The sequence below is a fragment of the Luteibacter sp. TLI7-4A genome, from assembly GCF_056754745.1.
This window is the reverse complement of record NZ_JBPGWO010000001.1, coordinates 2897472-2953663: the sequence shown is the minus strand read 5'-3', so window position 1 is coordinate 2953663 and position 56192 is coordinate 2897472. Positions and strand designations below refer to the sequence as shown.

53 protein-coding genes (2 of these 53 cut by a window edge) are annotated in these 56192 nt (G+C 66.6%); 26 read left to right on the top strand and 27 right to left on the bottom strand.

What is annotated here, in order from left to right:
* The 4 genes in view from ACR9Y6_RS13040 to ACR9Y6_RS13025 are tightly spaced (at most 19 nt apart) and all read right to left on the bottom strand, a layout consistent with a single transcriptional unit that may run on beyond the window.
* A protein-coding gene (locus ACR9Y6_RS13040) for a class I SAM-dependent rRNA methyltransferase (protein WP_481281666.1) crosses the window boundary here: on the bottom strand, positions 1-1038 show its 5' portion. 132 nt of this gene lie to the left of the window's left edge; the window shows 1038 of its 1170 coding nt (coding positions 1-1038); the start codon lies at positions 1036-1038; its stop codon lies beyond the left edge, outside the window.
* A 19-nt stretch (positions 1039-1057) separates the two neighbouring features.
* A complete protein-coding gene (locus tag ACR9Y6_RS13035) occupies positions 1058-1501 on the bottom strand; it encodes a hypothetical protein (protein ID WP_306851078.1) in 444 nt (147 codons plus the stop codon).
* A 17-nt stretch (positions 1502-1518) separates the two neighbouring features.
* A complete protein-coding gene (locus tag ACR9Y6_RS13030; RefSeq protein ID WP_481281665.1) occupies positions 1519-2463 on the bottom strand; it encodes a serine/threonine protein kinase in 945 nt (314 codons plus the stop codon).
* Entirely contained in the window at positions 2460-2912 is a 453-nt protein-coding gene (locus ACR9Y6_RS13025) for a hotdog fold thioesterase (RefSeq protein WP_481281664.1), read from the bottom strand. Before ACR9Y6_RS13025 ends, ACR9Y6_RS13030 begins: the two co-directional genes overlap by 4 nt.
* Here ACR9Y6_RS13025 and ACR9Y6_RS13020 point away from each other — a divergent pair.
* Positions 2905-4017: a 2Fe-2S iron-sulfur cluster-binding protein gene (locus ACR9Y6_RS13020; RefSeq protein WP_481281663.1), complete on the top strand. Its 1113-nt coding sequence runs from the start codon at positions 2905-2907 to the stop codon at positions 4015-4017. The two genes, ACR9Y6_RS13025 and ACR9Y6_RS13020, sit on opposite strands and share 8 nt — an antisense overlap.
* On the opposite strand, the gene ACR9Y6_RS13015 is transcribed toward ACR9Y6_RS13020, so the two are convergent.
* Genes ACR9Y6_RS13015 through ACR9Y6_RS13005 form a run of 3 tightly spaced genes read right to left on the bottom strand, consistent with a single transcriptional unit; the run spans position 4018 to position 5418 of the window.
* The gene (locus ACR9Y6_RS13015; RefSeq protein ID WP_481281662.1) at positions 4018-4464 is read right to left on the bottom strand and encodes a rhodanese-like domain-containing protein; all 447 of its coding nucleotides are present in this window, start codon (positions 4462-4464) and stop codon (positions 4018-4020) included.
* 46 nt (positions 4465-4510) lie between these two features.
* Positions 4511-4924, bottom strand: coding sequence for a hypothetical protein (locus ACR9Y6_RS13010; protein WP_481281661.1), 414 nt, complete (start codon positions 4922-4924; stop codon positions 4511-4513).
* 29 nt (positions 4925-4953) lie between these two features.
* Positions 4954-5418, bottom strand: a complete 465-nt coding sequence (locus ACR9Y6_RS13005; protein ID WP_481281660.1) for a YiiD C-terminal domain-containing protein — start codon at positions 5416-5418, stop codon at positions 4954-4956.
* A 123-nt stretch (positions 5419-5541) separates the two neighbouring features.
* Here ACR9Y6_RS13005 and ACR9Y6_RS13000 point away from each other — a divergent pair, with 123 nt between their 5' ends.
* Genes ACR9Y6_RS13000 through ACR9Y6_RS12990 form a run of 3 tightly spaced genes read left to right on the top strand, consistent with a single transcriptional unit; the run spans position 5542 to position 8748 of the window.
* Entirely contained in the window at positions 5542-6312 is a 771-nt protein-coding gene (locus ACR9Y6_RS13000) for a uroporphyrinogen-III synthase (RefSeq protein WP_481281659.1), read from the top strand.
* Positions 6313-6358: 46 nt separating this feature from the next.
* Complete coding sequence (locus ACR9Y6_RS12995) at positions 6359-7495, top strand: uroporphyrinogen-III C-methyltransferase (protein WP_481281658.1); 1137 nt, start codon at positions 6359-6361, stop codon at positions 7493-7495.
* Positions 7492-8748: a heme biosynthesis HemY N-terminal domain-containing protein gene (locus tag ACR9Y6_RS12990; RefSeq protein ID WP_481281657.1), complete on the top strand. Its 1257-nt coding sequence runs from the start codon at positions 7492-7494 to the stop codon at positions 8746-8748. Before ACR9Y6_RS12995 ends, ACR9Y6_RS12990 begins: the two co-directional genes overlap by 4 nt.
* Here the strand turns inward: ACR9Y6_RS12990 and ACR9Y6_RS12985 are convergent, their stop codons facing one another.
* The 5 genes from ACR9Y6_RS12985 to polA form a co-directional block, all read right to left on the bottom strand.
* The gene (locus tag ACR9Y6_RS12985; RefSeq protein ID WP_481281656.1) at positions 8749-9849 is read right to left on the bottom strand and encodes a hypothetical protein; all 1101 of its coding nucleotides are present in this window, start codon (positions 9847-9849) and stop codon (positions 8749-8751) included.
* Complete coding sequence (locus ACR9Y6_RS12980) at positions 9846-11558, bottom strand: Hsp70 family protein (protein WP_481281655.1); 1713 nt, start codon at positions 11556-11558, stop codon at positions 9846-9848. Before ACR9Y6_RS12980 ends, ACR9Y6_RS12985 begins: the two co-directional genes overlap by 4 nt.
* 106 nt (positions 11559-11664) lie before the next feature.
* Positions 11665-13878, bottom strand: coding sequence for a DNA helicase II (gene uvrD / locus ACR9Y6_RS12975; protein ID WP_481281654.1), 2214 nt, complete (start codon positions 13876-13878; stop codon positions 11665-11667).
* 45 nt (positions 13879-13923) lie between these two features.
* On the bottom strand, positions 13924-14142 hold the full coding sequence (locus ACR9Y6_RS12970; protein WP_426286559.1) for a hypothetical protein: 219 nt from the start codon (positions 14140-14142) through the stop codon (positions 13924-13926).
* 353 nt (positions 14143-14495) lie between these two features.
* A complete protein-coding gene (polA, locus tag ACR9Y6_RS12965) occupies positions 14496-17240 on the bottom strand; it encodes a DNA polymerase I (RefSeq protein WP_481281653.1) in 2745 nt (914 codons plus the stop codon).
* 95 nt (positions 17241-17335) lie between these two features.
* Here polA and ACR9Y6_RS12960 point away from each other — a divergent pair, with 95 nt between their 5' ends.
* Positions 17336-17872, top strand: coding sequence for a DUF2782 domain-containing protein (locus ACR9Y6_RS12960; protein ID WP_481281652.1), 537 nt, complete (start codon positions 17336-17338; stop codon positions 17870-17872).
* Between the two features lie 182 nt (positions 17873-18054).
* On the opposite strand, the gene ACR9Y6_RS12955 is transcribed toward ACR9Y6_RS12960, so the two are convergent.
* Entirely contained in the window at positions 18055-18753 is a 699-nt protein-coding gene (locus ACR9Y6_RS12955; protein WP_481281651.1) for a glutathione S-transferase, read from the bottom strand.
* Between the two features lie 45 nt (positions 18754-18798).
* On the bottom strand, positions 18799-19689 hold the full coding sequence (locus ACR9Y6_RS12950; protein ID WP_481281650.1) for a LysR family transcriptional regulator: 891 nt from the start codon (positions 19687-19689) through the stop codon (positions 18799-18801).
* A 94-nt stretch (positions 19690-19783) separates the two neighbouring features.
* On the opposite strand from ACR9Y6_RS12950, the gene ACR9Y6_RS12945 reads away from it, so the two are divergent.
* Entirely contained in the window at positions 19784-20782 is a 999-nt protein-coding gene (locus tag ACR9Y6_RS12945; protein ID WP_481281649.1) for a bile acid:sodium symporter family protein, read from the top strand.
* A 147-nt stretch (positions 20783-20929) separates the two neighbouring features.
* On the opposite strand, the gene purH is transcribed toward ACR9Y6_RS12945, so the two are convergent.
* The 3 genes from purH to ACR9Y6_RS12930 form a co-directional block, all read right to left on the bottom strand.
* Positions 20930-22519 (bottom strand): bifunctional phosphoribosylaminoimidazolecarboxamide formyltransferase/IMP cyclohydrolase, encoded by a 1590-nt coding sequence (gene purH / locus ACR9Y6_RS12940; RefSeq protein ID WP_481281648.1) that lies wholly within the window; start codon positions 22517-22519, stop codon positions 20930-20932.
* A 71-nt stretch (positions 22520-22590) separates the two neighbouring features.
* The gene (locus tag ACR9Y6_RS12935) at positions 22591-22824 is read right to left on the bottom strand and encodes a helix-turn-helix domain-containing protein (protein WP_306851037.1); all 234 of its coding nucleotides are present in this window, start codon (positions 22822-22824) and stop codon (positions 22591-22593) included.
* Positions 22825-23049: 225 nt separating this feature from the next.
* Positions 23050-23871 (bottom strand): zinc-ribbon and DUF3426 domain-containing protein, encoded by an 822-nt coding sequence (locus tag ACR9Y6_RS12930; protein ID WP_481281647.1) that lies wholly within the window; start codon positions 23869-23871, stop codon positions 23050-23052.
* 79 nt (positions 23872-23950) lie between these two features.
* Here ACR9Y6_RS12930 and prmA point away from each other — a divergent pair, with 79 nt between their 5' ends.
* On the top strand, positions 23951-24850 hold the full coding sequence (gene prmA / locus ACR9Y6_RS12925) for a 50S ribosomal protein L11 methyltransferase (protein ID WP_481281646.1): 900 nt from the start codon (positions 23951-23953) through the stop codon (positions 24848-24850).
* 173 nt (positions 24851-25023) lie between these two features.
* Here the strand turns inward: prmA and accC are convergent, their stop codons facing one another.
* From accC to cutA, 7 genes are all read right to left on the bottom strand, one after another.
* On the bottom strand, positions 25024-26385 hold the full coding sequence (gene accC, locus ACR9Y6_RS12920; RefSeq protein WP_371023706.1) for an acetyl-CoA carboxylase biotin carboxylase subunit: 1362 nt from the start codon (positions 26383-26385) through the stop codon (positions 25024-25026).
* An 11-nt stretch (positions 26386-26396) separates the two neighbouring features.
* Entirely contained in the window at positions 26397-26855 is a 459-nt protein-coding gene (gene accB / locus ACR9Y6_RS12915; protein WP_481281645.1) for an acetyl-CoA carboxylase biotin carboxyl carrier protein, read from the bottom strand.
* 55 nt (positions 26856-26910) lie between these two features.
* Positions 26911-27360, bottom strand: a complete 450-nt coding sequence (gene aroQ / locus ACR9Y6_RS12910) for a type II 3-dehydroquinate dehydratase (RefSeq protein ID WP_481281644.1) — start codon at positions 27358-27360, stop codon at positions 26911-26913.
* Between the two features lie 264 nt (positions 27361-27624).
* Entirely contained in the window at positions 27625-28179 is a 555-nt protein-coding gene (locus ACR9Y6_RS12905; protein ID WP_481281643.1) for a DUF1415 domain-containing protein, read from the bottom strand.
* 18 nt (positions 28180-28197) lie between these two features.
* On the bottom strand, positions 28198-28731 hold the full coding sequence (locus tag ACR9Y6_RS12900) for a TlpA family protein disulfide reductase (protein WP_481281642.1): 534 nt from the start codon (positions 28729-28731) through the stop codon (positions 28198-28200).
* Positions 28728-30947 carry a protein-disulfide reductase DsbD family protein gene (locus ACR9Y6_RS12895; protein WP_481281641.1) on the bottom strand — a complete coding sequence of 740 codons (2220 nt, stop codon included), beginning with the start codon at positions 30945-30947 and terminating at the stop codon, positions 28728-28730. The genes ACR9Y6_RS12900 and ACR9Y6_RS12895 overlap by 4 nt, the downstream gene beginning before the upstream one ends.
* 70 nt (positions 30948-31017) lie before the next feature.
* On the bottom strand, positions 31018-31341 hold the full coding sequence (gene cutA, locus ACR9Y6_RS12890; RefSeq protein WP_306851022.1) for a divalent-cation tolerance protein CutA: 324 nt from the start codon (positions 31339-31341) through the stop codon (positions 31018-31020).
* A gap of 185 nt (positions 31342-31526) precedes the next feature.
* Between cutA and ACR9Y6_RS12885 the strand changes: the two genes are divergently transcribed.
* The 3 genes from ACR9Y6_RS12885 to ACR9Y6_RS12875 all read left to right on the top strand — a co-directional run bounded on the left by ACR9Y6_RS12885 (position 31527) and on the right by ACR9Y6_RS12875 (position 34656).
* A complete protein-coding gene (locus ACR9Y6_RS12885) occupies positions 31527-31820 on the top strand; it encodes a co-chaperone GroES (protein WP_036110126.1) in 294 nt (97 codons plus the stop codon).
* 61 nt (positions 31821-31881) lie between these two features.
* The gene (gene groL / locus ACR9Y6_RS12880) at positions 31882-33525 is read left to right on the top strand and encodes a chaperonin GroEL (protein ID WP_481281640.1); all 1644 of its coding nucleotides are present in this window, start codon (positions 31882-31884) and stop codon (positions 33523-33525) included.
* Between the two features lie 207 nt (positions 33526-33732).
* Positions 33733-34656, top strand: coding sequence for a hypothetical protein (locus ACR9Y6_RS12875; protein WP_481281639.1), 924 nt, complete (start codon positions 33733-33735; stop codon positions 34654-34656).
* A 21-nt stretch (positions 34657-34677) separates the two neighbouring features.
* On the opposite strand, the gene ACR9Y6_RS12870 is transcribed toward ACR9Y6_RS12875, so the two are convergent.
* Entirely contained in the window at positions 34678-36570 is a 1893-nt protein-coding gene (locus ACR9Y6_RS12870; RefSeq protein ID WP_481281638.1) for an LTA synthase family protein, read from the bottom strand.
* A 177-nt stretch (positions 36571-36747) separates the two neighbouring features.
* Here ACR9Y6_RS12870 and glnE point away from each other — a divergent pair, with 177 nt between their 5' ends.
* From glnE to ACR9Y6_RS12845, 5 genes are all read left to right on the top strand, one after another.
* Positions 36748-39636 (top strand): bifunctional [glutamate--ammonia ligase]-adenylyl-L-tyrosine phosphorylase/[glutamate--ammonia-ligase] adenylyltransferase, encoded by a 2889-nt coding sequence (gene glnE, locus ACR9Y6_RS12865; protein WP_481281637.1) that lies wholly within the window; start codon positions 36748-36750, stop codon positions 39634-39636.
* A 49-nt stretch (positions 39637-39685) separates the two neighbouring features.
* Complete coding sequence (locus ACR9Y6_RS12860; protein ID WP_481281636.1) at positions 39686-40618, top strand: nucleoside hydrolase; 933 nt, start codon at positions 39686-39688, stop codon at positions 40616-40618.
* Positions 40619-40902: 284 nt separating this feature from the next.
* Positions 40903-41148 carry a type B 50S ribosomal protein L31 gene (locus ACR9Y6_RS12855; RefSeq protein ID WP_306851017.1) on the top strand — a complete coding sequence of 82 codons (246 nt, stop codon included), beginning with the start codon at positions 40903-40905 and terminating at the stop codon, positions 41146-41148.
* Positions 41149-41384: 236 nt separating this feature from the next.
* Entirely contained in the window at positions 41385-42680 is a 1296-nt protein-coding gene (locus ACR9Y6_RS12850; RefSeq protein WP_481281635.1) for a citrate synthase, read from the top strand.
* A 148-nt stretch (positions 42681-42828) separates the two neighbouring features.
* Positions 42829-43023, top strand: a complete 195-nt coding sequence (locus ACR9Y6_RS12845) for a hypothetical protein (protein WP_481281634.1) — start codon at positions 42829-42831, stop codon at positions 43021-43023.
* Here the strand turns inward: ACR9Y6_RS12845 and ACR9Y6_RS12840 are convergent.
* Positions 43007-43663, bottom strand: a complete 657-nt coding sequence (locus ACR9Y6_RS12840) for a hypothetical protein (protein ID WP_481281633.1) — start codon at positions 43661-43663, stop codon at positions 43007-43009. The two genes, ACR9Y6_RS12845 and ACR9Y6_RS12840, sit on opposite strands and share 17 nt — an antisense overlap.
* Positions 43664-43724: 61 nt before the next feature.
* Positions 43725-46307 (bottom strand): penicillin-binding protein 1A, encoded by a 2583-nt coding sequence (locus ACR9Y6_RS12835; RefSeq protein ID WP_481281632.1) that lies wholly within the window; start codon positions 46305-46307, stop codon positions 43725-43727.
* A gap of 234 nt (positions 46308-46541) precedes the next feature.
* Here ACR9Y6_RS12835 and ACR9Y6_RS12830 point away from each other — a divergent pair, with 234 nt between their 5' ends.
* The 11 genes from ACR9Y6_RS12830 to ACR9Y6_RS12780 form a co-directional block, all read left to right on the top strand.
* Entirely contained in the window at positions 46542-47600 is a 1059-nt protein-coding gene (locus ACR9Y6_RS12830) for a pilus assembly protein PilM (protein ID WP_306851013.1), read from the top strand.
* Positions 47600-48340 (top strand): PilN domain-containing protein, encoded by a 741-nt coding sequence (locus ACR9Y6_RS12825; protein WP_481281631.1) that lies wholly within the window; start codon positions 47600-47602, stop codon positions 48338-48340. The genes ACR9Y6_RS12830 and ACR9Y6_RS12825 overlap by 1 nt, the downstream gene beginning before the upstream one ends.
* Positions 48337-48987: a type IV pilus inner membrane component PilO gene (locus ACR9Y6_RS12820; RefSeq protein ID WP_481281630.1), complete on the top strand. Its 651-nt coding sequence runs from the start codon at positions 48337-48339 to the stop codon at positions 48985-48987. The genes ACR9Y6_RS12825 and ACR9Y6_RS12820 overlap by 4 nt, the downstream gene beginning before the upstream one ends.
* A complete protein-coding gene (locus ACR9Y6_RS12815) occupies positions 48984-49511 on the top strand; it encodes a pilus assembly protein PilP (RefSeq protein ID WP_481281629.1) in 528 nt (175 codons plus the stop codon). The genes ACR9Y6_RS12820 and ACR9Y6_RS12815 overlap by 4 nt, the downstream gene beginning before the upstream one ends.
* Positions 49512-49530: 19 nt before the next feature.
* On the top strand, positions 49531-51798 hold the full coding sequence (locus ACR9Y6_RS12810) for a type IV pilus secretin PilQ (protein WP_481281628.1): 2268 nt from the start codon (positions 49531-49533) through the stop codon (positions 51796-51798).
* Between the two features lie 192 nt (positions 51799-51990).
* On the top strand, positions 51991-52404 hold the full coding sequence (locus tag ACR9Y6_RS12805; RefSeq protein ID WP_481281627.1) for a hypothetical protein: 414 nt from the start codon (positions 51991-51993) through the stop codon (positions 52402-52404).
* Between the two features lie 111 nt (positions 52405-52515).
* Positions 52516-53508 carry an AAA family ATPase gene (locus tag ACR9Y6_RS12800; RefSeq protein WP_481281626.1) on the top strand — a complete coding sequence of 331 codons (993 nt, stop codon included), beginning with the start codon at positions 52516-52518 and terminating at the stop codon, positions 53506-53508.
* Positions 53505-54425, top strand: coding sequence for a DUF58 domain-containing protein (locus ACR9Y6_RS12795; RefSeq protein ID WP_481281625.1), 921 nt, complete (start codon positions 53505-53507; stop codon positions 54423-54425). The genes ACR9Y6_RS12800 and ACR9Y6_RS12795 overlap by 4 nt, the downstream gene beginning before the upstream one ends.
* Positions 54425-54934, top strand: coding sequence for a DUF4381 domain-containing protein (locus ACR9Y6_RS12790; RefSeq protein WP_481281624.1), 510 nt, complete (start codon positions 54425-54427; stop codon positions 54932-54934). The genes ACR9Y6_RS12795 and ACR9Y6_RS12790 overlap by 1 nt, the downstream gene beginning before the upstream one ends.
* Complete coding sequence (locus tag ACR9Y6_RS12785; RefSeq protein ID WP_481282729.1) at positions 54927-55910, top strand: VWA domain-containing protein; 984 nt, start codon at positions 54927-54929, stop codon at positions 55908-55910. The genes ACR9Y6_RS12790 and ACR9Y6_RS12785 overlap by 8 nt, the downstream gene beginning before the upstream one ends.
* A protein-coding gene (locus tag ACR9Y6_RS12780) for a VWA domain-containing protein (RefSeq protein WP_481281623.1) crosses the window boundary here: on the top strand, positions 55907-56192 show its 5' portion. 1619 nt of this gene lie beyond the right edge of the window; only the first 286 of its 1905 coding nucleotides appear in the window; the start codon lies at positions 55907-55909; its stop codon lies off the right edge, out of view. Before ACR9Y6_RS12785 ends, ACR9Y6_RS12780 begins: the two co-directional genes overlap by 4 nt.

Below are 56192 nucleotides of genomic sequence, written 5' to 3'. Positions count from 1 at the left end.
GATCATCTCCAGGAAATCGTCCTCGCCGACCAGGCCCGTGCAGGAGCAGGTGAGCAATACGCCGCCCGGTGCCAGTACATCCAGCGCGGTGCGATTCATGGCGAAGTATTTCTTCAACGCGTTCACGACCTGGTTGCGGTCGCGGGTGAGCTTGGGCGGATCGAGGACGATGGCATCCCAGGTGTCGCCACGGGCGATCGCCGCGCGCAGCCATTCGAAGACGTCGCCCTGCTCGAAGCGTGCCTCGACGCCATTCATGCGTGCGTTCTCGCGAGCCACCTCGAGGATGGCTGCATCGGCGTCCACGCCCGTCGCTTCCAGGGCACCGGCCTTCATCGCATGCACCGCGAAGCCACCGGCGTTGCAGCACAGGTCGAGCACGCGGCGGCCACGGGCGAGCCCGGCGAAGCGGCGACGGTTGTCGCGCTGGTCGGCGAAAAAGCCCGTCTTGTGACCCAAGCCAGGAGCGGCGTGGAAGGCCAGCCCGTGCTCGTGCACGTCCACCGCGGACGGCGCGTCGTTCGAGCGCACGTCGAAGGACTCCTGGCGTTGCACGTGCTGCTCGGCGAACCAGTGCAGCGACGATCCGGGGAAGTGGCGCAGCAACTCGGCGTGGATCGTTTCGCGGAAGCGCCACATGCCGGCGGCGAAATACTCGACCACGAGGTGACCGGCGTAACGGTCCACCACCAGGCCGGACAGTCCGTCGCCCTCGCTGTGCACGACGCGCCATGCGTCGCTCACCTCGTCCAGCCGGAGCAGTTCGCGGCGAAGTTCCACGGCACGGGCGATACGGGCCGCGATCCAACCCTCGTCGATGGCCTGGGCCGGGTCCGTGGTCAGGAGGCGCAGGGCCACGCGGGCATGGCCGTTCCAGAAGCCGCGTCCGACGAAACGTCCCTTGGCGTCCAGCACATCCACCACGGTACCCGGCGGCAGACGCTCCCCGGGCTTGGCGATCTGTGCCGACCAGACCCAGGGATGGCCGGGTACGCGGTCGGATTTGAGGTGGATGGTGGGGACGGCTGGATTGTTCATCGGTGAATGATACCGGGGCTCAGCGACCGAAGCGCAGGACGAGCCAGGAAACCAGGGCGAGCAGGTTGATCCCGATGTGCGCGGCCGAGGGCCCGGCGATGGCCAGCAGCCATCCATGTTCGGCGATGGCCCAGTCGAAACCGAGGCGCGGGGAACGCTGCAGTGTCATCGACAGGTTGGCGAAGGCGCCGCTGGAGAGCGCATAGCTGAAGAAGGGCGTGGCCAGCAGGGGGGCCTGGAGGAACTGCGCCCAGATCGACATGGATGTGCCGCGTCCATCGTTGCTCGCCAGGAGCACGCCGGCGACGAGGATGAAACCGAACAGCAACACGCCGAGTACGGCCACGATCGCGTCCATCCCGACGACCCGCGCGCCCAGCAGTCGGTCGAACTGGTGGACGAGGCCGAAGAGTCCGCCGGCGATCTCGAACACCGCGATGATACGAATGAAGAAGGAATGCATTGAGGCTCCTGGTAGTGTCAAAGGTCGTCGGCGATCTCGTGCAGGTCGGCGATGTGCTGTTCCCACCAGCGCGCCTCGGCCGCGAAGGGGAAGGCCGCCGGGAACGCCGGATCGTGCCAGCGCTCCGCTATCCAGCCGGCGTAATGCACCTGCCGCATCGCCCGTAGCACGGGCACCAGGGCAAGCTCCGTCGGATCGAAGTCGCGGAATTGCCCATAGCCCTCGAGCAGCGCGTCCATCATCGCCTCGTCGCCGGCGAGCATCCACAGGTCTTGCACGGCCGGGCCCATGCGCGCGTCGTCGAGGTCCACGAAGTGCGGGCCGGCGTCGGTCCACAGCACGTTGCCCGGATGGCAGTCGCCATGCAGGCGGATGGAACGCAATGGGCCGATGGCGTCGATGCGGCCAGCCACGGCCTCGTCGACGCGCCTGGCCGCATGGCGATAAGCGTCGAAGAGGTGCGCGGGCAGCAGGTCCGAGCCCAGCGCCGCCCGCACCGGCGCCTCGATCATGGTCGGGCGATCGAGCGTGGCGCGCGCATGGAAACGTTCGCGGGCGCCGACGGCGTGCATCCTTCCCAGCAACCGGCCCAGCCATTCCAGTTGATCGGACGATTCCAGCGAAGGCGCGCGGCCACCACGCCGCGGGTACAGCGCGTAGCGATACCCTTCTTGCCGGAGCAGGCTTCGCCCGTTGAAGACGAGCGGCGCCACGACGGGCAATTCCGCCGCGGCGAGTTCCAGCGCGAAGGCGTGTTCCTCTTCGATCGCCGCGTCGGTCCAGCGGCCCGGCCGGTAGAACTTGGCGACGACGAAGCCACCGTCTTCGAGGCCGACCTGGAACACGCGGTTCTCGTAGCTGTTCAGCGTGAGCAGGCGGCCGTCGCTCCACGAACCCGCCGCGTCCACCGCGGCGAGCACGACATCCGGCGACAGCGCGGCATACGGAGCGGCATCGCTCACGTGCGCAGGTTTCCCGGGGCGCCACCCGGCGAGGGAATCACCGCCATGGTGAGCCGTGAGAGACAGACCAGCTTGCCGCTCTCTTCTTCGATGCGGATTTCCCACACCTGGGTGGTGCGCCCCAGGTGAACGGCCTTGGCGGTGCCGGTGACGATACCGCCACGCACGCCGCGGATATGGTTTGCGTTGATATCCAGGCCTACCGCCAGCTCCTTTTCCACGTCGAGCGTGAGTAGGGCGGCCGAACTTCCGAGCGTCTCGGCCAGCACGACCGATGCACCGCCATGGAGAAGCCCGAACGGCTGCTGCGTACGATGGTCCACCGGCATGCTGCCGCGCAGCCAGTCGTCGCCGAATGCGGTGAAATGGATGCCGAGGGTTTCCATCATCGTGCCGCGGCTCCAGCCGTTGATCCGGGCGAGGTCGATGGGTTGCTTCCAGATGGCCATGTTCCGCGTGATCCTGTGGGGCAAGCCGCCATTGTCCTACAATGCGCAGGTGCCCACCGTAACCCTGACATCGTCCGGCAAGCGATTCGAAGCCGCCGCGGACGAGACCGTCCTCGAAGCCGCCCAGCGCGCGGGAATCGCCCTCCCGTATTCGTGCCGCAGCGGTGTCTGCGGCAGTTGCAAGGCCACCCTGGTGGAGGGCGAGTGCAGCTACCCGCGCAATCCGCCGATGGCCTTGTCGGCGTCGGCACGCCAGCACCGGGCCATCCTGTTGTGCCAGGCGGTGCCCTGCGGCGACATCGCCATCCAGGCGCGCGAGATCGCCTCGGTGGAAGACATTCCGCATCGCCGCCTGGAAGTAGTGGTGGTGGAGCGCCGGGCCCTGGCGCCCGACGTCGTGGGCGTGTGGCTGCAGCCCGCGGACAACGAGCGGCTCAACTGGCTGCCGGGCCAGTACCTCGACGTGATCCTCCAGGATGGCAAGCACCGTCCGTTCTCGATCGCCAGCGGCCCGCGCGCGGACGGCAGGATCGAACTGCACGTGCGCCATGTGCCGGGCGGCGGATTCACCTCATGGGTGTACGAATCGCTGCGCGTGGGCGACCGCCTGACCATCGAGGCGCCGCTGGGCACCTTCGTGCCCCGTGAGGATTCCGAACGGCCGATGCTTCTCGTGGCCGGCGGCACGGGCTTCGCGCCGGTGAAGGCGATCGTCGAGCACTTCATCGCGCTGGGTACGCGGCGGCCGATGTTCGTCTACTGGGGCGCGCGCACCGTGGCCGACCTCTACCTCATCGATCTCGCCCGGCGCTGGACCGAGGAGTTGCCCACGATCACGTTCATTCCGGTACTTTCGGACCCGGTGGCGGCGCGGATGAGCGGCCTGCGCGAAGGCCTGATCCATGAGGCGGTGCTGGAGGATCATCCCGATCTCCGCGACTTCGATCTGTACATGAGCGGCCCGCCGCCGATGATCGCGGCAGGGCGGCAGTTGTTCGTCGAGGCGAACCTGCCGGAGGACCGGCTCTATTTCGACTCGTTCGACGTGGCGCCCGACGTGCTGGATGCGATCTTGCGCGGCAGGGCCGGCATCCACGGGTTGTGATTATTTCTTGCCCTTCACCACGGGCAGCTGCGCGGTCTGCCAGGCATAGGTGCCGCCGTCGAGCACGAACACCTTGGTGAAACCGGCCTTGATCAGGCGGTTGGCGGCCTTGCCCACGCCGCGGCCGTCCTTGTCGACCAGCACCACCGGCAACTCCTTCGCCTTGGAGAGGTCCTTCTGGGTTTCCGGGTCGAACTGGCTCATCGCCACGTTCTTCGCGCCGGGGATGTGCGCCTTCTCGTAATCGGCGCTGGCCGAGAGATCGACGATCAACGGCGTGTCGCGGTTGATCAGCTGGGTGAGGCCGGCCGGTGTCAGGCTCTTCCACTTGCGGAACAGACGACCGACTTCGCCCGCGACCAGGGCGACCAGGATCACCACGAAAAGCGCCACCAGCGCGGTGTGGTTGCTCACGAAGGCGGGCAACTTCTGCAGTACGTCGTTCATCGTGTCTTTTCGCGTCCCAGGGGGATAAACGGCCGATTATATCGGCTTAGCGTGGCGAGAAGTCCGGCAGGCCGGTCATCAGCCGCCACTTGTTCTTTTCGCGGTCGTAATGCCAGCGCTGGCGGTCGACGATGCTGCGCTCGGCCTGGGTGTTGATGTTCACCGCGCTGATCTGGACGACCTGGACGACATCGTCGTCGCCATCGGGCCGCGGGCCAGCGCCCTCGTCGTAGCCGGTGATCCGCAACTGCTGGAGGCGCCCCTGCTCGACGGAACTGATGGGATGTTCCTCGGCGTAGTCCTTGTCGATGAAGGTCTGCGCCTGGGTGAAGTCGCCCCAGCGGATCGCCGACGCGTAGCCCATGAGGGTCCGGTTGAGGGCCTCGCTGCGCTTGTCGGCGGCGCAGCCCGCGAGGGCCATGAGGGTAAGGGCGAGGGCGGACAGGGCGAACGGGCGCATGGTGGCTTCCTTCGGGGCGTCGGGCGGCATTATGCCCGCCGTTTGGCCACGAAACGCGCATCCAGGCTGGCCAGGGGTTTGCCGTCGGCGCCCGGTACCACGCAGGTGAAGTCCGCCCGGGCGCGGCCACGGGCATCGAGGGTGGCGAAGAAGGGTTCCCAACGGGCTCCCGGGGCCAGGCTGGCCTCCGCACGGAGGTCGTCCCACACCGGGGCGAGATAGCGCACCGTGGAGTCGGCCACGAAGACGTCGCAGTCGTCGCCGCGCTGGCGCAGGCAGGCCTCGACCAGGGCCCAGCAGGCGATCGTCATCAAGCTGGCCAGGCTGCCGCCGAACGCGCATCCCTTGTCGTTGATATTGGGTTTCAGCGGCGCGGTCATGGTCAGGCGTTCGCCGTCGAAGGCGGCGATACGCAGTTCCATGGCGCGGGCCAGGGGAATGCCGTCGAGGATGAAGCGCTCGAGATCGGCCAGGGCAGCTTGAATCGTGGTCATAAGCCGTCAAGTCTACGAGGCGCGGCGATCCGTTCGCATCCGTATGGCTTGCCCCAACCTTCGGCATTGGTGGCCGCGCCCCCATCTTCCTATGCTGACCTGTCACTCGCAGGATGCCTTGAAGTGAGCCGCTCCCTTCCCCTTCGTAACGTCACCGTCGTCATCACCCGTCCCGCCGGTACCGCCGGCCCCCTGGCCCGTCGCGTTCGCAAGCTCGGCGGCATACCCGTGAGCGTGCCCGGGCTCTCCCTGCGTGCCACCGAAGACGCCGCGGCCGTCGATGCGGCCCTGCGCCGGGCGTTGGAGGGCGACGTGCTCGTATTCACCAGCCCGGCCGCCGTGCGCTTCGCGGTCGATGTGTTGCCCCTGGCCACCCGCGCCGCCGTGATCGCCGTGGGCCGCGGCACGGCGCGCGCGCTCAAGACGGCGAGCGTCGCCGAGGTGCGTTTCCCCGAAACCTCTCAAGACAGCGAGGGCGTGCTCGCGCTCCCGGAGTTGAACGCCGTCGCGGGCAAGCGCGTGGCCCTGGTCGGCGCGCCCGGCGGCAGGGGGCTGATCCGCGAGCAACTGGCCCTGCGCGGGGCGCTGATCGAGGAAATCCATGTCTACCATCGCGTGGCTCCCCGTATCGACCGGCGCCATATCGATCCCTTGCTGAAACTGGGGCGCCGCTCGGCGGTGCTGCTTTCCAGCGCCGAGGCCCTCGACCACCTGCACCGGGCCCTGATCGCCCCGGCCTGGCGAAGGCTGGTCCAGGCCGTGGCGGTCGTCAGCAGCGAGCGTTTGCGCGAGATCGCGATGCAGGCGGGATTCGAGCGCATCGCCGTGGCCCGTTCGGCCCTTCCGACCGACTTGCTCCAGGCCGCCAGCGAGGTCTCGTTCACCCGCCGTTGAGGGAGGTTCTCCATGCGTTGGCGTATGGCCTGCTAGCATGCCCGGCATGACGAACGAGACCTCCCCGACCGATACCGCCCCGGCGACGCCGGCCCCGGCCGTCACGCCGCCGTCCGCCCGAGTGGCGAGGCCGCCCGCTGCCGCGCCCCGTCGCGGCGGTGGCGCGCTGGCCGTGGCCATCCTGTTCTCGTTGGCGGCGCTCGGCGCGGCCGGCTACACCGCCTGGACGGTCTGGAACCTGCGCGAGGACGTCGGCGCGGCCAATGGCCTGCGCGGGCAGGTCGATACATTGCAAGCGGCCGTCGAAGGGTTGCGCGACGACAACGCCACGCTCCGCCGCCGTATCAACGACGCCGACGGAGTCAACCGGTCCGCGCGCGAAGAAATGCTCGGCGTCTCCGAGCGCACGCGCAACCTGGAAGACGCGGTCGCCAACCTCAGCGAGCGCAGCCTCAGCGGTCACGACGCCATGTTGCTGGACGAGGCGGAATCGCTGCTGCGCATGGCCAAGGAACGTTTCGCGCTGTTCGGCGATGCCAGCGGAGCCTTGTCCGCCTACGATCTGGCCGACCAGACGCTGGCCGCGGTGAATGACAGCGCGTTCGCCGCCGTGAGGCAGAACGTGGGCGCCGAGCGCGAAGCACTGGCCGCCGTGGCGCCCGTCGCGCGCGCGAACGACCTCGCGGCGCTGGCTGATCTGCGCGCGCAGTTGCCGGGCCTGCCCTTGAAGAGCTCCGATGCGAAGGCAGCCGACAACCCGCAACGCGACTTCTGGCAGCGAGCCGGCGACGCCCTTGGCAGCATCGTGAAGGTCAGCCATGACGATGGCACGCCCCTGGGCCTGGCCGACGACGGGATCGCTCGCGAATTGGCCGCGCTGGATGTCGCGCATGCCGAAGCAGCGGTACTCGCTTATGACGACGTGAACCGGCAAGCGGCGTTGAAGCGTGTCGACGCCACGCTCGCCGCGCGCTTCGACACGTCATCGCCTGCGGTGCAGGCGGCGCGTTCGCGTGTGACGGCGCTGCTGGCCAGCCAGGCGAAGGGCGCCGAACCGAAGCTCGGCGCCGCGCTGACCGAGTTGCGCAACCTTCGCTCCGTGCACGCGCTGAAAGGTGGCGCACCCACGGCGGCCCCTGCGCATGCGGGGTCGGTCGCGGCGCCGCACGAGGGCACGCCATGAAGCTGTGGCGCTGGATCGTCGGCCTGATCCTCATCGCGGCGATCGCCGCCTTCGCGTGGCATTGGGTCGCGGACGACCCGGGCTACGTGCTTATCCATCTGCGCGGTACCAATGTGCAGATGACCGTGGTGACGGCGGTGGTACTCCTGTTGCTCGCCTGGGCGGCGGTCTCGGTGCTGGTCGCCCTGATCCGGTGGCCGTTCGGTGCGATGACGCGGCGCCATCGGCGACTGAGCCGACAGCGCCTCGCCGACGGTCTCGTATCGTTGATCGAGGGGCGCCATGGTGAAGCGGAACGGGACCTCAATCGGGCGGCCCGCTATCCGTCGGTGCGCGGTCCGGCCTTGCTCGCCGCGGCCGAAGCCGCCGAACGCCACGGCGAATCGGCGCGCGCGCTGGAAACGCTGGACCAGGCCGCGCAGGAGGCGCCGCGGGCCGCACGCATCATGCGCGCACGTTTGTTGCGCCGTACGGGCCGGCCGAGCGAAGCCGTCACCTTGCTGGCGCCCGAGGCCAACAGCGCCGGCCTGACGCCCGCCGGCTGGATCGAATTCGCGGAGGCTTCGCTTGAGGCAGGTGAACCGCGCAACGCCTTGCGTGCCCTCGAACCGCTGCAAAAGAGCGGTGAACTGGGCCCGCGTGCCTACGCGGAGATCGAATCGCGCGTCGTCGCCGCCTATGTGCGCAGCGCTCCCGATGGCGCCTCGCTGGCCACGTTGTGGTCGCAATTGCCGAAGGGTCAACGCCGCCTGTCTGCCGCCGTGGACGCCTACGCGCAACAAGCCGCACGGTTCGGCCAGACCATGGCCGCGATGGACGAGATCGAAACCGCGCTGCGCCGCGAATGGTCGCCGTCGCTTGTCGCCACCTACGGAAGCATGGGCGCGGAAGACCTGGAACAGCGCCTGCGTCGTGCCGAAAGCTGGATCGACACGCATCCCAACGATGCCGTGCTGCTCACCGCCGTCGGGCGCATGTGCGTGCGCGCGCGCCTTTGGGGCAAGGCCAAGCCGTACCTCGAACGTGCGCTGGCGATCGAACCGAACGTGGCCGCCTGGGAAGCCCTGGGCGATGTCTACGTCGGCGAGGACCATCCGGAACTCGCCCGTCGCTGCTATCGCAACGCCTTGGCGCTCGCCCGTGGGGAAGCGACCGAGGCGCTGCCGGATGAGTTGCGCAGCCGTCGCATCGACACGCGTGTCACGGCGGTGGAAGAGCGCGACCAGCACGGCGTACCGCGCTTGTCGCCCTGATCAACGACTGGTTTTCGCGTGCCAGTGTCCTGCCTGTTGGCAGCGGTGAGCGCGAGCCTTCAGTGCGTCGACCTCGTCAGGTTGCTTGCCAGCGAATGCATCCGGTTTGTCCAATTCCTTGTAGAGCTCCATGCATCGATGCGGCGTGTCTCCGGAGGGGGATGCGCCGAGAAATGATACAAGCGGCAAGGACGGTGAGCGGAGTAAGTCATTTACCGCAATGCGCGAGAGCCCGACGACACCTATCGCTGCGAGGACGACCGCTGCGCACCATCCCATTCGTCGGTAGCTGCGCTTAGGTGCAGCGGAGGACTGAGCATCGAATTCCATACGCCACGCCTGAAGCGTTTCGCTAGAAAGGTGGAGGCTGAGCCACGCAGGAAAGCGTTCGTTGAGTTTCGCGATCTCCGGCCAGTGTCGCACCAACGCACTGTCGAAGCGCGCCTCGGCGCGTGCGAAGAGTTCCAGCCAGGCCCGTTGCCGATCCACCGCGAGCGATAGCCATGCTTCGCGCTGGGAAAGCACGTCTTCGATCCACCGGCCTCGTTGCCCCAACGCCGCCAGGTGTCCTACCTCGTCCCAGTGAAAACGTGCTTCGGCGGCGGCGAACACCTCGGCCCGGTGCGCGATCCGTTGAAGTCCGACAAGGTCGATCAGGTGCTCCTCGAACTGGCCGGGCGCATCGATGTACTGCGTGCGCAATTCAGCGAGGATATCGTCGAGCATGCGCGGTATGCCTTCGGCACGGCGAGCGCCGATGTCGGCGGCGAATCGCCACGCGAGCGTCACCGTGTAATCGACCGGGAGGGCAGGCGATTCCTCCGGTGATGGCTTGTCTTCCTTGTCCACCGCGCCAGCCATCGCGCCGTTGGCCGCGACCGCGGGTTCGCCGACAGGTGCTTCGCCGTTCGTCGCCGCCGTGGTGTCCATCTGCTCGCACCACGTACGCGCGGCTTCGTAGGCGCGGCGAAGATGCTGGAATGCATCGGGATCGATTGCCGGGTCGATCTTTCGGACCGCCGCCGCGTACGCACGGCGCACCGCGATCTCGTCCGCGTGCGCGGGAAGCCCGAGGACGTCCAGGTGCCAGGGCGGCGTCATGCTCGGTTCGCCGGATCCAGCGCGAATCGATCGTCGTGTTCGATCGCCCGCAAGTCCTCGCGGAATACCACGGCTTCGCATGCGGCAAGCCGCTGGTCCTGGGTGGCAAGCACTTGCTCGAAGCGAAGAATGATGCGACCAAGCCGCTCGCGGAGCTCGCCTGGGAGTTGCTCGTGGAGACGCTCCGCACGGGCGAGCAGGGTGCGGTATTCGAGTGTGTCACGCGGATGTATCTTGAGGGCCGACAGCGCCTGCAATCGCCGTGCGATCTCCTCCGCAGGCATGTGTGCCTCACCGCTTTCGAACATCAGCCGCTTCACCTCGCCGCTGGCGACGACGGTCATCTCGACCTGCAGGAGGCCATCGACGTCATAGGTGAACTGGACGTCCACGCCGTCGCCATGGCCCGGGGCGATGGGAATCGTGAGTTCGCCGAGGGCGATGTTGTCGCGGACCATGCGCGACTCGCCCTGGTAGACGCCGATGCGAATCTGCTTCTGCTCGGGCGTCGCCGGTGAAAAGCGCTCGACGCGACGGGTCGGAACGACGGTATTGCGTTGGATCACCGGCGCGAAGAACCCTGGTGCCTGCGAGCCGTTGTCCAACGGGCGCACGACCTCGGTACCGAGCGTGTATGGACAGACGTCCGTCACCACCATCTCGAGCGCCTTGTCCCTCATCTTCAGCCCCGCCTGCACCGCGGCACCCATGACGACCACTTCATCCGGGTTATGGCCGACGGCGGGAAAGCGGCCGAACATGCGCGCGGCCAGCGCACGGATCATCGGCATGCGCGTGGCCCCACCGGCCAGCACCACGCTGTCCAGATCCGCGGCGCGGATGCGTGCGTCGCGCATGGCGCGCTCGATGGGGCGCCAGAGGCGGTTGAGCAGCGGTTGGGCCAGTTTTTCAAATGCGGCGGCGTCGATGGCGACCCGAACCGGACGATCCTCATAACGAACCTCCAGCGTGGCGGTGCCGCTGGCGCTCAGTGTCCGCTTGACCCGTTCGGCGCTTGCCGCCAGGCGCTGCATGAAACGGGGGTCGTCACGCGCCGCGTCCGGCACGCCATTCGTGAAGGCGAGATCGGCGATCAGCGTGGCGAAATCCTCGCCGCCCAGCATGTTGTCGCCGGCGCTGGCGCGTACCTCCATGACACCCTCGAACGTCTCGAGGATGGATACATCGAACGTGCCGCCGCCGAGGTCGAAGACGAGGAACTGGGTTTCACTGCCGGCTTCGTGCAGCCCATAGGTGAGCGCGGCCGCGGTAGGCTCGTTGAGCAGGCGTTGCACCGTGAGGCCGGCGAGTTCGCCGGCCAACCGCGTCGCCTTGCGTTGCGTGTCCGAGAAATAGGCGGGCACGGTCACGATGGCCCCGGTCACAGGCTCGCCGAGGAAAGCCTCGGCATCCTCCTTGAGCGAACGAAGGACCAGGGCGGAAAGCTCTTCCGCGCGATAATCGCGTTCGCCCAGGCGAACGCCGCGAGGGCTGCCCATGTAACGCTTGAACAGCGAGGCGCTCTGTTGTGGATGCGTTTGCAGGCGGTCCCGCGCGGCTTCACCGACAAGCACGCTGCCATCCTCGTCGATGCCGACACAGGACGGCGTGAGCACGCTACCCAGCGCATTCGGGATGAGCCGGGGTGCGCCGTCGACCCACGCGGCGACGAGGCTGTTGGTGGTGCCGAGATCGATCCCGACGATCATTGCGCTTCTTCCCCTGGACTTGCGCGCGCTGCGCTGTCGTTCCAGTCCGGCGGACAGGGCCGGTTTCCGGACAGGGAAACACGACCCGGCCGGCGTTGGAGCCCCCTTACAACGCGGTCAGATTCGCGTAAGCGTAAACCAGCCACTTGCTGCCGGCATCTTCGAAGTTCACCTGCACGCGCATGTGCGCGCCGGCGCCTTCGGCGCTGACGATCGTTCCTTCCCCGAACTTCGGGTGGCTGACCCGCTGCCCGAGGCGGATCGGCGAGGCCTCCTCCACGGCCGAAGACGCGTAGCGGTCGGCATAGGCCGGGCGCGAGACCTGGACGCGCGGGCGCAACTCGTCGATCAGGTCGGGGGGGATCTCACCGAGGAAGCGAGAGGGTCGGGCCAGCATCTCCGTGCCGTGCATGCGGCGCGATTCCGCATGGGAAAGGTAGAGCCGCTCGCGAGCGCGCGTGATGCCTACGTAGGCGAGCCGGCGCTCTTCCTCGAGGCGGTTGTCTTCCTCCGTGGAGCGCTGGCTCGGGAAAAGCCCTTCTTCCATGCCGACCAGGAAGACCACGGGGAACTCCAGGCCCTTCGCCGAATGCAGCGTCATCAACTGCACGCAATCGTCCCAGGCCTCGCCCTGGCCTTCGCCGGCTTCCAGCGCGGCGTGCGAGAGGAAGGCGGAGAGTTCGTTGAGCCCGGCGTCGACGTCTTCCGGGGTCATCTCGAAGCGGCTGGCCACGTTGACCAGCTCGTCCAGGTTCTCCACGCGCGCCTCGCCGTTGCCACGCTTGTCGTTCTCGTAGAAGTCGCGCAGTCCGGTGTGGATGATGGCGTGCTCGATCTGTTCGGCAAGGCCGAGCGCGTTAGGCGCGTCGTTCCCTTCGCCGCCGTCGCCATCACCGTGGCCGCCGAAGGTGCGTGCGAGGTTGTCGATCAGGCCGATGAAGGCTTTCACCGCGTTCTTCGCACGGCCCGCCATCGAGCCGATGGAAGCCTCGGTGAGCGATGCCTCCCACATGGAACTGCCGTCGGTGCGCGCGCGCCGGCGCAGTTCGTCGACCGTGCGATCGCCGATGCCGCGCGGCGGCGTGTTCACGGCGCGTTCGAAGGCGGCGTCATCGTGACGGTTCGACGCGAGGCGCAGGTAGGCGAGGGCATCCTTGATCTCGGCGCGTTCGAAGAAGCGAAGGCCGCCATAGACACGATAAGGCAGGTCGCGCTGGATCAACTGTTCCTCGAAGTTGCGCGACTGGGCGTTGGAGCGGTAAAGGATGGCGCAGTCGCGTGCGTTGCCGTGTTCGGCGATGTACTCGCGGATGCGCTCGATGACGAAGCGTGCCTCGTCCTGCTCGTTGTACGCCGCATACAGGGCGATGCGCTCGCCTTCGCCGCCATCGGTCCACAGCTGCTTGCCGAGACGGCCGCCATTGCGCGCGATGACCGCGTTGGCGGCCTTCAGGATCGTCGAGGTGGAGCGATAGTTCTGCTCCAGGCGGATCGTCTTCGCGCCGGGGAAATCGTGCAGGAACTGCTGCACGTTCTCCACCTTGGCACCACGCCAGCCATAGATCGCCTGGTCGTCGTCGCCGACGACGAAGGCTTGCCCGGTACTGCCGGCGAGCACGCGTATCCACGCGTACTGCAGGGTGTTGGTGTCCTGGAATTCGTCGATCAGCAGATAGCGCCAGCGGTCCTGGTAGTGCTTGAGGACTTGCGGGTCCTTCAGCCACAACTCGTGCGCACGCAGCAGGAGCTCGGCGAAATCCACCAATCCCGCGCGCTGGCATTGCTGTTCGTAGGCTTTGTAGATCTCCACGAAGGTACGGGTCACCGGGTGGTCGCGATGCTCGATCGCGTCGGGCCGCTTGCCTTCGTCCTTCCAGTTGTTGATTTGCCACGACGCCTGGCGTGGCGGAAAGCGCGCCTCGTCCAGGCCCATGCCGGCGATCACGCGCTTTATCAGCCGTTGCTGGTCGTCGGAATCGAGGATCTGGAAACCTTCGACCAGGCCGGCCTCGCGCCAGTGGCGACGAAGCAGCCGGTGCGCGATGCCGTGGAACGTGCCCACCGTGAGGCCTTGCGTGCCACCGGGAATGATCCCGTCCAGGCGGGTGCGCATCTCGCCGGCGGCCTTGTTGGTGAACGTGACGGCGAGGATCGCCCAGGGCGGTACCCGCTCCACCTGGGTGAGCCAGCCGATGCGATTGGTCAGTACCCGGGTCTTGCCCGAGCCGGCGCCGGCGAGGATCAGGTAATGGCCTGGCGGGGCGCTGACGGCCTCACGTTGGGCGTCGTTGAGGGAGTCGAGAAGGTGGGAAACATCCATCCACCTATTGTAGCGGTTGGGGGCCGTTCCGGCCCCCGCGCCGCGTCAACGCTTCTGTGCGATCCCCGCCACGGCGACGATGCCGCCGATGACGATGCCCGCGATGCCCACCCATTGCGGGATGGCCTTGTCGTGCGTGGCTTCGATCTTGGCCGAACCGATGGAGGCGACCGTGTCGGTCTTGCTGTAGCTGCCATTGCCCAGGGTCACCCAGAGGCCGAGGCCGATCAGGATGACGCCGACGATGATGAGACCTGCGCGCATATGCGTTCCCCTCCCTTGTCCGATGTGGCCGAGAGGATGCGGGTGGGAATGTGCAGGCTTTGTCTTTATCCCCGGCAAAAAAACCCCGAGAGCCAGGGGAGCTCTCGGGGCCGGTGGACGGTCGGACCCAGGGGAAGATCGGACCGTCCGCAGGGTGACTCCAGGGAGGTGGAGTCCACCGATGGGACGCCGTTGCGTGCGTCCGAAGATATAGACGTCCGGAAACGGTTGAAGTTGCAACGCCGGGCGAAAAAAAGTCAGCCGGCGTTCATAGGGCCGATAATCAGTGAGTTGGCGCCCCCTCACCTGAACGACTATACGGAAATCTTACGTTTGGATGGCTATCCGCCGGCTCAATGGGCCTCGTCCCAGTTGGCGCCGACGCCGATATCGACCTGCAGCGGCACGCTGAGCGTGGCGGCACCGGTCATGTGCTTCTCGATACCCGTGCGGACCTCGTCCACCGCGTCCGCGCGGACCTCGAAGACCAGTTCATCGTGTACCTGCATGAGCAGGCGCACGTCGTCCCGGGGCTCGATCCAGGCGGCCACGGCGATCATGGCCCGTTTGATGATGTCCGCGGCCGTGCCCTGCATCGGCGCATTGATCGCCGCGCGTTCAGCGCCGGCGCGGAAGGCCTGGTTGCGCGAGTTGAGGTTCTCGAGGTACAGGCGGCGACCGAACAGGGTTCGTACGTAACCATCGCGATGGGCCTGTTCGCGCGTGGCGTCCATGAAGGCGCGTACACCCGGATAGCGCGAGAAATAGCGCCCCATGTAGTCGGAGGCCTCGCCACGGTCGACGCCGAGCTGGCGGGCAAGGCCGAACGAGCTCATTCCATACATCAGGCCGAAGTTGATCGCCTTGGCCGCGCGGCGCTGGTTCGTGGTGACCTCGGCTGGCGGCACGCCGAATACCTCCGCCGCCGTCGCTCGGTGCACGTCGCCGCCTTCCCGGAAGGCGCGGAGGAGACCCTCGTCGTTGGACAGGTGGGCCATGATGCGCAATTCGATCTGCGAGTAGTCGGCCGCGAGGATGCGCCATCCCTCCGGCGCGACGAACGCCTGGCGGATGCGCCGGCCTTCCTCGGTGCGCACGGGGATGTTCTGCAGGTTCGGGTCGGACGAGCTGATCCGGCCCGTGGCCACGGCGCCCTGGTGGTAGCTGGTATGCACGCGGCCCGTGCGTGGATTGACGATGCCGGCGAGTTTGTCGGTATAGGTCGAACGCAACTTGGCGAGGCCACGGTATTCGAGGATCAGGCGCGGCAGCTCGTGCGTATCGGCGATGGCTTCCAGCGCTTCTTCGTTGGTCGAGGGCTGGCCCGTGGGTGTCTTGATCTTCGCCGCCAGCCCCAGTTCGTCGAACAGCACGGCCTGCAGCTGCTTCGGCGAATCGAGATTGAAGTCGTGGCCGGCCGAGGCATAGGCCTGCTTCTGCAGTTCGACCATGCGCTTGCCGAGCTGCTGGCTCTGCTTGCGCAACTCGTTCGCGTCGATCAGCACGCCGATGCGTTCCATCCTGGCCAGGACGGGCACGAGCGGAATCTCGATGTTCTCGTACACGTCGCGCAGGGTGGGCTCGGCTTCGAGCTTCGGCCACAGCGCATGGTGCAGGCGAAGCGTGATGTCGGCGTCTTCGGCGGCGTAGCGGCAGGCGGTGTCGCAGTCCACCTGCGAGAAGGAGATCTGCTTGGCGCCCTTGCCCGCGACGTGTTCGTACTTGATCGTCGTGTAGCCGAGGTAGCGCGAGGCCAGGGAGTCCATGTCGTGGCGCGTCGCGGTGGCGTTGTACACGTACGACTCGAGCATCGTATCGTGCGCCAGGCCGCGCAAGGCGATGCCGTAGTGCGAGAGGATGTTGATATCGTACTTGCCATGTTGTCCGACCTTCGGCCTCGACGGGTCCTCGAAGATCGGTTTCAGCGCGCCGAGCACGTGCTCGCGCGACAGCTGTGCCGGCGCGCCCGGATAATCGTGCGCCAGTGGGATATAGGCGGCCTTGCCCGGTTCGACCGCCAATGACAAGCCGACGATGTCCGCCTGCATCGCGTCGATGCTGGTGGTCTCGGTATCGAAGGCGATCAGCGGCGCGGTCTCGAGCTTTTCCAGCCATGCCGCCAGGCGTTCCTCGGTCATGACCAGCTCGTATTCACCCTCGGCGCCGAGGGCGGCGTCGGGTGCCGTGGCGGGCGCGGCGACGGCCGCCGGCGTGGCGGCTTGCACCGTGGTGACGGGCACGACCGTGTCCGTGGCGGCGGCATCCAGCTCCTTCAGTGCCGCCTTGAAGTCATAGCGTGTATAGAGTTCGCGCAGTGCCTCGACGTCGCGGTCGCGCATGCGCAGGTCGGTGGGACCCTGCTCCAGCGGTACGTCCGTGCGGATCGTGACCAGTTCGCGCGATAGCGGCAGGCGTGGGATCGCCGCCCGCAGGTTCTCGCCGATCTTGCCGCCGATCTTGTCCGCGTTCGCGAACAGCCCGTCGAGGTTGTTGTATTCGGCCAGCCACTTCGCCGCCGTCTTCGGGCCGCACTTCTCCACGCCCGGCACGTTGTCGATGCTGTCGCCCATGAGGGTGAGGTAATCGACGATCTGTTCCGGCCGCACGTTGAACTTCTCGATGACGCCATCGATGTCCATCGTGGTGTTGGTCATCGTGTTGATCAGCACGATGTGCGCACCGACCAGTTGGGCGAAATCCTTGTCGCCGGTGGATATGATCGTATCGATCCCCTGGCTCGCGGCCTGGCTGGCGAGGGTGCCGATCACGTCGTCGGCCTCGACGCCGGGTACGCAAAGTATCGGGAATCCCAGGGCGGCCACGATCTTCATCATCGGGTCGACCTGTGCACGCAGGTCATCCGGCATGGACGGCCTGTTCGCCTTGTATTCGGGGTAGAGGTCGTCGCGGAACGTGCGGCCGGGGGCGTCGCAGACGAAGGCGACGTAGTCGGACCCGGCCTTCATCGTCGTGCGCAGCATGTTGACGATGCCGAACAGCGCGCCGGTGGGCTCGCCGTAGGTGTTGGTCAGGGGCGGCAGCGCGTGGAACGCGCGGTACAGGTACGAGGACCCGTCGATGAGCGTGAGCGTAGGCATTTCCGGATTCTCTCATGGTCGCGCGCGGGTCGCCCGTTCACGTCGCCGGAGGGGTGGGAATTGCTATCCTCGCAGTCCCTTATGGAGAGATTCCCATGAACCGCTCGCACGTCCTCGTTGCCGCGCTCGCCCTGGTACTGGCGCTACCTGCCGTTGCGCAGAACGCCCAGGATTCGTCGTCGTTCAAGCCGGCCCCGCCTCCGCCGGGCCTGAACGATCCGGGCGTCAAGGCGGGCGAACCGGACCGGTCGGGCCTGAAGCCGATCGAGAGGCCGGTGCCTTACGACGAGGCCCAGGACGGCAAGACCACGCCGGCCACGTCGGACGCCAATGGCGGCTCGCGTTCCGCCGTGGCGCTGCCCTCCATGCAGGACAACGGCGCGGTCGACGCCCGGGGCCAGCAGGCACCGCAGGTCACCGTGCGCCAGCAGGGCGACGATCGCGTCGAGGAATACCGCACGGGTGGCAAATTGTTCATGGTCGTGGTGACGCCGAAGAACGGCGTGCCGCAGACCTATATGGCCGATCCTGACGGGAAACTCCATCACGATCCGAAGAACGGGCCGGTGAACCCGGTTTATTACAAGGTCTACGAATGGGGCCAGGCGCCGAAGCCTGCTGGTTCGAACTAAGGTAGGCGGGGCTGGGGGCTTGCCGTGGCGTGGCCCGCTGCCGCGGGGTCGCCGCTGAAGCGGCTCCCACAGTGGAGCGGCTCCCCCACAGTGAAGGGGCTCCCCCACAGTGAAGGGGCTCCCACAGTGAAGTGGCTCCCATCGGGACGTAACTCCCATGCCGCGACGGTGGTCATCCTTATTCAGCCGTCCAGCTCCGGGTAATGACGGAAGATGCCGTTCGTGTTGAACGGCACGCGCCGTTCCGATGCGAGATAGGCGGCGATATTCGGGCGGTCCGCAACACGCCTGGCAAGGTCCCTCAACAGCGGCAGGTTCTGCCTCGCCATCGCCTTTGGAAAGGCGTAATCCAACCCGGCCATCACCTGGAACAACGACAGGTCCACATAGGAATGCTCGCGCAGCGGATGCTTACCGCCACCGCGTTCCAGCACCTGTTCGAAATAACCCAGGAATTTCGGAATCCTCGATTCGCGAAAATCCTTCGCGCGTCGCTTCGCCTCGGTGCGCTGGTCCTCGTAATACTGCTCCGTCGATACCGGATGGTGGGTATCGTGCACCTCGGCCACGAGGTCGGTGATGGTCAGTTGCAACTGGTGGGCGTAAAGGCGTCGTGACTCGCTCTCCGGCACCAGTCCATGTCGCGGCCCGAGGTATTGCAGGATGTTCGCCACCTGGGCGATCACGAGCCGCCCCGACACCAGGAACGGGGGCGCGAAGGGCAGGGCACCGTCGTGGTTCCCTTCGAGGAACGCCGTCATGACCTCGTCGCCCTCCTCGCGGGCAACGTCGGTGTAGGCCGCGCCAGCGTCTTCCAGGCACAGGCGCACGAATTCGCCCCGGCCTTGCAGGCCTGTCCAATAATACAGCCGGTAGCTCATCGCCGGTCTCCCGCGGTCAAAGCCCGCATGGTGAAACGGTGACCTTCAAGCCAGCGTGAGCGCGATATCCCGCAACGTGTTCCATACGGTCTGCGCCGGGGGCGAAAGCGAGCGTGCGCGGCGCCTCAGCAGGGTGACCTCGCGATCCACCGACGGCGACAGCGCTCGTGCGGCCAGGCCGGGGCGCAAGGCGTCCAGCGACAGCGCAGGCGTGATGGTCACGCCGAGGCCGGCCTCGACCATGCGAAACGCCGTGTGCGGATGGCCCACTTCAAGTGCCACGTTCATGGCGATCTCCCGCGTGGCGAACGCGGCGTCGATCAGTCGCCGGCTACCCGAGGCATGGTCGAGAAGGATGAGAGGTTCGCGCCCCAGCGATTTCCACGGCACGCTCGTCTTCGCGGCGAAAGGGTGGTCGAGGCGGCAGACCAGCCGGAACGGATCGCGCAGGATCGTTTCCGCATCGAACTCTTCCACCGTGGCGGGCTCGACGGTGAGACCGAAGTCGACTTCGCCACCGCGTATCGCATCCAGCACCTGCGCCTGGGTCTGGTCGCGCAACAGGATCTCCAGCGATGGGTGCTCAAGGGCGCAGCGGGCGATGCAGGCGGGCAGGAGACCCGCCGAGAGCGTCGGCACGGCCGCGACGCGTACCCTGCCACGTAACGGGTCCGCCTGCGTCCGTGCATGCGCGAGCACGCCGTCGAGTTCGTCCAGCACGCGGGATACCGCTTGTTCCAGGTACCGGCCCGCCTCCGTGGGCACGACCTCTCGTGTGCTGCGATCGAACAGGCGTACGTCCAGTTCCGCTTCCAGGTCGGAGATCAGGCGGCTCACCGCCGGCTGGGTCAGGTGCAGGGATTCCGCCGCACGCCGGAAGTGTCGATGGCCGGCCACGGCAAGGAAGGCGCGGAGCTGTCGAAGCGAGACATTCATAAGATAAATGTATCATTGGATCAGATAAAACGAATTGCCTTATGGAAGGCGGGGCGGTGAAATACCTTCACCCCTTCCTACGCCAGTCGCCGCCATGCGCCGCTTCCTTCCCGATGGATTCACGCTTTCACTGGTCGCCACCGTGCTGCTGGCCAGCCTCCTGCCGTGCCGCGGCAGCGCCGCCGGCGTTTTCGAGGTGGTCACCGACGTCGCCATCGGCCTCCTTTTCTTCCTGCATGGGGCGAAGCTCTCCCGTGAGGCGGTGGTCGCGGGGATGACCAACTGGCGGCTGCATCTCACCGTCCTCGCCAGCACCTTCCTGCTGTTCCCTCTGCTAGGCATCGTGTTGAAGCCGGTGCTCTCGCCGCTCGTATCGCCCGACCTCTACCTCGGCATCCTGTTCCTGTGCACCTTGCCGTCGACGGTGCAGTCGTCGATCGCCTTCACGTCCATCGCGCGCGGCAACGTGCCGGCCGCCATCGTCTCCGCGTCCGCATCGAGCCTGCTGGGCATCTTCGTCACGCCCTTGCTGGTCGGTGTGGTGATCGCGGGTACGGGGCAGGGCGGGCTCTCCCTGCACGCGGTCGGTGCGATCGTGGTGCAGCTGTTCGTTCCGTTCGTCGCCGGACAGATCGCGCAGCGCTGGATCGGCGGTTGGGTGCGCAAGCATGCCACCCTGCTCACTTTCGTCGACCGGGGCTCCATCCTGCTGGTGGTATACACCGCCTTCAGCGCAGCGGTGTTGCAGGGCTTGTGGCATCAGCTGCCCATGCCGGTGCTGGCGGGATTGGTGGTGGTGAACGCGGTACTGCTGACCTGCGCGCTGCTCATCACGCGCTATGGCGCGAGGGCGCTCGGTTTCGCCAAGGAGGATGAGATCACCATCGTCTTCTGCGGTTCCAAGAAGAGCCTGGCCGCCGGCGTCCCGATGGCGAAAGTGTTGTTCGCCGGGCATCCGCTCGGCTTGATCGTGCTGCCGATCATGCTGTTCCATCAGATACAGCTGATGGCGTGCGCGGTGCTGGCCCGGCGGTATGCGCTGCGCAGGGACGGGGCTCCGGGGGCGCTTGTCGCTGGCGATGTGAGGCGATGAGGTGGACTTGAATCGCCGACAGGGTCGGCTCCCACCGAGGCAAGGTTGAATCGCCGACAAGGTCGGCTCTCACCAGGACGGGGCTTTCCCCCAAGGCGGGATTGGACCTTTGCCCTAGTGGGAGCCGACCCTGTCGGCGATGCTTCGTCAGTGGCGGAAGTGACGAACGCCCGTGAACACCATCGCCATGCCGTGCTCGTCCGCCGCGGCGATGACCTCGCTGTCGCGCATGGAGCCGCCTGGCTGGATCACTGCCCGGATGCCCGCCGCGGCGGCCGCGTCGATGCCGTCGCGGAACGGGAAGAACGCGTCCGAGGCCATCGCGCTGCCCGGCACCACGAGGCCGGCTTCCTCGGCCTTGAGGCCGGCGATCTTCGCGCTGACGACGCGGCTCATCTGGCCCGCGCCGATACCGATCGTGCGGTTGTCCTTGGCGTAGACGATCGCGTTGGACTTCACCATCTTCGCCACGCGCCAGGCGAACAGCAGGTCGTCGAGTTCGGCGGGCGTGGGCTGGCGCTTGCTCACGACCTTCAACTCGTCCTGTCGGACCTGTCGATGATCGGCCGTCTGCACGAGCAGGCCGGAGCCCACGCGCTTCACGTCGTGCGTGTTGCGGCCGTCGCCTGGCGGGATTTCCAGCACGCGCACGTTGGCCTTCTTCGCCGCTTCCTCGACCGCCCCGGCATCCACTTGCGGCGCGATCATCACTTCGACGAACTGGCGCTTCAGGATGGTCCTCGCCGTCTCCGCGTCCAACGGACGGTTGAACGCGATGATGCCGCCGAAGGCCGAGGTCGGGTCGGTGGCATAGGCAAGCTCATAGGCGGCCAGTGGGTCGGCCGCCACGGCGACGCCGCAGGGGTTCGCGTGCTTCACGATCACGCATGCCGGCGCGTCGAACTGGCGCACGCATTCCCAGGCGGCATCGGCATCGGCGATGTTGTTGAACGACAGTTCCTTGCCCTGTAGCTGGCGGAACGTGGCGAGCGTGCCGGGCGCGGGATGGAGGTCGCGGTAGAACGCGCCGGCCTGGTGTGGATTCTCGCCGTAGCGCAGGTCCATCACCTTGATGAAGCGGCCGTTCGACTGTTCGGGAAATTCCGCGCGCCTGGCGACCGCGGTGTGCACATCGTCGAGCGTGATACTGGACAGGTAATCGCTGATGGCGGCATCGTAGTTCGACACGCGGTTGAACGCGGCGACGGAAAGCCGGAAACGCGTGGCGCGCGAGAGTCCACCCTTCTGCTCGATCTCCGCCAGCGCCTCTTCGTATTGCGCCGGATCGGTCAGCACGCCGACATCGTTCCAGTTCTTGGCGGCGGCGCGGAGCATGGCCGGACCGCCGATGTCGATGTTCTCGATGGCGTCTTCCAGCGTGCACGCCGGATCGGCGACCGTGCGCTCGAAGGGATAGAGATTGAGCACGAGCAGGTCGATCGGAACGATGCCGTGTTCCGCCATGACCTCGTCGTCGGTGCCGCGGCGGCCGAGCAAGCCACCATGGACGCGCGGGTGCAGCGTCTTCACCCGCCCATCCATGATCTCGGGAAAGCCGGTGAGGTCGCCCACGTCGCGCACGGGGATGCCCGCGTCGCGAAGCGCCCTGGCCGAGCCGCCGGTGGAAAGTATTTCGACGTTCGCGGCGGCGAGGCGGCGAGCCAGCCCGGTCAGGCCCTGCTTGTCGGAAACGCTGACGAGCGCGCGGCGGACGGGAACGAGATCGGGCGTGGGCATGGGCACTTCCGGGGAGGAAAGCGCGTCATTATAGCCGCCCGGACGTCCATGCGGTCCCGGCGGTGTGCCGGTCAGGAAATTCCGTGGGCGGCGAGCTTCTTGCGCAGGGTGGCGCGGTTGATGCCGAGTGCGGCGGCGGCGCGGCTCTGGTTGCCTTCGTGGAAGGAAAGCACCTCGCGGAGCAGGGGGCCTTCGACCTCCCGGATCACGAGGGCGTGCAGGCCTTCGCCGAACTCGGTATCACCGATATCGGCGAGATAGCGACGAACCGTACGACTGACACATTCGCTGAGAGCGCTCTGCATGGAGGTTTCGTTGGCGGCCTCGCCGGCAGACAGTCTCACAGCGTTCAAGGCATTCCCCTCTCGCGGGCCGGAGCGTGGATCCCCGGTCGGTTCTTATCGGTATGGTGCTTCTTGGGCTGCGACCCGCACACCTCGTCGGGGTGATGGAAAGTCGCGAAGGGAACCGAGTGTACTCGCCCCGGCGGGCGAAGTGCAGGCTTGCAAAAAGAAATTTTTTCGAACGCTTCACTCGAAGCTGAATGCGAAAGCCACGGCTCGCTGGCCCGGGTCTTGCACTTCGAACACCATGGCCGTCGTCACCCCGCTGGCGAGACCGCGTGAACGCGCCGACGCATCGCCTACGTAATCCTCGGGTTGGAAACGGCGCATGGCGAGCCGCTGGCCGCTGGCATCCGAGAGGACGATGGTGACCACGGGATACGGCTGCGCGAACGATGCATCGTTTCGCACGCTGGCGGTGATGAGCAAGCCGTCGGTGACGGACGGATGCTGCTCGACGTCGCGTGCGAGCAAGCGCAGGCGGGAAGGGGCGGATACGAGAGGCAGATGGCAGCCGATCATCGCGCACCCCGTCTCCAGGACGGGTCCGATGGTGGGGTCGGCGATGAGGACGTCCCGCTTGGCCCATGCCAGCTGTGCCCCGAGGCCGAGAATCAGCACGGTGCAGGTGCCGACCCAGGCGGCGGTGTGCCATGACCGGCGCTTCCGCTTCGCGAACCGTGGCGTGAACGTTAACTGTGAAAAGTCTTCCCCCGTTTCCGCGTCGGCAATATCTTCCTCCACGACAGGGCTTGCCTCGAAGCCTCCGGCAGCCGTCTCGGCCACTGGCCGCGGCCGGAACACCGCCACTTCGGCGGTCGGCGGTTCACGATCCAGTGCGTGTTCCGCCAGCCGCGTGAACGGCTCCGGCGGCAGCTGTTCGGCCAGCGTGCCCAGGGCGTTGAAGACGGCGTCGCAGTGGCTGCAACGCACGCAGCCGCAGGCATGGACCAGAAGCTCGGCTTCCAGCTTATAGACGGTGAGGCACTCGGGGCACTGCGTATACATGACGCCCGATCATAACGGTCGCGCCGTGCCCGTGCGCGCCCGGTAGAATCATGGACCCGTCCACCGCACTGGCCCCACGATGCCCTGGCTCGAACTTTCCCTCACGATCCGCGCCGCCGAACAGCCACGTGTCGAAGCGACGCTGGAAGACCTCGGCGCGCTGTCCATCACGCTGCAGGACGCCGATGCGGAAACACCCGACGAAGAAGCCATCTTCGAACCCGGCGTGGGCGAGATCCCGTTGTGGAACCAGATCGTGCTCAATGCGCTGTTCGACGCCGGCGCCGACAAACGCGGCCTGACCGCGGCCATCGCCGACGACCTGCCCTTCATCGAGCCTTCCCACATCACCTGGCGCGAGGTGGAGGACCAGGACTGGGAGCGGGCGTGGATGGACCAGTTCAAGCCGATGCCGTTCGGCCGCCGGTTGTGGGTCTATCCGTGGAACATCGAGCCGCCGGCGGATGGCGGGATCGTCGTGGTGCGGCTCGATCCCGGCCTCGCCTTCGGCACGGGAACGCACCCGACCACGGCGATGTGCCTGGAATGGCTCGACGGCCAGCAGATGGCCGGCAAGTTCGTCCTCGACTACGGTTGCGGGTCGGGCATCCTCGCCATCGCCGCCCTGAAGCTGGGCGCGGCACGCGCCGTGGGTATCGACAACGATCCCCAGGCCCTGCTCGCTTCGCGCGACAACGCCGAACGCAACGGCGTCCATGGCGATCTGGACGTCTATCTGCCGGGCGAGGCGCCTGCCGCGCAAGCCGACGTGCTCGTGGCGAATATCCTTGCCGGTCCCCTCGGCGAGCTAGCCCCGACTTTCGCCGCGGCCGTGAAGCCCGGGGCGCCGTTCGCGCTCTCGGGCATCCTCTCCGGGCAGCACGAGGAGTTGCTCACGCGTTACGCGGAATGGTTCGACGAACTGGAAGTCCGTACGCTCGAGGATTGGGTACGCATCAGCGGCCGACGCAAGGTCTGACGTCCTGGTGGGAGCCGACCCTGTCGGCGATCCCGCGGCGGCGGGCCAGGTTACGGCAAGCACCCATCGCCGACAGGGTCGGCTCCCGCCAGGGTTCTTGCCAGGCCTCCAGCAAGAGTCCTTTCCAAAGAGCTCTTTCATAAAAAAATCCCGCCTCGCGGCGGGATTCCTCATTACGCCGATGGCGTCTCTTTCTGCTCCGCCATTCGTTTTTCCAGGTAGTGGATGTTCTGCCCACCCTGCTGGAAACCAACGTCGGCCATGATCCGCTGTTGTAGCGGGATATTGCACTTCACGCCTTCGATCACCGTCTCGGTCAGGGCCATGCGCATGCGTGCGATGGCCGTGGCGCGGTCCGGGCCGTGGACGATGATCTTGCCGATCATCGAATCGTAGTTCGGCGGGATGCGGTAGCCGTCGTACAGGTGCGTGTCGACGCGTACGCCGGGGCCACCGGGGGCTTCGAAACGTTTCACCGTGCCGGGGCTCGGCATGAAGGTGTCGGGGTCCTCGGCATTGATGCGGCATTCGATCGCGTGCCCGTTGAGGACGATGTCCTCCTGGCGGATCGACAGCTTTTCGCCACCGGCGATCAGCAGCTGTTCGCGGACGAGGTCGATGCCGGTCACCAGTTCCGTCACCGGGTGCTCCACCTGGATGCGGGTGTTCATCTCGATGAAGTAGAAGCGGCCGTTCTCGAACAGGAACTCGAACGTGCCCGCGCCTCGGTACCCGATGCGGATGCAGGCGTCGACGCAGACCTTGCCGATCTGCTCGCGCAGTTCCGGCGTGATGCCTGGTGCGGGCGCCTCTTCCACCACCTTCTGGTGGCGGCGCTGCATGGAACAGTCGCGCTCGCCGAGGTGGATGGCGTTGCCCTGGCCGTCGGCGAGCACCTGGATTTCGACGTGGCGTGGGTTTTCCAGGAACTTCTCCATGTAGACCTGATCGTTGCTGAAAGCCGCCTTGGCTTCCTGCTTGGTCATGACGATGGAGTTCGCCAGGTGGGCCTCGGTGCGCACGACGCGCATGCCGCGACCGCCACCGCCACCGGCCGCCTTGATGATGACTGGATAACCGATCTCGCGTGCGATGCGGATGTTCTCGTCGGTGTCGTCGCCCAGCGGGCCGCCGGAGCCCGGCACGCAGGGCACGCCCGCGGCCTTCATGGCGCGGATCGCCTCCACCTTGTCGCCCATCAGGCGGATGACGTCGGCGGTGGGGCCGATGAAGACGAAGCCGGATTGCTCGACCTGCTCGGCGAAATTCGCGTTCTCCGAGAGGAAGCCGTATCCCGGATGGATCGCACCCGCGTCGGTGATCTCCGCGGCGGCGATGATCCGTGGAATGTTGAGGTAGCTGTCGGCCGAGGGACCCGGTCCGATGCATACCGATTCGTCGGCCAGGCCGACGTGCTTGAGGTTGCGATCGACGGTGGAGTGCACCGCGACCGTCTTGATGCCGAGCGCGTGGCACGCGCGCAGCACCCGCAGCGCGATCTCGCCGCGATTGGCAATAACGACCTTCTCGAGCATGAGTCGGGGCCTCAGGCGATGACGAACATCGGTTCGTCGAATTCCACCGGCTGGCCGTTCTCGACCAGGATGGCGACGACGGTACCGGAAACGTCGGCCTCGATCTGGTTGAACATCTTCATCGCTTCGATGATGCCCAGGGTCTCGCCGGCCTTGACCTGCTGGCCGACGCTGGCGAAGGCGGGGGCGCCCGGCGTCGATGCGGCGTAGAAGGTGCCGACCATCGGCGCCTTGACCACGTGGCCGGGCGGCAGGCCCGGCTCCGCGGGCGGCGCGGCGGGGGCGGCGGCAGGTGCGACGGCGACCGGGGCGGCGACGGGAGCGGGCGCCGCCATCATCTGGGGAGCGACGGCGGTGCCCTTGGGCACGCGTGAGAGACGCACCACTTCCTCGCCTTCCTTGATTTCCAGCTCGGCGAGGTTGGATTCCTCGAGCAGGTCGATGAGCTTCTTGATCTTGCGCAGGTCCATGGGACAAACCTTCTGGTGGTGGATGCGGACGCACATGGCGTCTCGCGAATGGGAATCAGGCGGCGGGGATGGCCAGCCGGAGCAGCGCGGCCTCGAGCGCCAGCCGGTAGCTGTCGCCGCCGAAGCCGCAGATCACGCCGGCGGCGAGGTCCGACACATACGAGTGGTGCCGGAACGGCTCGCGCGCGTGGGGATTGGACAGGTGGATCTCGATGAACGGGATGGACACCCCGGCGAGCGCGTCGCGCAGGGCGACCGATGTATGCGTGAAGGCGGCTGGATTGATGAGGATCCAGGCCGTGCCCTCGTCGCGGGCCTGGTGGATCCGCCCGATCAGTTCGTGCTCGGCGTTGGACTGGAACCAGCCCAGGTCATGCCCGGCGGCCTGCGCCCGGGCTTGCAGCGACGTGTTGATGTCGGCGAGCGTTTCATGCCCGTAGACCGAAGGCTCGCGAACGCCGAGGAGATTGAGGTTGGGTCCGTGCAGGACGAGGATCCTGGCCACTGTTCACCTGTGCCGTGGGTCCGGGGCTCCGGAACGCCGCGAAGTGTGCGCCTGTCGCCCACCCTTGTCCAGTTCGGTGAAGTTCGACGTAGTTCGCTGGAGATCGCGACTTTCCAGACGCTCGCGTATGTTTCGGCCATCGTCGACAGGGTCGAGGCAGCGGGCCAGTTTGAGGCAAGCACCCGTCGCCGCTGAAGCGGCTCCCACAGGTCGAGCGGCGGTGACTGCCCCGATGGGAGCCGACCCTGTCGGCGATTCCCCGCCTCACCGCTGGGCAAACAACGCCCGCCAGCCCTCGATCCCCAGCCGGTCCAGTGTCTCCATGTTCGCCTCGAAGATCTTCGAGGCCTCCGGGAAGGCCGCCACCGCGCGGTCGATGCTCGTTTCGCGCAGCAGGTGCAGCGTGGGGTAAGGCGAGCGATTGGTGTAGTTGGTGATGTCGTCGGGGGCGGTGCCTTCGAACTGGAAGGCGGGATGGAAACTCGCCACCTGGATGTCGCCCTCCAGACCGAGGTCGGCCACCGTCTCATCCGCCACTTCGAGGAATTCGTTGTAGTCGAGGAAATCGTCGAGCACGTGGGGATGGATCAACAAGGTGGTGTCCACCACCTCCGGATCGGTGTCGCGAAGAAATTCCAGTTCACGGACCAGATCGGCGTGCAGTTGCAGCGGCTGCGTGGCATCGCTGACCACGTAACGAATCTGTCCCTTCTTGTGCACCGCCTTGGCGAAGGGGCACAGGTTGAGGCCGATGACCGCGCGTTCGAGCCAGAGGCGCGTCGCCTCGATCACCTCGTCGGGTGGGAGCATGGGATCCATGGGGAGAGCCTCCGTGGTTCAGGGCGTGAGCCAGGCGTCGAGTTCCGCCTGGCTGAACGTGCCGAGCTTGCGCCGCAGGATACGCCCGTCCTCGCCGACGAGGACGCTATAGGGCAGTACGCGGCGCGTGTTGCCGAAAGACAGCGAGCCGCCCGGGGCGTCGCTATCCGCAAGCACCACCGGATACGTCACCGGCCGGGCCGCGAGATAGGCACGCACGGCGCCTGCCGTGTCCTCGGCCACGCCGAGGATGGCGACGTTGCGTGCCTTGTAACGTCCCGCGTTCTCGCTCAACAGCGGCATTTCCCGCCGGCAGGGGGCGCACCAGGTGGCCCAGAAGTTGATGAGCAGGCGCTTGCCACGCCAGTCGGAAAGCTGGCGCGGCTTGCCTTCCACGGTGAGGAAGGTGGCCGGTGGCGGGAGCTCGCCGACATCCGCCACCGTGACGCCTTGCGGCGGTGGCGGATTCATGCGGCGATGCTCGAGGTACAGCCCCGTGGCCGCGGCGGCGATGGCCAGTACCACGATCCAGAAGGTCGGGCCGCGGCTCATGGATGCGCGGCGGCCTCTAGCGCTTTCTCGACGCTGTCGTAGGTGAGCACCGTGGACAGCTTGCGGCCATCGCCGCCGCCCTTCGGATAGACCACGTAGAGCGGAACGCCCACCGAGTGGTACTGCTCGAGGAAGGCCGCGATGGTCGCGTTCACGTCGGTCCAGTCGCCCTTCATGTAGACGGTGCCGGTGCGGGCGAGCAAGGCCTTGAAGGCATCGGTATCGAGCACCGCCTTCTCGTTCGCCTTGCAGGTGATGCACCAGTCGGCCGTCATGTCGACCAGGACCGGCGTTCCCGCGCCACGCAGCTCGGCCAGCTTTTCCGGGGAATACGGCACGGACCCGTCGGCGGCCACGCGCAGGGTCGCGGCCTGCGCCGGCAGGCCATGCACGGCCCAGAGCGCCGCGGCGGCACCGACCATCAGCACGCTGGTGAACACCCAGGACAGGCGCGCTCCACGGCTGCGCCCGTACCACCACAGCGCCATGGCCAGCAGTACGCCGCCGGCGAGCACGAGGGCGGTCGCATCGGCGCCGCGCTGCTTGGTCAGTACCCAGAGCAGCCAGACGGCCGTGAGGTACATCGGAAACGCCAGCAGCTGCTTGAGGGTCTCCATCCAGCGGCCCGGACGTGGCAACAGCCGCGCGATCGCCGGCACGAATCCGATCAGCAGGAAGGGCAGGGCGAGGCCGAGTCCGAGCGCCAGGAAGATCAGGAAGGCCACGCCCAGGGGCGCGGCGAAGGCGAAGGCGATCGCGGAGCCCATGAAGGGCGCGGTGCAAGGGCTCGCCACGACCACGGCCAGCACGCCGGTGAAGAAATCGCCGGAGGGGCCCGAGCGCGCCGCGAGACCGCTGCCCACGTTGCCCAGCGAGCCGCCGATCTCGAACACGCCCGACATCGAAAGGCCGACCGCCAGCATCACGTAGACGAGCAGGCCGATCGCCAGTGGTTGCTGGAACTGCGCGCCCCACTGGATGCCATGGCCCGCCGCGCGGATGCCGACGATGACCAGCCCGAGGATCGCGAAGGCGGCCAGCACGCCGGCCGTGTACCAGAGCGCATGCTTGCGTGCGGCGCCCGGGCTTTCCCCGCTTTCGAGCACGGTGATGGCTTTCAGCGACAACACCGGCAACACGCATGGCATGAGGTTCAGCACGAGGCCGCCGAGCAAGGCGAGGCCGATGGCCGCGATGAAGCCGACAGGCGCGTCACCGCCGGGCGCCAGGCCGGGCGGTGGCGGCGTCGGTGCGACATCCGTGGGCGCGGCGGCGGGCTGTTCCTCGGACGGGGCGCCGACGGATGCCGTGCCCGCGCCCAGGTCGACCTTGATGTGCCGCGTCATGACCGGATAGCAGATGCCGTTCTCCAGGCAACCCTGGTAGGCCACGTCGACCGCCACCGCCGTGGCGCCCGCGGCGCCGTTCAGCGGCACCGGCAGCTCGACCTGGTCGAAGTAGACGATGGTGTCGCCGAAGTGTTCGTCGTGATGGGCGGTGCCGCTGGGCCAGTCCGGCTCGCCCGCGCTCACCCCGGCGGGCGAGGTCACCGTGATCTGCGTCTTGTCACGGTAAAGGTAGTAATCCTTGGGCATGGTCCAGCGCAGCAGCAAGCTGCCGTGGTCCTTGACCAGCGCCTCGAAGCGGAACGCCTGGTCGGCGAGGAGTGCCTGCGCCTCGCTACCCGGGGCCGCGGACGGAGCGCCCAGCAGGGCCGCGCCGTTGGCGGCCGGCGTCGCCGCGACGGGGATGGTCGACGCACCGCCGATCGTGAGCTTCAGGTGCTCGGTGTTCGGCGGGTAGCAGATCTTCGGCTCCACCTCATGGCAGCCCTGGTACTGGACGTCGAGGGCGAGCGTCTTCGTGGCGGTGTCGACGCGCGTGTACGGCACGCTGGCCTCGACGTCGCCGTGATAGATCTCCACGTCGCCGAGGTATTCGTCGTGCTTCTTCAGGCCATCGGGGAGCGTCGCCTCGCCCAGCGTGACCGCCGTGGGCTCCGCCGCCTTGATCTTGATCCGGCCCCGGTAGAGGTAATAGTCCGGCGCGATCCGCCAGTGCAGCTTCACCATGCCCGGCTGGCTGGCATCGGAAGTGAGGTGGAAGGCCTGGGTGACCGGCAGCAGGTCGTCGTCGCTTTGGGCGAGCGCCGGCAGGGCGGCGAGCAAGGCGAGGCCGGCGACCAGGTTCCGCGCGAGGCGGGCGAACGACGTCATGGCGACTCCGGGGATCGGTGCGGTGACGAACCGCGTTGGGCGTCGGTCATTATGACCGGGCATACCCGTATTAGCTTGCATCGACGCTGGCTTCCAGCCAGGCGAGATAGGGCGCGTGCCCTTCCACCAGCGGCAGGGCCACGACCTCCGGCACCTCGTAGGGGTGGTGCTCGACGACGAAGGCCTCGACCGCCGCGAAGGCTTCCCGGGTGGTCTTCACCAGCAGGAGGTCCTCGGCGTCGGTGACCACCTCGCCTTTCCAGCGGTAGGTGGACCGCATCCCCGGCAGGTGGTTCACGCAAGCGGCCAGGCCGGCCTGCACGAGGCCGTGGGCGAGGGCGGCGGCGGGTTCGCCGGCGGGACAGGCGACAAGGATGGCGATGGGTTCGGACATGGGTCGATTGTGGTCTTTTTTGTACCCGGGGCCTTGAACGGTTTCGCACAGGCGCCATCTGTCGATCACCCCGAGGCTCTTCCGATTCGTGGAGAGCTTTGGCTAAAATTCTGGCACTCACCCGTGGCAAGTGCTAACAGGGTGGACCAATTTCGTTATCCGTCAATCACATGGTTGGAGAAGTCATGAGCAAACTGCGCCCGCTGCACGATCGCGTCATCGTCAAGCGCCTCGAAGAAGAGCGTGTTTCCGCCGGTGGCATCGTCATCCCTGACAGCGCCACCGAGAAGCCCACCCGCGGCAAGGTCATCGCCGCCGGTACCGGCCTCCTCCTGGCCAGCGGCCAGCTCCGCCCGATGGGCGTGAAGGAAGGCGACGTCGTCCTGTTCGGCAAGTACGCCGGCCAGGAGATCAAGGTCGATGGCGAAGAACTGGTCTTCCTGAAGGAAGACGACATCGTGGCGGTCCTGGAAGGCTGAGCCCCCGCTCGCCCCGTTCCTCCCGGCTATCCCAAACAACTGATCTCAAGGATTCACTCTCATGGCATCTAAAGAAGTCCGCTTCGGCGAAGACGTCCGCGCACGCATGCTGAAGGGCGTCAACACGCTCGCCAACGCCGTCAAGGTCACCCTCGGCCCGAAGGGCCGCAACGTCGTGCTCGAGAAGAGCTTCGGCGCGCCGACCGTCACCAAGGACGGCGTCTCGGTCGCCAAGGAAATCGAACTCGCCGACAAGTACGAGAACATCGGCGCCCAGATCGTCAAGGAAGCCGCCTCGAAGACCTCCGACGTGGCCGGTGACGGCACCACGACGGCCACCGTCCTCGCCCAGGCGTTCATCCAGGAAGGCCTCAAGGCCGTCGCCGCCGGCATCAACCCGATGGACCTCAAGCGCGGCATCGACCAGGCCGTCACGGCCGCCGTCGGTGAGCTGAAGAAGCTTTCCAACCCGACCGCCGACGACAAGGCGATCGCCCAGGTCGGCACGATCTCGGCCAACTCCGACGCGAACATCGGCGACATCATCGCCACCGCGATGGGCAAGGTCGGCAAGGAAGGCGTGATCACGGTCGAGGAAGGCTCGGGCCTCGAGAACGAGCTCGACGTCGTCGAGGGCATGCAGTTCGACCGCGGTTACCTCTCGCCGTACTTCATCAACAACCAGCAGTCGCAGCAGGTTGAACTGGACGACCCGTTCATCCTCATCCACGACAAGAAGATCTCGAACGTCCGTGAGCTCCTGCCGGTGCTCGAGGCCGTCGCCAAGGCCGCCAAGCCGCTGCTGATCGTCGCCGAGGAAGTCGAGGGCGAAGCCCTGGCCACCCTCGTCGTCAACACGATCCGTGGCATCGTCAAGGTCGCCGCCGTCAAGGCGCCGGGCTTCGGCGATCGCCGCAAGGCCATCCTGGAAGACATCGCCATCCTCACCAATGGCGTGGTCATCTCCGAGGAAGTGGGCCTGCAGCTCGACAAGGCCACGATCAACGACCTCGGCCGTGCGAAGCGCGTCGTGATCACCAAGGAAAACACCACGATCATCGACGGTGCCGGCGAAGCCGAGCGCATCCAGTCGCGTATCGGCCAGATCAAGGCGCAGATCGAAGAGACCTCCTCGGACTACGACCGCGAGAAGCTGCAAGAGCGCGTGGCCAAGCTTGCCGGCGGTGTCGCCGTGATCAAGGTCGGCGCCGCGACGGAAGTCGAGATGAAGGAAAAGAAGGCCCGCGTCGAAGACGCCCTGCACGCCACGCGTGCGGCCGTCGAGGAAGGCGTGGTCCCGGGCGGCGGCGTCGCCCTGATCCGTGCGCTGAAGGCCCTCGAAGGCCTGAAGGGCAAGAACCCGGACCAGGACCTCGGCATCGCGATCACCCGTCGCACGCTGGAAGCCCCGCTGCGCGCCATCGTCACCAACGCCGGCGAAGAGGCTTCGGTCATCGTCAACCAGGTGAAGGACGGCCAGGGTAACTTCGGTTACAACGCCGCTACCGGCGAGTTCGGCGACATGATCGCGTTCGGCATCCTGGACCCGACCAAGGTCACCCGTTCGGCGCTGCAGTTCGCCGCCTCGGTGGCTGGCTCGATCATCACGACCGAAGCGGCCGTGACCGAGCTGCCGAAGAAGGACGACGGCCACGGCCACGGTGCCCCCGGCGGCATGGGTGGCATGGGCGGCATGGACTTCTAAGTCCGCGCCTTTCCGGCTCGAAACTGAAAAACCCCGCGGAAACGCGGGGTTTTTTTGTCGCGAAGACAAATCATTGCGTCGATTCGGCAGCTTGGCGCAGGTTCATGTCGATGACGCCGCGTGACGTGTACTGTGATGTCACGAGCTTCGACATACATGCCTGCGTTCGCTGGAAGCAAAGGAAGTTTCACTACAAGGAGCGCCGCCATGACGTGGAGACTGGGTCTTCTTCTTTCGCTGTGCCTTGTTATCGGATGCACATCTCGCCAGACGCATCTTTCCCGGCCACAGGCCGATGGAGAGCAGATCGTCCAAGGTCTCAATGCACGCTACGACGACACGCGCATGTCATGCGCGGATAGTCGCGCTGCCTACTACTGCTCCGGGGTTTTGATTCGCGCAACCGATGCCGTTCCCAACGAAAGTGAGCCTGACCGGCATGCATGGGAATTCTCCCCACGTACGGGGACACCAGAGGGCCTTTCCTTCAGTTATCTGCGCAGCGACGTCGACAGTCGCATCCTCTACGCTCCGGAAACGCGCCCGCACGGACTGCTTCTCAGGCAGGCCGACACCTTCGTGGCGGAGCCGGGCACGGAACCGGTGAGCGTCCTCTGTTCGTTTCCCTACGACGCGGTGACGGGTGATCGGGGTACGACCGGGGATCCAGCGAAGGGGTCGAACGGATGTGGTGCAAGCGAACTCTACGTGGACGAGAGCAAGCCTTGCACGAGCCAGGGGATCGACACCGTCGAGGCATGGCGAAAGCATTTCATCGAAGTCACCACGTTTCCGGGGCAGTTCAAGCACCAGTGTGGTTTCGCTGGTAATCAACAGCAGTTCGCCCTGAGCATCGCTTCACGCCAGAACTCCGATGCCATGATCGACGTCATGCGGCACATGGAATTGATGCTTGGGAACTGGCGGGCAGCCGTGCCGAAGGATCTGCCGATCGAGGCCATCTTCTACACCGCGGGGCCGTACGAGGTGGCCGGACTGAAAGGCGCGCAGCTCATTCAGCGCGACTACAACCTCGTCACCGGCAAGATCGTCCCTGTCGTTCGCTTTGCCCCGGACCCAAGCGTGGCGCCCTTCAGCTATCGCGAGACAGACCAGGCTGTCGTGCATTGACCTTCCTGGTCGCTGCGCGGGCTATTGCCCTGCACCCGATGCAGCCTGTTCCTCGGCTGTACCTGGCTGGCGCGCCAGCGTGGCCGTCTCGGGCAGGGCATATTGCGCGACCAGCGGCTCCAATTTGTGCTTCATCCGAAGCATCGCCACGTTACCCATGGATACATCCGTATATTTCTGCATGGCATCCTCGGCTGGCGTGGGCGCGTCCGGTGCATGCGTGAGCGGGGCGAGGCGAGGAGCGACGACCTGGGTGAGCGCGAAGTACGGATCGTCGTGCACGCCGGCCTGCTCCAACAGCTTGCCGGGCAGCATCCATGCCGCAAGGTCCGCCTTCTCAGGCGCGGGGCCATCGCCGTGCGTGTCGATGAGGATATAGGGCACGGTCTGGTTGAACATGCCGATACCGTCGGCGAAACCGAGTTTGTCGTATGTCTCGGTGAGTGCGGGCAGGTGGTCGCCATAGAACAGGAGCAGGGTCGGCCGCTCGCGTTGCTTGAGGAGTTCGGCGAGACGGCCTAATTCGGCGTCGGCATGGCGCATATGATAGATGTAGTTGCGCAATTGCAGTTTCGCGGCGTCACTGATGCCGTCGGGGACGGGAATGGCGTCGCGCTCGCGCGTGTCGATGTTCACGCTCTTGTCGTACGGCCCGTGGGCTTCCATGCTGATCGCGAAGACGAAGCGCGGCGGACCGGAGTCCTTCAGCTGGCTCATGATCTCGTCGGTCATGGCGCTGTCCGCCATGTATTCGCCGTCCTTGCGGAAGTCCTTGGGAAAATCCGGCTGCGACACGAAGCGGTCGAAGCCCAACGACTTGAACGCCGTGCTCCGGTTCCAGAACGAGGCGTCGTTACCGTGGACGGCTATGGTTTCGTACCCGTGGGAACGCAGCGTGCGCACCATGCCCGGCACGACACCCGAATGCATTTGCAGGTAAGGGAATTGCATCGTCGGGAAATAGCGCAGCGACAGACCCGTGAGCACTTCGAATTCGGTACGGATCGTGCCGCCTCCGAACGTCGGGACATGCAGGCGCCCCGTGCTCGCATGCTCCGCGAGACGATGCAGGTTCGGTGCGAAGTCTTCGTTTTCGAGGCCGCGAATCGCGCTCGGATCGAAGAACGATTCACTCTGCACGACGACGATGTCGGGCGTCTGTCGTCCATGGGTCGCCGCCACCGCCATGTGCTCGCGCAGGGCGGGCCCGGTGTCCGCGAGGAAGCGTCCGGCTTCGGCCGGATCGGCTTTGGTCTTCTTGCCTGCATCCTGGAGACGGAACTGCACGATCGTCGTCACCACGCCGTTGTAGCCGGCGTTCGCCGCCGCGGACCAGGGTTGCAGGCCCAGGCGGTCCTTGTCGTAGATGGTCGACCACGCGGGAACGCCGGCGAACAGGGTACCCATGAGGGCGACCAGGGACAGCCCGGCGACGAGGCGGCGGCCCTTCGTCCGGCGCGCGAAAAGCGGCGGTTCGTAACGGGCGATGAGGACGATGAGCGCGAGCGTGCCCAGGATGGCCAGGTAGGGCAGCGGATCGGCGGGCAGGTAGCCGCCGAGCAGATGCAGCCCACCGTTCTTCAACTGGCCGACCATGCGGAAGTCGGCGGGTAGCAGTGGCGCACCCAGGTTCTTCATCTTGATGGCGCTGACCACCAGTACGGCGCCCTGCGCCATGAAGGCGAGACCGAACGACAGCCACGCCCGGCGCGTGAGCACCAGCAACAGCGAGGCGAGCAGAAGGCCGGGGAAGGCGTTGGCGAACAGGTGCCACGGCCGGGCAGCCCACTCGGCGCTGGATACGCCCGGGTTGCCATCGAGGAAGCCGGTGTAGAGAACGAACGCCACGGCGAGGCAGAGTGGCAACGCCGCCCGGGTTATCACGTCACGCCAACGCTTTGAATCGAAAGTCATAACGCCCTCTTGTCACGCCCCTGTAGCAAGGGGGTAGGGACTGTAACGCAGTGGACATGAACCGGTTGTCAGGCGAGGGCGCGCGCATTCTTGCGATCCGTGGCCGGGACATGAGATGAATCGCAATCCGACGGCGGGAAGCGCGCCACGCCGCGGCTAGGGCACAATGACCATCTCATGAATGCATCGACGACGGCCCCGCGCGAAAGCCCCGAACTACGCGCATTGATCGACACCCGTTACGACGACGTTATGGCGGCATGCCGTGCGGCGCGCATCCCGCTATACGACGACGCCGGCGTGGCCGAACGGATCCGGCGAACCTTGCTCGCCTCGGACTTCGCCTTCGATATCCTGCGTCGCCAGCCCGATCTGCTCGCACCTGCCGGGCTGGAACGACTCCGGGCCAATGCGGACGCGGGAACGCGCGGCGCCACGCTGGAGTTGCCGGGGGACGAGGATCGTTGCATGTCGGTGCTTCGCCGCTTCCGGCACGCGGAAGCTGTCCGCATCGTGTTTCGCGACGTGAACGGGCTGGACGACCTGGACGAAACGCTTTCCTCGACGAGCGCGCTTTATGAAACCTTGCTCGAGGTTGCCCTGCGCTGGTCGGAAAGCGCCATGCATGCGCGCTACGGACAGCCGCGCGATGCGAACGGCGTCGCGCAGCGCACGGTGGTGCTCGGCTTCGGCAAGCTCGGCGGCAACGAACTGAATTTTTCCTCCGACATCGATCTTGTGCTGGCGTATGCCTCGGGCGGAGAAACCGATGGAGCGCGGCCGCTGGACAACGGCGAGTACTTCATTCGCGAAACGCGCCAGCTCGTGCGCCTGCTGGCCGAGCCCACGCTGGATGGCATCTGCGCACGCGTGGACCTGCGCCTGCGTCCGTTCGGCAATGCGGGGCGGCTGTCGCTGCCCTTCGCGGCGATGGAGCAGTACTACCAACGCGAAGGCCGCGATTGGGAACGCTATGCGTGGATCAAGGCACGGCCGGTGGCCGGCGACCGCGTCGCCGGCCGCGAACTGCAGGACATGCTCCGGCCTTTTGTCTATCGCCGCTACCTCGACTACACGGCGTTCGCCGGCCTGCGTGAGATGAAGGCGTTGATCGACGCGGAGGTCGCGCGCAAGGATCTCGCCGGCAACCTGAAGCTCGGCCCCGGTGGCATTCGTGAAATCGAATTCGTGGTGCAGCTGACCCAGATGATCCGTGGCGGTCGCGACCCGGCCTTGCGCGTGCGTGGCCTGCTGCCCGCGCTGCGTGCTTGCGAGGCGCGCGGTTATATCCCATCGGCACGGGCGAAGCTGCTGCGCTCGGCCTACGTGTTCCTGCGCCGCCTGGAGAACCGCGTGCAGATGCTGCGCGATGCGCAGACCCACGATATCCCCGACGATGCGCTGTCGCGCGAAAGGCTGGCCCTTGGATTGGGCTACGCCCATTGGGACGACCTCGCGCTGGATCTGCTCCGCCATCGCGATGCCGTGTCCGCCGAATTCGCCGCCGTGCTCGTTCCCGAAGCGGGCGGCACGGCGACGGCTCCCATCGCCGACGTCGAACTCTGGCGGGCGGCACGGGGAGAGACCCTCGATGCCGCCATGATGGAGGCGTCGGGTTTCGTCCCTGGCGAGGAAGCGGCCAACGAGCTGGTGAAATTGCCGCGCACGGCGGCGGTCCGCTCGATGTCGGCGCGTTCGTCCGAACGCATCGAGCGCCTGATGCCCCACTTGATCGGCGCGGCCCGTGGCAGCGTGGCGCCCGTGGCCAGCCTCTTGCGCTTGCTGCGCCTGGTCCAGGCCGTCGCGCGTCGTTCGTCGTACCTCGCCCTGCTCGACGAACAGCCCAATGCACGGCGGCGTGTCGCCGGCGTATTCGCGGACAGCGCGTTCCTCGCGGAGCGCGTGATCGCGCAACCGCTGTTGCTCGACGACGTGCTCGATCCGCGCATCGACCAGTTGCCGCTGAAACGTGCGGACATCTCGGCCGAGATCGCACGCACCCTCGGCGCGCTGGATGAGCGCGACGCGGAGCACGAGCTGGAACGCATCAACGAATTCCGTTCGAGCATCGCCTTTCGCCTCGGGCTGGCCTTCAATGACGGCCGGTCGGATGCCACCGCGACGGCGCGGCGGCTCGCCGGGCTGGCGGAGGCGGTGGTCGCGGCGATCCTCGCCCTGGCGACGCGCGAACTCACGGCCCAGCATGGCCGCCTGCCGGGCGAGGGTAGCGGGTTCGCCGTGCTCGGCTATGGCAGCCTCGGTGGCGAGGAACTGGGTTTCGCTTCCGACCTGGACCTGGTCTTCGTCTACGATGGCAAGCGTGCCAATGCGATGAGCGACGGCCCGCGGCCAGTCGACGGCACGCGTTGGTACCAGCGCCTGGCGCAGCGCGTGATGCACTGGCTGAACGTGCAGACCCACGCAGGCAGGTTGTACGACGTGGATACGCGCCTGCGGCCGGACGGATCGAAGGGGCTGCTGGTCGCCAGCGTCGATGCGTTCGAGGCATACCAGCGGGACCGTGCATGGACCTGGGAACACCAGGCGCTGTTGCGCGCCCGCCCGGTGGCGGGTGATGCGCGGCTTGGCGCCGCCCTTGCGGGCATCCGGCGCGAGATCCTCGGCGCCCCGCGTGACGCCGCGCGCGTTCGCGCCGACGTGGGCGCCATGCGTGCACGCTGGCGCGGCGAGCGGGACCGTTCCGACGCCGATCATGTCGACCTGAAGCAGGGCGTGGGCGCGCTCATCGACATCGAGTTCATCCTGCAGGGCATGGTCCTCGGGCACGCGGCCGCGCATCCGTCGGTGCTCGACACGCATGCCAGCAGCACGTTGATCGACGTGTTGCGCGAGGCGGGGCTGTTCACCCAGGCCCAGGCCGACACCTTGCACCTCGCGCATGCGGACCTCCTGCAGATGGGGCTCGCCTGCACGCTCGACCTGCGTCCGCGCATCGCCGCGCGCACGCCGGCCCTGGACGCGTTGTGCGCCGGGGTGGAGCAGGTCGCGGCCGAGCTGGGCTTCGATTTCTCCGGGCGTGCCGAGGCGGCGGCGCAGGGTGCCTGAATTCGATGCACGGCGTTATGCTGTCCGGCCGTTCCACGACACGATCCCGATGACCCGAACCCCGTTGCTGATCGACACCGACCCCGGCGTGGACGACGCGCTGGCCATCCTGATGGCGCACGAGCATGCCGATGTCACCGCGTTGACGGTGGCCGCGGGCAATGTCGGGCTCGACCACACCGTGCGCAATGCCCGCACGCTGGTGCAACTGATCGGCGCGGCGACGCCGGTGCATCCCGGTTGTCCGTCGCCATTGGTGCGTGCCCCGGACGAGGACGCGGCCTTCGTCCACGGTGCCGACGGCTTCGGCGACGTCGGCTTCGCCGAGCCCTCGCATCCCACGCAGGCCGAGCACGCCGCGCTCGCCCTGGTCCGCCTGACCCGCGAGCGCCCGGGCGAACTGACGCTCGTGGCGCTCGGGCCGCTGACCAACCTCGCCCTGGCCATCCGTCTCGACCCGGCGTTCCCGTCGCGCGTGAAGCGCCTGGTCGTCATGGGGGGCGCTGTCACCGGTCATGGGAACACAGGCAAGGTCCCCGCCGAATTCAACATCGGTTTCGATCCCGAAGCGGCCCACGTGGTGTTCGAGGCATTCGAGATGTTCGACCTCGTGGACTGGGAAGCCACGGTGCGTCATGCCTTCGCAGACGAGGTCTACGAGGAATGGATAGCCTCTGGCGACAACCGGGCGGTATTTTTCGAGAAGATCTTCGGCACCGCGCGCCGCTTCAACGCCGAGCACGAGCGCACGGGCTTCATCGCGGCGGACGCCCTGGCGATGGCCGTGGCCCTCGACCCGTCCATGGTCGTGCGGGCCGAGACCCGCCATGTCGCGATCGAGCTAGACGGCCGGCTGACCCGCGGCGCCACGGTGGTCGACTGGCACCGGCGCCTCGGCGGCCGGGCCAACGCCAGGATCGTGCTGGACGTGGACCAGGACCGCTTTCGCGAACTGATCGCCGGGGCGCTGGGCGCCCGCTGAGTCGCCCGCCCTCGTGGCCGCCTCCCATCATGGGCTCTGCCTGCCCCGGGGTGGTTGCCATACCCCATACCGATGCCCTGGTGGGCTTGGCATACCCTGTGGGAGCCGATTCATCGGCGATCCCGCGGCAGCGGGCCAGTTCCAGGTAAGCCCCCGTCGCCGCTGAAGCGGCTCCCACAACAGAAGCGGCCCCCTCGGGTGCCAACATGGGCGAGGCTTGCCGTGGCCGGCTCGGCTGGTTACAATGCCGCTCTTTTCACCCCGCTATTTCTCAGGTTCAAGCCATGAAAGAGAACATCCATCCGAAGTACCAGCCGGTGGTCTTCCAGGACCTGTCGTCGGATTTCGCGTTCCTGACGCGTTCGACGATGTCCAGCAAGGAGACCGTCAAGTGGGAAGACGGTAACGAATACCCGGTGATCAAGCTCGATATCAGCAGCCATTCGCACCCGTTCTACACGGGCAAGCAGAAGACGCTCGACATCGGCGGCCGCGTCGACAAGTTCCGCCAGCGTTACGGCAAGAAGTAATACCGGGAAATCCGCGCGCCGCCTGCGGGGTGGCGTTTCGCGAGGATCGACAGACACGGGGCGAGCCCACGGCTTGCCCCGTGTCTTTTTGCGTCCACGAATTGCCCGTTGGTCGAACGGACGTTCGAACAGCCTCTGTGCGATAATGGGGAACTTCGGCTGCACGTAGTGGCCGGTACGACGCCTTCCCCAGGGTGCCGTTTCCCCAAAATCGCCGAGAAGAAGAGGAGCTCGCCGTGTCCGACGCCAAAACCGTCAAATTGGTCGATGAATCCAACAAGCCCGTGAGTGAACTGCCGGTCATCGGCGGCACGCTCGGCGCCGAGTGCGTCGACATCGGCACGTTGTACAAGGACACCGGCTACTTCACCTACGATCCGGGCTACGGCAGCACCGCCAGCACCAAGAGCGCCATCACCTACATCGACGGCGACAAGGGTGTCCTGCTGTATCGCGGCTACCCGATCGAACAGCTCGCCGAGAAGTCCACCTTCCTCGAGACCTCGTACCTGCTGCTCAATGGCGAACTGCCCAGCAAGGCCGAGTTCGCGAAGTTCGAGCACGACATCACGCATCACTCGATGATGCACGAGAACCTCAAGTTCTTCCTGCGCGGCTTCAACCACGACGCGCACCCGATGGCCATGCTGGCCGGCTCGATCGCTTCGCTCTCGGCGTTCTACCACGACAAGCTCGACGTCGATAACCCGGAAGACCGCAAGCTCGCCGCCATCCGCCTGATCGCGAAGATGCCGACGATTTCCGCCGCCATCTACCGCCACTCGATCGGTTGGCCGACGCGTTATCCGCGCAACAACCTCGAATACGTCACGCGCTTCCTGCACATGATGTTCGAAGTGCCGAGCGAGCCGCTGGAACTGAACCCGGTCGTCGCCAAGGCGCTCGACCTGCTCTTCATCCTGCACGCCGACCACGAGCAGAACGCCTCCACCTCCACGGTCCGCCTGGTCGGTTCGACGGGTGCCAATCCCTACGCGTCGATCGCCGCCGGCATCACCGCGCTCTGGGGTCCGGCCCACGGTGGTGCGAACGAAGCCGTGCTCAAGCAGCTCGAGGAAATCGGTTCGGCCGACAAGGTCGAGACGGCCGTCAAGCGTGCGAAGGACAAGAACGACTCCTTCCGCCTGATGGGCTTCGGTCACCGCGTGTACAAGAACTTCGACCCGCGCGCCAAGATCATCCGCGAAATGTGCCACAAGGTGCTCAACGAACTCGGCGTCAACGACCCGTTGCTCGACGTCGCGATGAAGCTGGAAGAAGCCGCGCTGAAGGACGATTACTTCGTCGAGCGCAAGCTCTACCCGAACGTCGACTTCTACTCGGGCATCATCTACAAGGCGCTCGGCATCCCGACCGAGATGTTCACCGTGATGTTCGCCATCGCGCGCACGTCCGGCTGGATCTCGCACTGGATCGAGCAGCACGAGACCCCGGGATCGCGCATCGGCCGTCCGCGCCAGATCTACACCGGCGCCGACGTTCGCGACTACGTTCCGAACGACAAGCGCTAAGAAAAAAAGCCCCGCGAAAGCGGGGTTTTTTTTTGCTCGGTGCCAGGGAAAGAAGCGCTCCGGTGGGAAATTCACCCCAATGGGAGAATCATTTCCGTGGGAGCCGACTTTGTCGGCGATGGCTGCTTGCCTCAGCTCAGGAAGGATCTTGTGGGAGCCGACCCTGTCGGCGATGGGTGCTTGCCTGAACCTGGCCCGCTATCGCGGGATCGCCGACAAGGTCGGCTCCCACCAAAGCCGGCTCCCACCAATCGGTTCCCACCACCAATCGGTTTCCAACAAGAAGCCGGCTCTCGCCAAGAGAGCCGGCACGATCTATTTCTTCATCAAGAAGACGCGTTGAAGGCGGCGATGTCCTCTTCCGCCAACAGCTCCTGCACCATGGCCGCCGTGGCACGGCGCATCGGCCGTTCGTCCACGCGATCCAGTGGCGCCTGGCGCAGCGCATCCATCGGCAACACGGTCAGGTCGAAAGGAATCCCGTCGGCACCGAACAGCAATACCGGATGTTCGCTTTGGGCGGTGCCCGACCAGCGCAGTCGCCGCGTCTGGGTTTCCAGGGGGATGCCTCGCTCGCGCAGGAACAGGCCAGGGGCTTCCGGATCGTCACTGAAGACATGCAGGCATACGGCGGAATGCTCGTCCGCCGTGCCTTCGAGAACGGCGCCTACCAGGCGGGTGTCGAATCCGCGCAGGAAGTGCATGGCTTCCACCGCGGCTTCGCGCCGAGCCCGCAGGGCCTGCGGTTGCGAATCGCCATGGAACAGGCGCTGGTGTTCGCGCAGCGCGTCCTCGATCTCGTTGTTGCGGGGCAGGGCCTGTGTGTCGACGATGCCGAGCCGTTCGGCGGCCTTCACCTTCGCGTGGTGGAAATCCCGGATACCGTGCTCGCTCATCAGGCGTGCCGCCTCCTGGGCGACGAGGACGCGATTGCGCTGCGTCCGGTCCTGGGCATGGATCCTGTGGTGTTCGCCTCGTGCCATGACTCACCCCCGTATGGTGTGAACGTGTGCCAGACGCGCGATCGCTGGCTCGGCGCGCGCGTCAGAAGATGTCGTAGGCGTGTTCCTGCTGTTCCTCCTGCTGTTTTTGTGTCGCCTGCTCGCGAAGACGGTCGACGTCCTCGACCTTCATGATCTCGTTCATGCCGCCCGGCGAGGGCAGGCCGGAACCCGGATCGATCTGCACCGTGGCGATACCCGGCGGCATGGCCAGCATGTGCGATGGCTTGTCCTTGAGGAACGCGCCCATGTAGTCCATCCAGATGGGCAGCGCGGCCTTGGCGCCGAACTCGCCACGTCCCAGCGAACTGAAGTCGTCGAAGCCGACCCAGACCGCCGTGGACACGTCGCCGTTGAAGCCGACGAACCAGGCGTCACGGTGGTCGTTGGTGGAACCGGTCTTGCCCGCGATGTCGTCACGGCCCAGGGCCTTCGCCGCGGCACCGGTACCGCGCTTCACCACATCCTGCATCAACGAGGTGACGAGGTAGTCGTTGCGTACGTCGATCACGTGCGGCGCCAGCTTCGGCGCTTCCGAAGCGCTGGCATGGGCATCGGCGGGAAGCACGGCGTCGCCGGTGCCGCTGCCCGCCGCCGTGCTCGAGGTCGCCGGACGCGCGGGAATCAAGGCGGTCGAAGCCTGCGTCGGCGGCCCCGGCGGAGTCGGGTTCAACAGGCGCTCCTGGCATTCCGCACAGGCCCGCTCGGGATTGGCCAGATAGACGGGGTTGCCGTCGCGGTCGTCGATCCGGGAGATGAAATACGGCGTGACGAGATAGCCGCCATTGGCGAACACCGCGTAGCCACGGGCCATGCTCATCGGCGACACGGACGCCGTACCGAGCGCCAGCGAAAGGTTTTGCGGCAGTGCGTCCGGCGTGAAGCCGAACCGGGTCATGTAGTCACGCGCGAAGCGCAGGCCGATGGCATCGAGCAAGCGTACCGAGACCAGGTTCTTCGACTTCACCAGGGCCTCGCGCAGGCGCATCGGGCCGTCGAACTTGTTGTCGTCGTTGGCCGGCGTCCACATGCCGTCCGGGCGCGAAGGATCGGGGAAGGCCACGGGGGCGTCGTTGACGATGGATGCCGGCGTGAAGCCACGCTCGAAGGCCGCCGAATACAGGTAGGGCTTGAAGCTGGAGCCCGGTTGACGGGCGGCCATCACGGCGCGGTTGAACTTCGAGCGCACGAAGCTGAAACCGCCTACCAATGCGCGCACGGCACCATCTTCCGGATCCAGCGAGACCAGGGCGGCCTGCACGGCGGGGATCTGGGTGAGGCGCCATTCGAGCCGGGCCGGCTCCGCCTTGGGCGCCGGTGCCTCCTTGCCTTCTTCCGCGGCGCCGCTGGCCACGTCCTCGTTCACGTCGTCTTTCGCCGCGCGGAACAGGCGGACGACATCGCCGCGCTTGAGCACGGCATCCACGCGGGTCGGTGCCGCGCCGGCGCGCCCTTCGTTGACATAAGGCCGTGCCCAGGCCATGGACTCCAGGCTGAGCGTGACCGTCTCCTTGGGCGAGAGGTACACCTTGGCCTCCTTTGCGCCAGTCTCCGTGACGATGCCCGGCATCATGCCCGCGACGCTCGTGTAGCCGGCGAGAACGCGGTCATAGTCCTCCGGGCCGGCCTGCGCAGGCAACTCTTCGTGGCCCTCGGGACCGCGATAGCCGTGGCGGCGATCGTAGGCCGAGAGACGGCCGCGCAAGGCCTCGTTGGCGGCGGCCTGGCTGTCGCTGGGCACCGTCGTATGCACGACGTAGCCCTCGGTCAAGGCTTCGTTGCCGAATTTCTCCAGCACCTGCTGACGGACCATCTCCGCCAGGTACGGGGCGTCCACCTCGATCTGCTGTTCGTGGGGGAACGCGTCGTTGGGCTCCTTGATCGCCTCGTCGTATTCGGCCTTCGTGATGAAGCGGTTGGACAGCATCTGGCCGAGCACCCAGTCGCGGCGGGCGAGCAGGCGCTTGGGATTGTTCAGTGGATTGACCACCGAAGGAAGCTGGAAGGTCGAGGCGAGGGCGGCGCTTTCGGCAACGGTGAGTTGGTCCAGCGTCTTCCCGTAGTAATACGAGGCCGCCGCCGCCAGGCCATAGGAACGGTGTCCCAGGAACATCTTGTTGATGTAGAGCTCGAGGATCTGGTCCTTCGTCAGCTCGTTTTCCATGCGCAGGGCGATGAACATCTCCGTCAGCTTGCGCGAATAGAGCTTCTCCGGGCTGAGGAAGAAGTTTCGCGCCACCTGCTGGGTGATGGTCGATCCGCCCGGCCCCTTGTCACCGCCGGAGAGGATCACATGGATGCCGGCGCGGGCGATGCCGTGCCAGTCGACGCCCGGATGGCTATAGAAATCGGCGTCCTCGGCCGATAAGACGGCATTCTTGAGGCGTGCCGGCACGTCGGCGATGCGCACGGGGATGCGCCGGGTTTCGCCGAAGGAGGCGATCAGGCGGCCGTCGGAACTCAGGACACGCAGCGGAACCTGCATGTGGTAGTCGCGCAGGACGGCGACGGACGGCAGGCGCGGCGCCAGGAGCCAGTAGGCGACGCCCACGGCGCCAACCACGAACAGGATGCCGGCCAGGGCGAGGTACAGCGCATAGCGCAGCAGACGCTTGAGGATTCGCATGGAGGGGGAGGGGTCACCGCCGTATGGGTCGTGGCGGAGTATAGAACCAAGCCGGGGGGTGGGGCGGGGGAGGAGGGTTCGACCCGGCATGAGGGGATTTCGCTAACCCAGTGACTGGATTTGTGAATTAGTGCCGGTAAGCGGCCCGACCGGCCGTTGCCAATCTGTTAAGTTTTAGATCTAATGCCTTCGCGCCGAAGACCAATTCCGACAAGGCGCGGGGAAGGGGGAATCGTGGGGCTCTTTACACCCAAGGCGGCGCCGTTGATCGGCGTCGACATAAGCTCGACCGCGGTAAAGCTGCTTCAACTCAGCCAAGCCGGCGGGCGCTATCGCGTCGAACACTACGCCGTCGAACCACTCCCACCCAACGCGGTGGTGGAAAAGAACATCGTCGAGGTCGAGGCGGTCGGCGAGGCCATCCGCCGCGCCCTGGCCCGTTCCGGTGCCAAGATCAAGCACGCGGCGGCCGCCGTGGCCGGCTCCGCGGTGATCACCCGCATCATTCCCATGTCGGCCGATCTCTCCGAGGACGACCTCGAAGGCCAGATCCAGGTCGAGGCCAACCAGTACATCCCTTACCCGATCGAGGAAGTCAGCCTCGATTTCGAGGTGCTCGGCCCGGTTCGCGACAATCCCGAGATGAATAACGTGCTCCTGGCCGCCTCGCGGACGGAGAACGTGGACATGCGCATCGCGGCGCTGGACCTGGGCGGCCTGACCGCACGGGTCATCGACGTGGAGGCCTTCGCCATGGAGAACGCCTTCGGCATGGTGGCCGACCAGCTCGCGGTCTCCCGCGACGCGCTGGTCGCCGTCGTCGACATCGGCGCGACCATGACGACGCTGGCGGTGCTCAAGAACCAGCGCACCATCTACTCCCGCGAGCAGGTCTTCGGTGGCAAGCAGCTGACCGACGAGATCATGCGCCGCTACGGCCTCTCCTACGAGGAAGCCGGGCGTGCCAAGCGCAAGGGCGGGCTGCCCGAATCCTACGAGATGGAGGCGCTGGAGCCGTTCAAGGAATCGCTGGTCCAGCAGGTCAGCCGTCTTCTCCAGTTCTTCTTCGCCGGCAGCGAATACAGCCGCGTGGACCAGGTGGTACTCGCCGGCGGTTGCGCTTCCATCGAAGGCATCACCGAACTGCTCGAACAGCAGCTGGGCGTGCCCTGCGTGGTGGCCAATCCGCTGGCCCGGATGGCCTTGTCCAGCCGCGTGCAGGCCCAGACCCTCGCCCAGGATGCCCCCGCGTTGATGATCGCCGTCGGCCTGGCCATGAGGAGTTTCGACTGATGGCACGCATCAACCTACTTCCCTGGCGCGCCGAACGCCGCAAGCAGCGGGAAAGGGAGTTCTATACCCAGCTGGGCCTCGCCTTCGGCGCCGCGCTGGTGGTGTTGATCGGCTGGTCGTTCTGGATGGATGCCCGCATCGACAACCAGGGCGAGCGGAACACGTACCTGCAGAGCGAGATCAAGCAGCTCGACGACCGTATCGCGAAGATCAAGGACCTGGAGAAGGTCCGTTCCGACCTCCTCCAACGCAAGCAGATCATCGAGCAGCTCCAGGCCAACCGGTCGCAGATGGTCCACCTGTTCGACGAGCTCGTGAAGACGATACCTTCCAGCGCCCGTTTGTCGGGCATGAAGCAATCCGGCGATTCCATGTCGTTGGACGGCGTATCCCAGTCCAACTCCAGCGTGGCCGAGTACATGCGCAACATCGAGGCCTCGCCCTGGATGGGCCATGCCGACCTGCGCAAGACGGAGAACACGCACGACGCGTCTCGGATGCCGTATCGCTTCGGTCTCGATGTACACCTGAACCGTCCCGGCGACACGCCCGATGGCGCGCCGGCGGGATCGTCCACCGCCGCCGCTCCGGCCAAGGCCGCCGTCGTTCCCGCGCCGCTGGCCAACGCCGCGCAAGCCGTCGCCGGTACGCCGGCACCGACGCCCGCGGCCCCCGCTTCCGCCCCGACAGGCGCGACCCCGGCCCCGGCCCCGGTCGCCCCGGCAGGAGCCAAGCCATGAAATTCTTCGACGACCTGCGCAATCTCGATCGCCACAACGTCGGTGGCTGGCCGAAGTCGATCAAGCTGTTCTTCACCATCCTGGTGTTCGCGGTGGTGCTGCTCGTGGGCTGGTATTTCCAGATCAGCAACCAGCAGGACGACCTCACCAATGCCGAGGGCCAGGAAGACCGGCTGAAGACCGAGTTCTCGCAGAAGCAGGCCAAGTCGGCCAACCTCGAGGCGCTCGAACAGCAGCTGTCGGACATGCAGGACATGCTGCGCACCCTGCTGCGCCAGCTGCCCAGCAAGACGGAAATGCCGGAACTGCTGATCGACATCTCGCAGACCGCGTTGGCCGCGGGCATCGAGACGGAGCTGTTCCAGCCCGGTCCGGAAACGCCCAAGGACTTCTACGCGGAAAAGCCGATCACGCTGCGCATGATCGGTACTTACCACCAGTTCGGCACCTTCATCAGTGGCGTGGCCTCGCTTCCGCGCGTGGTCATCCTGACGCTGCACGATGTCTCGTTGAGCCCGAAGGAAGCGAAGGACGGCAAGGTGGGTTCCGGGCAACTCGTCCTCCAGGGCACGGTGAAAACCTACCGCTACCTCGACGACGACGAGACACCCAAGCCTGCGCAGACGGTGAAGGGGAAGAAGCGATGACACGAGCACACGCCATCCTTCGGCCCGTGGCCCTCGCGTTGTTCGCGGCCCTGGCGCTCGCCGGCTGCACGCGCGGCACGTCGGACCTTCGTGAGTGGGTCGATGCCGAAAAGCACAAGAAGGGCGAGCCGATCCCGCCGTTGCCGGTGATCCGCACGTTCGAGACGTTCGCCTACCAGGACCAGGGTGCCCGCGATCCATTCAGCCCGAGCACGGCGGAAATGGACACGAGTGCCGCGAATGGTCCGCGCCCGGATGAGAACCGTCCGAAGGAACCGCTGGAAATGTTCTCGCTAGACAGCCTGAAGATGGTTGGCACGGTCGGTGCCGGTGCCAAGCTGGAGGCACTCGTGAAGGACCCCGGTGGGGTGATCCATCGCGTTCACCGAAATGAGTACATGGGGCAGGCCTACGGCCGTATCACGGCCGTCGGAGAGGATCGGATCGATCTGGTCGAGCTGGTGCCGAATGGCAGCGGCGGCTGGATGGAGCGCCCGGCAAGCATCGCGGTCGGCGAAAAATAAGAACTCGGGGATGACGCACATGACGACCAAACTCAATCTGCCGGGTAGCGCGCGCCATCGGCCGCGCCGCTGGATCCTCGGCGCCGTGCTGGCCTTGTCCGGAGCTTTCGCTGGCACGGCGGCAGCCGCCAACGCCTTGCAGAACGTCACCTACGACGCGCAGCCGGGAGGCCGCATCGAGTTGACCCTCGCCTTCGCGGACGCCGCGCCGGAGCCGAAGGTCTTCACGACCAGCAACCCGCCGCGCATCGCGATCGACCTGCCGGATACGACCAACGCGTACAGCACCCGTCATCTCGACATCGGCAAGGGCGCCACGTCAGGCGTCTCGGTGGTGTCGGCCGGAGGCCGCACCCGCGTCACGATCGAATTGTTCCGCGATTCCGCCTACAAGACGCGCGTGCAGGGCAATAACCTGATCGTCACCGTGAACAACGGCCCGAGCAGTGCCACGACGACGACCGCGACCGTGTCCGACCCGACCAAGGCGCTGCCATCCAGCGCCGGCGTACCCGTGTCGAACATCGATTTCCGTCGCGGCCAGAACGGCGAGGGACGCGTGCTGGTGACGCTCGGCAGCAGCGCCTCCACGCCGGAGATGCATCGCGAAGGCGATCACGTCATCGTCAGCTTGCCCGGTTCGAGCCTGCCGCCGAAGCTCGCCCAGCGCCTCGACGTGCTCGACTTCGCGACGCCGGTGCAATCCATCGAGCCCACCTCCCGTCCGGGCGGTGCCCGCCTGGATATCCGTACCAAGGGCGAGATCGAGATCTCGGCGTACCAGAACGGCACGGAATACGCCGTCGAAGTGGCACCGAAGAAGGCCGCCGCGCCGACGGGCAAGAACGCGAAGGGTCAGGAGCCGACGTATTCGGGTTCGCGCCTGACCTTCAACTTCCAGGACATCCCGGTGCGGTCGGCCTTGCAGCTGATCGCCGACGAAGCCAAGCTCAACCTCGTCGCTTCCGACAGCGTCGGCGGCAGCGTCACCCTGCGCCTCGTCAACACCCCGTGGGACCAGGCGCTGGACGTGATCCTGCGTGCCAAGGGCCTGGACAAGCGCCGCAGCGGCAACGTCGTGTGGATCGCGCCGCAGGCGGAACTGGCCAACTACGAGCAGAGCCTCGCCGACGCCCGCCAGAAGGCCCAGGAGTCCGCGGAACTCATTTCCGACTACATCCCGATCAGCTACGGCAAGGCCGAGGACATCGCCAAGCTGCTGACCTCCGGCAGCATGCAGGGCGGCGGCGGGTCGACCGGCGGTAACACGACCCGCGGTTTCCTCTCCCCGCGCGGCAGCGTCTCCTTCGACGACCGCACGAACACCCTGCTGATCAACGACACGCCGGACAAGATCCGCGACCTGCGCGAGCTGATCGGCACGCTCGACCGTCCGGTACAGCAGGTGCTGATCGAATCGCGCATCGTCGTCGCCACCGACCAGTTCACCCGCCAGCTCGGTGTCCGCTGGGGTGCGCAGGCGTTCAACCATAACAACGCCAACCAGATCGTCGGTACCACGCCGAACCTGAGCGGCGGCACGGACGGCACCGGCACCGCAGGCCTGGTGACGAGCGTCCGCAACAGTGACGTGAACTACGCCAACGCGGTGAACCAGTACAACGCCAACGGCGGCACCGGCAACCTGCCGACACGTGACGCTTATGAGTTGCCGGGCGGTTACAACGTGAACCTGCCCGTTTCGAATCCGGCCGGCAGCATCGGCCTGGCGATCCTCGGCGCCAACTACCTGGTCGACCTCGAACTCTCGGCGGCACAGACCGAAGGTCGCAGCGAAGTCATCTCCAGCCCGCGCGTCATCACCGCCAACCAGCAGGAAGCGGTGATCAAGCAGGGTACGCAGATCGGCTACGTGACCTACCAGGCCTCCAGCACGGGCGGCGGCGCCTCGAACGCCACGGTCCAGTTCAAGGATGCGGTGCTCGAACTGCGGGTCACCCCGACGATCACGGCGGATAGCCGCGTGTACCTGAAGATCAACGTGAAGAAGGATGCCCTCGCCGGCAACACGCCGTCTCCGGGCGGTGGCTTCGTCCCCTCGATCGATACCCGGGAGATCAACACCTCGGTGCTGGTCGACAACGGCCAGACCGTGGTCCTTGGCGGCATCTACGAGATCACCAAGTCGAACACCACGGACAAGGTGCCCGGCCTCGGCGACATCCCCGGTCTCGGCGTGCTGTTCCGCCGTACCAACCGCGGCAACAACAAGGCCGAACTGCTGATCTTCGTCACGCCGCGCATCCTGAGCGATACGTTGCAATAAGCTCGCGCTCACCGGCTTGTCTGAACGCCCGCGCTTGTCGCGGGCGTTTTTTTACGGCGTCAGTTATGTGATGCGGCGCATGTCGCGCGGTGCGGTAGCGCGCTACCTTCGCGAGGTTGTCAGGGATCCAGATCTCGGGGTGATTCAAAGAGGCCATCGTCGTGATGGTTTCCCACAATCGTGAGGTTTGACATGACGTTCAACGGAAAGAACTTGCTGTCCGGTCTTCTCTTCGCCGCCGTGGCCTTCGCCATGTCCGGTGCCGCCTCCGCCACCACGGTACCGGGCACCGGACAGAACGGGGCGCCGACCCTGTCGGGCTGCCTGTCCGATACGCTGCCGGCTCAGATCACTTCAGGCTGGATCCAGACCAACCAGGGTTATCGCTCGCCGTGCTCGGCGCCGGGCAGCATTCCGGGCGTGAACTGGCAGGAGATGACTTATTTCGTCGATCTCCCGGTCGGCTCGACACTCGATGTCTGCTTGTCGTTCGGCTACCCGACGGGCTGGGCCGTCGTCTCCCAGCGCAAGGACGCCAGTCGCTGCGGTTATTTCCAGGGCCAGGTGTTCTCGAACAACGTCGTAACCATCCGTCGTAACTCGTAAGGAAAACGCCGCCACCGGCAGGGGCGCCCAGGGGGCCCCCTGCCGGTGGTTGGCTAAACTTCTCGCCGCGAGTGTGGTCTCATCAGCCATTCCGCGTTACGAGTTACCCAGATGACCACATCGCTAACCGATGCAACGCCTCTTCAGGCGGCCTTCGTTCGTCTTCGCGAGGAACTGGCGCGCGGCATCATCGGCCAGCCGCACCTGGTCGAATGCCTGCTGATCGCCTTGCTGGCCGATGGCCACCTGCTGGTGGAGGGCGCGCCCGGCCTGGCCAAGACCACCGCGATCAAGGCCCTGGCGACGCGCGTGGAGGCCGATTTCCACCGCATCCAGTTCACCCCGGACCTGCTTCCCGCCGACCTGACCGGCACGGACATCTTCCGGCCGCAGACTGGTGGCTTCGAGTTCGAGCGGGGGCCCCTGTTCCACAACATCGTGCTCGCCGACGAGATCAACCGCGCGCCGGCCAAGGTGCAGTCGGCCCTGCTCGAGGCCATGGCCGAGCGGCAGATCACCATCGGCCGGCGCACCTGGCCGTTGCCGGACCTGTTCATGGTCATGGCCACGCAGAACCCGATCGAGCAGGAAGGTACCTTCGCCTTGCCGGAAGCCCAGCTCGACCGCTTCCTCATGCACGTGACGATCGGTTACCCGGATGCCGACGCCGAGCTGGCGATCCTCCGCCTTGCCCGCGAGCAGGCACGGCAGGCACTGCATCCGGTGCCGCCGCCGTCGCACATGCTGCGTCCCGCCGATGTGTTCGCCGCGCGCGACGCGGTGCTGGACGTGCACATGGCCGAACCGCTGGAGTTGTATATCACCCAACTCGTGGTCGCCTCGCGCGAGGCCGGCAAATACGGCGCCGAACTGGCCCGCTGGATCGCCTGGGGCGCCAGCCCGCGTGCGACGATCGCGCTCGACCGCTGCGCCCGCGCGCGGGCGTGGCTCGCTGGCCGCGACTACGTGGTACCGGACGACATCCACGCCATCGCGCACGAGGTGCTCCGCCACCGCGTGCTGCCGAGCTACGAGGCCGAAGCCGAGGGCGTGCGCATCGACGCCGTGATCGACCGCTTGCTGGATCTCGTCCCGTTGCCGTGAACGCCACCGCACCCATCGCCGATGGGCGCGTCCGTGTGTCGCTCCCGGAACTGATCGCCTTGCGCTCGCGTGTCGCCCGTGCGCCCGCGCCACCGGTGGTCTCGCGCGCGCAGCGCAGTGGCCAGAAGCCATCGCGGCTGCACGGGCGCGGCATGGATTACGCCGAATCCCGCGTCTACCAGGCCGGCGACGATGTGCGCCGCATGGATTGGCGGCTGACGGCGCGCAGTGGCGTCGCGCACACGAAGTTGTTCCAGGAGGAGCGCGAGGGGCGCTTGCTGATCCTTCTGGATACGAACGCGAGCATGCGTTTCGGAACGCGCACGCGCTTCAAGTCCGTGCAAGCGGCGCGCGTGGCCGCCATGGCCGCGTGGTATGCCGTGCGCGGTTCGGATCGTGTCGGCGTGCTGGCTTTCGGTGGGCAACGACAGTTGTTGCGTCCCCAGGGCGGTGCGCGCGGCGCGCTCGCGGTGGCAGGCGCCATCGCCACCTGGGACGGTTTGCCGCCAGGCGACGACGAGACCCTTTCCGCCGCGCTCCAGCGAGCGGGCAGGTTGATGCACGGCGCCTCGCGGGTGCTGCTGGTCAGCGACGGCTTCGCGGTGGACGAGGCGGCGCGAGGCCGGATGCTCGGCCTCGTCGCGAAGGCCGAGGTCGCGGTGTTGGCCGTGGCCGATCCCCTCGAACTCGGTGAACCCCCCGCAGGCCGCTATCCGTTCGCCCATAAAGGCACGCACTACGACGTGGTCCTGCATGGCGACCGCCAACGCGCCGATTTCGCGCGCGGCCTCGGCGAGGGCAATCGCCGCCTGACCGAGCTTTGCACGGGCCTGGGCCTGCGCCAGCGCACGCTCGACACAAGTGCCGATCCACTCGACGCCGTCGTGGCTCTTCTTGGAACGGCGAGGGGACGTTGATGCCAGACAACGGACCCGAATTGCGTGACATCCACGTGCCGCAGGTATCGATGTGGTGGCCGTTGGCACCCGGTTGGTGGTTCCTGCTCGCTTTGCTCGCCGCGCTGGTCGTGGGCGTGGCGATTTTCCTGCGTCGGCGTGCGGCATGGCGGCGCCACGTCGACGCGTCATTGTCGGATCTGCGTGAGGCCATGGCGAGATACGCGACGGACGGCGACAAGCCAGCTTTCGCGGCGGCGGCAAGCGACCTCGTTCGTCGCGTCGCCCGAAGCCGTGACGCAAGCAGCGTGACGAAGTCCGGACAATCGTGGCATGACGCCCTGGCCGCCATGGTGCCGAACCACGATGTCGGCACCCTCGTCGCGCTGGACACCGTGAAGTACCGGCGCGACGTGGATCTCGACGTCGCAGCCACGGCGCGCGACGTGGAAACGTGGGTGCGTGCGGCCATGCGGCGCCGAACTGCCGTGCACGGGCGTCGCGGGAGGCGTGATCATGCCGCTGCCTGAGTTCGCGTGGCCGTGGATGTTCCTCGCCCTGCCATTGCCGTGGCTGCTGCGCCGCGTGCTGCATCCGGTGAAGCCGGCGCAGGCATTGAACCTGCCGCAGCCGGGGCTCGTGCTCGTGCAGGCCTCGTTGACGAAGGCACCGTTCTCCGCGACGGTGTTGCTCGCGCTCGCGTGGCTCTGCCTGGTGGCCGCCGCCGCACGCCCACAGCACCTGGGCCCGCCGGAACCGCAGCGGCGCAGCGGCCGTGCCACCATGCTCGCGGTCGACCTTTCCGGAAGCATGTCGCTCGACGACATGCAGTTGGCCGGCCGGATGGTGACGCGCTTCGCCGCCGTGGAAGCGATCGCGGGTGACTTCATCGATCGCCGGGCCGGCGATGAACTCGGCTTGATCCTGTTCGGCTCGCAGGCCTACCTCGTCACGCCGCTTACCTATGATCTCGACGCCGTGCGCGCACAGCTGCATGGCGCGGTGGTGGGTTTGCCAGGGCGCGAGACCGCCATCGGCGACGCACTGGCGGTGGCGGTGAAGCGGTTGGCCGACATGCCCGAGCAGGCACGCGTGGTCGTGCTGCTCACCGACGGTGTCAACAACGCCGGCTCCATCGCGCCACGCGAGGCGGCTCGCGCCGCGAAAGCGGCGGGTGTGCGTGTCTACACCATCGGTATCGGCGCGAACGCCATGCGCGTGCCCGATTTCTTCGGCAGCCGCGTGGTTAATCCCTCCGCCGACCTGGATGTCGGCATGCTCACCGACATCGCCAACCAGACCGGTGGCCGTTTCTTCCGGGCCACCGATACCAACGAACTGGCCGACGCCTATCGGGCCATCGACGCACTGGAGCCCGTGCCGCAACAGGGTGCGTCACTGCGGCCGCATGACGAACTGTTCCGCTGGCCATTGCTCGCCGCGCTGGCATTCTTCGCGCTCGCGGCCCTGCCGCGTTACGTGTCGGGTGGAAGGGTGGCCACATGAGCCGGTGGCTTGCGGATTTCCATTTCATCGAGCCGCGCTGGTTGTGGTTGCTGGTGCTCGTTCCCGTCATCGCATGGCTGGTCGGGCGCCGCTCCGGCGAGGAACGCGTATTGGCCCGCCTCGCCGATCCCGCGCTGCTGCCCTACCTGCTCGATGGCACGCCGTCGGCGTCGCGCGCACCGGTCGTCGCCTTCGTCACCGCCGCTTCGCTCGCCATCCTCGCACTGGCGGGACCGGCATGGGACAGGCAAGCGCAACCCTTGTTTGCCGAGCGCGCCGCGC

Coding starts and splice junctions, on each gene's coding strand:
- groL (WP_481281640.1), top strand. CDS start 31,882: ATGGCATCTAAAGAAGTCCGCTTCGGCGAAGACGTCCGCGCACGCATG.
- ACR9Y6_RS13015 (WP_481281662.1), bottom strand. CDS start 4,464: ATGAACGACGTACTGCAGAAGTTGCCCGCCTTCGTGAGCAACCACACC.
- ACR9Y6_RS12885 (WP_036110126.1), top strand. CDS start 31,527: ATGAGCAAACTGCGCCCGCTGCACGATCGCGTCATCGTCAAGCGCCTC.
- ACR9Y6_RS12945 (WP_481281649.1), top strand. CDS start 19,784: ATGCGCCGCTTCCTTCCCGATGGATTCACGCTTTCACTGGTCGCCACC.
- ACR9Y6_RS13035 (WP_306851078.1), bottom strand. CDS start 1,501: ATGCATTCCTTCTTCATTCGTATCATCGCGGTGTTCGAGATCGCCGGC.
- ACR9Y6_RS12870 (WP_481281638.1), bottom strand. CDS start 36,570: ATGACTTTCGATTCAAAGCGTTGGCGTGACGTGATAACCCGGGCGGCG.
- ACR9Y6_RS12815 (WP_481281629.1), top strand. CDS start 48,984: ATGACACGAGCACACGCCATCCTTCGGCCCGTGGCCCTCGCGTTGTTC.
- accB (WP_481281645.1), bottom strand. CDS start 26,855: ATGGACCTGCGCAAGATCAAGAAGCTCATCGACCTGCTCGAGGAATCC.
- ACR9Y6_RS12800 (WP_481281626.1), top strand. CDS start 52,516: ATGACCACATCGCTAACCGATGCAACGCCTCTTCAGGCGGCCTTCGTT.
- ACR9Y6_RS12855 (WP_306851017.1), top strand. CDS start 40,903: ATGAAAGAGAACATCCATCCGAAGTACCAGCCGGTGGTCTTCCAGGAC.
- ACR9Y6_RS12840 (WP_481281633.1), bottom strand. CDS start 43,663: ATGGCACGAGGCGAACACCACAGGATCCATGCCCAGGACCGGACGCAG.
- uvrD (WP_481281654.1), bottom strand. CDS start 13,878: ATGGATGTTTCCCACCTTCTCGACTCCCTCAACGACGCCCAACGTGAG.
- ACR9Y6_RS13010 (WP_481281661.1), bottom strand. CDS start 4,924: ATGCGCCCGTTCGCCCTGTCCGCCCTCGCCCTTACCCTCATGGCCCTC.
- ACR9Y6_RS12895 (WP_481281641.1), bottom strand. CDS start 30,947: ATGACGTCGTTCGCCCGCCTCGCGCGGAACCTGGTCGCCGGCCTCGCC.
- ACR9Y6_RS12805 (WP_481281627.1), top strand. CDS start 51,991: ATGACGTTCAACGGAAAGAACTTGCTGTCCGGTCTTCTCTTCGCCGCC.
- cutA (WP_306851022.1), bottom strand. CDS start 31,341: ATGTCCGAACCCATCGCCATCCTTGTCGCCTGTCCCGCCGGCGAACCC.
- ACR9Y6_RS12930 (WP_481281647.1), bottom strand. CDS start 23,871: ATGTATACGCAGTGCCCCGAGTGCCTCACCGTCTATAAGCTGGAAGCC.
- ACR9Y6_RS12860 (WP_481281636.1), top strand. CDS start 39,686: ATGACCCGAACCCCGTTGCTGATCGACACCGACCCCGGCGTGGACGAC.
- ACR9Y6_RS12935 (WP_306851037.1), bottom strand. CDS start 22,824: ATGCAGAGCGCTCTCAGCGAATGTGTCAGTCGTACGGTTCGTCGCTAT.
- polA (WP_481281653.1), bottom strand. CDS start 17,240: ATGCCTACGCTCACGCTCATCGACGGGTCCTCGTACCTGTACCGCGCG.
- ACR9Y6_RS12985 (WP_481281656.1), bottom strand. CDS start 9,849: ATGACGCCGCCCTGGCACCTGGACGTCCTCGGGCTTCCCGCGCACGCG.
- ACR9Y6_RS13005 (WP_481281660.1), bottom strand. CDS start 5,418: ATGACCACGATTCAAGCTGCCCTGGCCGATCTCGAGCGCTTCATCCTC.
- ACR9Y6_RS12995 (WP_481281658.1), top strand. CDS start 6,359: ATGACGAACGAGACCTCCCCGACCGATACCGCCCCGGCGACGCCGGCC.
- ACR9Y6_RS12825 (WP_481281631.1), top strand. CDS start 47,600: ATGGCACGCATCAACCTACTTCCCTGGCGCGCCGAACGCCGCAAGCAG.
- ACR9Y6_RS13025 (WP_481281664.1), bottom strand. CDS start 2,912: ATGGCCATCTGGAAGCAACCCATCGACCTCGCCCGGATCAACGGCTGG.
- accC (WP_371023706.1), bottom strand. CDS start 26,385: ATGCTCGAGAAGGTCGTTATTGCCAATCGCGGCGAGATCGCGCTGCGG.
- ACR9Y6_RS12790 (WP_481281624.1), top strand. CDS start 54,425: ATGCCAGACAACGGACCCGAATTGCGTGACATCCACGTGCCGCAGGTA.
- ACR9Y6_RS12905 (WP_481281643.1), bottom strand. CDS start 28,179: ATGGATCCCATGCTCCCACCCGACGAGGTGATCGAGGCGACGCGCCTC.
- ACR9Y6_RS12980 (WP_481281655.1), bottom strand. CDS start 11,558: ATGATCGTCGGGATCGATCTCGGCACCACCAACAGCCTCGTCGCCGCG.
- ACR9Y6_RS12970 (WP_426286559.1), bottom strand. CDS start 14,142: ATGCGCGCAGGTCTCATCATCGTCGGCGTCATCCTGATCGGCCTCGGC.
- ACR9Y6_RS12950 (WP_481281650.1), bottom strand. CDS start 19,689: ATGAATGTCTCGCTTCGACAGCTCCGCGCCTTCCTTGCCGTGGCCGGC.
- ACR9Y6_RS12835 (WP_481281632.1), bottom strand. CDS start 46,307: ATGCGAATCCTCAAGCGTCTGCTGCGCTATGCGCTGTACCTCGCCCTG.
- ACR9Y6_RS12955 (WP_481281651.1), bottom strand. CDS start 18,753: ATGAGCTACCGGCTGTATTATTGGACAGGCCTGCAAGGCCGGGGCGAA.
- ACR9Y6_RS12900 (WP_481281642.1), bottom strand. CDS start 28,731: ATGAGCCGCGGCCCGACCTTCTGGATCGTGGTACTGGCCATCGCCGCC.
- ACR9Y6_RS12875 (WP_481281639.1), top strand. CDS start 33,733: ATGACGTGGAGACTGGGTCTTCTTCTTTCGCTGTGCCTTGTTATCGGA.
- ACR9Y6_RS12820 (WP_481281630.1), top strand. CDS start 48,337: ATGAAATTCTTCGACGACCTGCGCAATCTCGATCGCCACAACGTCGGT.
- ACR9Y6_RS12960 (WP_481281652.1), top strand. CDS start 17,336: ATGAACCGCTCGCACGTCCTCGTTGCCGCGCTCGCCCTGGTACTGGCG.
- ACR9Y6_RS13020 (WP_481281663.1), top strand. CDS start 2,905: ATGGCCATGTTCCGCGTGATCCTGTGGGGCAAGCCGCCATTGTCCTAC.
- prmA (WP_481281646.1), top strand. CDS start 23,951: ATGCCCTGGCTCGAACTTTCCCTCACGATCCGCGCCGCCGAACAGCCA.
- glnE (WP_481281637.1), top strand. CDS start 36,748: ATGAATGCATCGACGACGGCCCCGCGCGAAAGCCCCGAACTACGCGCA.
- ACR9Y6_RS12810 (WP_481281628.1), top strand. CDS start 49,531: ATGACGACCAAACTCAATCTGCCGGGTAGCGCGCGCCATCGGCCGCGC.
- ACR9Y6_RS12990 (WP_481281657.1), top strand. CDS start 7,492: ATGAAGCTGTGGCGCTGGATCGTCGGCCTGATCCTCATCGCGGCGATC.
- purH (WP_481281648.1), bottom strand. CDS start 22,519: ATGCCCACGCCCGATCTCGTTCCCGTCCGCCGCGCGCTCGTCAGCGTT.